Raw genomic sequence first — 55,512 nt, 5'->3', positions numbered from 1 at the left:
TTCGAGGAGCTGGCAGGGCTGCTCGACGAGTACCTGCAGGCGGCGCAGGCGCGCCGCACCCTGGGCAAGCTGTTCCCGGAGGTTCAGCGCTTCTCGGCAGTGCGCCACAGCACCGGCCAGTAGGCCGAATCCAGGCCGATACAGGTGCCCAGCATGCTGGCGTGGATCGGCGCGAAGCCCTTGCCGTCGTAACGCCAGCGCTGGGTGAAGCCGCAGCCACCCATGCCCATGGCCAATGTGAAACTGCTCAGGTCACCACTGGCCGGGTCGAACCCGACGCTGCCATTGGGTGGCAGATCCTCGAAGACGGGTATTTCGGCGATGCTCGCCTTGCGCGCCTGCTGCGGATGGTCGAGCGGCGCCTGGTACAGACTGTAGTTGCAGTTGTAGGCGCCGCAGCCGGTCTTGAGGATGACCAGTGCCTCGCGGTCACTGAGGGCGAAGGCCTGGCCCTCTGGGAGCCCGTCCTCATACATCTCGGGCTGCCAGTCGCTGCGCATCGCCTCGCGCACCGCGGCCAGCACGCGCTTGCTGTCGGCATCGCTCAGCGGCTTGGGCGCCTGCCAGGTTGGTGCAGGAGGCGCGGCCGGGGCAGTTGGTACGCTGCTCGCCGGGTTGCTGCCCTTGCGCAGCAGCGCCGTGGTGGTGCCCAGGCGGCCCTGTACCGAATCCATCAGCAGCAGCGCCGCGCTCATGCCGTTGAGCGAGGTCACGGCGTTGCCATGGGCGGTGGGCAGCAGCAGCCTCTGGCCATTTCGCAGCTCGGCGATCAGCGCTTCGGCGGCGGCTCCCTGGGCGTTGTACACCTCGGGCACCGCGCCCTCGGTCAACTGGCCTGGCTGCAGCTTCACCTGCAGCGGCTTGCCATCGAGCAGCGGCTGGCCGCTGGCTTCGTTGTAGCTGAATAACCCGACGCGCACCGCGCCCTCGGGGCCAGCCTCGCGGGAAACGCTCAGGCTCCACGTCGGTGTGGCGTCGGCTTGGTTCTCGGCCGCGTTGGATATCGCCGTGCACTGGCGGGTGTTGTCGCACGCCACCAGCCAGTCCTTGAGGTTGCTGTACAGCGGCACCTGTTCGGCGGCGCTGGCGCTGCTCGCGGCCAGGGCAACGAGCAGGGCAAGGGTGCTACGGGTCATGGCTGATCCTGGGCGATGAAAACCGCCATTAGGGCAGGTTTTCCCACCGCTGCCTATCGGCTGGCCGCTGCGCACAACAGACTGGGCGTGGCGCACATCTGCGGCTCAGAACGAGGCGATGATCCGTCCCAGGGTTGCCATGGCCTGTTCGCTCCCGGCGTTCCACGGGTGGCCGTGGTTGAGCCGCGCGCAATGGCCGAAGCCGCGAGTGGCCGAGAAGATCGGCCCCGGCGCCAGGCTGATGCCCTGGGCCAGCGCCAGGCGGAACAGCTGCAGGGCGTCGACGCGCTCGGAAAACTCGAACCACAGAAAGTAGCCCCCACTGGGCCGCGTCACCCGGGTGTCCGCCGGGAAGTGCCGCGCGGCCGAGGCGAGCATCGAGCCCTGCTGGCTTTCCAGCTGGTGGCGCAGCTTGCGCAAGTGGCGGTCGTAACCGCCATGCAGCAGGTAGTCGGCCAGTGCCGCCTGGGCGGGTACCGAAGGCGAGATGGTGGTCATCAGCTTGAGCCGCGCGATGCGCTGGGCGTAGCGCCCGCCGGCCACCCAGCCGACCCGGTAACCGGGCGCCAGGCATTTGGAAAACGAGCCGCAGTGCATCACCAGCCCTTCGCGGTCGAAGCTCTTTACCGGCTTTGGCGGCTGGGCGCCGTAATGCAGTTCGGCGTACACGTCGTCTTCGATCAGCGGCACCTGATGGCGCTGCAGCAGTTCATAGAGCCCTGCCTTCTTGGCGTCGCTCATGCTCGCGCCGAGCGGGTTCTGCAGACTGCTCATGAACCAGCAGGCCTTGATCGGCAGGCGCTGCAGGCTGTCGGCCAGGCTGTCCAGGTCGATGCCTTCGCGCGGGTGCACGGGGATTTCCACGGCCTTGAGCTTGAGCCGCTCCAGCACCTGCAACGTGGCGTAGAACGCCGGGCTCTCGATGGCCACCAGGTCGCCGGGCTCGGTCACCGACTGCAGGCACAGGTTGAGCGCTTCCATGGCGCCGGTGGTGATCACCAGTTCTTCCAGCGGCAGGCGCACGCCGCTGAGCATGTAGCGCAGGGCGATCTGCCGGCGCAGATCAGGGTTGCCCTCGGTCATGTCGGCGATCACCGCGTGGCTGGGCATGTCGCGCACGCTCTGCGCCATGGAGCGGGCCAGGCGTGGCAGCGGGAACAGCTCCGGGCTGGGGAACGCCGAGCCGAACGGCACGGTGTGCGGATCCTTCAGCGAACCGAGCACCGAGAACACCAGTTCGCTGACGTCCACGTCGGTCGCCTGCGCGGCGCCGGTGCGCTGCTGCGGTTCGTGCAGCGGGCGCTTGGCGTGCTCGCACACGAAATAGCCGGAGCGCGCACGCGCCTGGATCAGACCGCGATCCTCGAGCAGGTAATAAGCCTGGAATACGGTGGAAGCGCTGACGCCGTAGGTGCGGCTGGCGTGGCGCACCGAGGGTACTTTCTCGCCGGGCGCCAACAGGCCCGAGCGGATCAGGGCGGCGATCTCGTCGGCGAGTTTTTCGTAGCGTTTCATGGCGTACCCGATGCGCAATGAGTGGGTGGTGCAGCGACAGTGCGCTGGGCGAGAGATGTTACAGAAGATATCAGATATAGGGATCGATGATTTTTGCATATCAGACAGAGGCGCCTGTCAACTGGTGCTTTCCCGCCAATAAATCCAAGTAGATAGCGCTGGATACGATCTGCAGAAATCCATCTGATATGGTTTTTTGCGAATTATCTGAGGCTGTTTTGATTTGGCCCGCTTGCCCATAGTGGCGGCCCTGTCTGCCGCGTTCCACGGCGCAAGGGGCCTCTCATGTATCACTACGACGAATACGACCATGCGCTGGTGCGCGAACGGGTCGCGCAGTTTCGCGACCAGGTGCAACGGCGCCTCAGCGGCGAGCTGAGCGAGGAGGAATTCCTGCCGCTGCGCCTGCACAACGGCCTGTACCTGCAGAAGCACGCCTACATGCTGCGCGTGGCGATTCCCTACGGCACCCTGTCGGCACGCCAGTTGCGCACCCTGGCCAGCATCGCGCGGGACTACGACCGCGACTACGGCCACTTCACCACGCGGCAGAACATCCAGTTCAACTGGATCGAACTGGAGCAGGTGCCGGACATTCTCGAGCGCCTGGCCGAGGTCGAGATGCACGCTATCCAGACCTCCGGCAACTGTGTACGCAACATCACCACCGAAGCCTTCGCCGGGGTGGCGGCCGACGAGTTGCTCGACCCGCGGCCGCTGGCCGAGATCCTCCGGCAGTGGTCGACGGTCAACCCGGAATTCCTGTTCCTGCCGCGCAAATTCAAGATCGCCCTGTGCGCCGCCGAGCAGGATCGCGCCGCGGTGCCGATGCACGATGTCGGCCTGTACCTATACCGCGATGCGGCCGGTGAGCTGCTGGCGCGGGTGATGGTCGGCGGCGGGCTGGGGCGCACACCGATCCTCAGCCAGGTGATTCGCGACGGCCTGCCGTGGCAGCACCTGTTGTCCTACGTCGAGGCGATCCTGCGGGTGTACAACCGCCACGGCCGGCGCGACAACAAGTACAAGGCGCGCATCAAGATTCTGGTCAAGGCGCTCGGTATCGAGGCCTTCGCCGCTGAAGTCGAAGCCGAGTGGCAGCACATCAAGGATGGCCCTGCCGAGCTGACCGACGCCGAGTACCGGCGCGTCGCGGCAGCCTTCGCGCCGCCGCCTTATGCGGCGCTTGCGGATACCGATCTGGATTTCGGCACTGCCCTGGCCGGCGATGCCGCCTTTGCCCGCTGGGTGTCGCGCAACGTGCAGCCGCACAAGGTGCCGGGCTACGCCAGCGTGGTGCTGTCGACCAAACCTGGCGCCAGCCTGCCGCCAGGCGACGTGACTTCGGCGCAGATGGACGCCGTGGCCGGGCTGGCGGAGCGCTATGGTTTCGGCGAAATCCGCGTGGCCCACGAGCAGAACCTGGTGCTGCCCGATGTGCGCAAGGCCGACCTGCACGCGCTCTGGCAGCAGGCCGTCAGCGTCGGCCTGGGCAGCGCCAACATCGGCCTGCTCACCGACGTGATCGCCTGCCCCGGTGGCGATTACTGCGCCCTGGCCAACGCCAAGTCGATCCCCATCGCCCAGGCCATCCAGCAGCGTTTCGAGGATGCCGAAGCGCTGCACGCCCTGGGCGATATCAGCCTGAACATCTCCGGCTGCATGAATGCCTGCGGCCATCACCACATCGGCAATATCGGCATCCTCGGCGTCGATAAGAACGGCAGCGAGTGGTACCAGGTGACCATCGGCGGCGCCCAGGGCAAGGCCAGTGCGCTGGGCAAGGTGATCGGCCCGTCGTTCAGCGCCGCCGAGGTGCCGGAGGTGATCGAGCGGCTGGTCGAGACCTTCGGCGAGCAGCGTCAGGGCGACGAACGCTTCATCGACACCGTGCAGCGCGTGGGCATCGAGCCCTTCAAGGCGCGGGTGTACCGCAAGGCGGAGGCGCCGGCATGAACAACCTGATCAGCCTGCGCGATGGTGCGGCACAGGTCGTCACCGATGATCCCTGGATTGTTCTGCGCGAAGACCATGCGCCCGCAGACAGCCCGCTGATTCTGCCCCTTGCGCGCTGGCGCGAACGCCAGGCCCCGGCGGTGCTGCAGGGCGCGGCAGTCAGCCGCGACGGCCTGCTGCTGGGCGCCGATGACGACCCCATGGAACTGCAGCCCTGGCTTGGCGTGCTGCCGCTGATCGCCATCGACTTCCCGAGTTTTCGCGATGGCCGCGGCTACAGCCAGGCCTACCTGCTGCGCACCCGCCTGGGCTGGCGCGGTGAGCTGCGTGCGGTCGGCGATGTACTGCGTGACCAACTCAGCCACATGCGCCAGTGCGGCTTCGACAGCTTCGCGGTGCGCGAGGACAAGCCCGTGCACGACGCCCTCAAGGGCCTCGCCGGCATGAGCGTGCAGTACGGCCGCTCGGTCATCGAGCCGCGCCCGCTGTTTCGCCGCCGCAGCCAATCCTGATTCCCACTGACCCAAGGAGCCCGCGCGCCGCCAGCCGGCGCCGTATCGACAGATGCTCGGAAAACTGACTCTCGACGCCATACCCCTGCACGAGCCCATCCTCGTCGTCACCATGATCATAGTGGCGCTCGGCGGCCTGGGCCTGTTCGCTGCGCTGACCTACTTCAGGAAGTGGGGCTGGCTGTGGCACGAATGGCTGACCTCGGTCGACCACAAGAAGATCGGCGTGATGTACGTGATCGTTGCCCTGATCATGCTGCTGCGCGGCTTCGCCGACGCCATCATGATGCGCACCCAGCTGGCCGTGGCCACCGGCGGTGCCGAGGGCTACCTGCCGCCCCATCACTACGACCAGATCTTCACCGCCCACGGCGTGATCATGATCTTCTTCGTCGCCACGCCCCTGGTGGTCGGCCTGATGAATATCGTCACGCCGCTGCAGATCGGCGCCCGCGACGTGGCCTTCCCGCTGCTCAACTCGCTGAGCTTCTGGCTGTTCGTCGGTGGCGTGCTGCTGACCAACATCTCGCTGTTCGTCGGCGAGTTCGCCATGACCGGCTGGGTGGCCTATCCACCGCTGTCGGGCATCGAGTACAGCCCGGGTGTCGGCGTCGACTACTTCATCTGGAGCCTGCAGCTTTCCGGCCTCGGCACGCTGCTCACCGGGGTCAACTTCCTGGTCACCATCCTCAAGATGCGCGCACCGGGCATGGGCCTGTTCCAGATGCCGATCTTCACCTGGACCATCCTCTGCACCAGCGTGATCATCTGCGCGGCGTTCCCGATCCTCACCGTGGCCCTGGCGATGCTGACCCTGGACCGCTACCTGGATTTCCACCTGTTCACCAACACCGCCGGCGGCAGCCCGATGATGTACGTGAACCTGGTGTGGGCCTGGGGCCACCCCGAGGTGTACCTGCTGATATTGCCGGCTTTCGGGGTGTTTTCCGAGGTGACCGCGACCTTCGCCCGCAAGCGCCTGTTCGGCTACCACTCGATGGTCTGGGCGACCGTGGCCATCACCCTGCTGTCGTTCGTGGTGTGGCTGCACCACTTCTTCACCATGGGCTCGGGGGCGAGCGTCAACGCCTTCTTCGGCATCATGACCATGGTCATCGCGGTACCCACCGGGGTGAAGATCTTCACCTGGCTGTTCACCATGTACCGCGGCCGGCTGGAGTTCACCACGCCGGTGCTGTGGACCCTGGGCTTCATCATCACCTTTTCCATCGGCGGCATGACCGGCGTGCTGCTGGCCGTGCCAGGCGCGGATTTCCTGCTGCACAACAGCCTGTTCCTGGTTGCCCACTTCCATAACGTGATCATCGGCGGCGCGGTGTTCGGCTACATGGCGGGCATCGCCTACTGGTTCCCGAAGGTGTTCGGCTTCCGGCTGCACGAGGGCTGGGGCAAGGCCTCGTTCTGGTGCTGGATCGTCGGTTTCTACCTGGCCTTCATGCCACTTTATATCTTGGGCTTTATGGGCATGACCCGGCGCCTGAACAGCAGCACCAATCCCGAGTGGGAACCCTACCTGTACGTGGCCGTGGTCGGCGCCGTGCTGATCGGCCTGGGCATTCTCTGCACGCTGATCCAGTTCGCGGTATCGATCATCAAGCGCCAGGAACTCGCCGACCACACCGGCGACCCGTGGAATGCCCGCACCCTGGAGTGGTCGACTTCGTCGCCTCCGCCGTTCTACAACTTCGCCGTCACCCCGCGCGGCGACCGCATCGACGAGTTCCACGAGCAGAAGCGCGACGGCCTCAAGCCTGCGGCAACGAAGTTCCGCCCCATCCATATGCCGCGCAACACCGGCATCGGCCTGATCGCCTCGGCATTCATGACCCTGATGTGCTTCGCGCTGATCTGGCATATCTGGTGGCTGGTGGGCGTGACCTTGGTGGCCAGCATCGCCTGCTTCATCGTGCGCAGCTATGACGAGGACACCGACTACTACGTGCAGCCGGAGGAGATTGCACGGATCGAGGCAGCGCGCAGCGCCTGACCCTATCGCTGATCACGGACACCCCTTGCCCGATGGGCACGGGGTGTTTTCGTTTATGGACCGGCAACGCCTTGAATAGGAATGTAAACGCATTGCAAATGTCATGAAATGCTATTTACAGTTGATACTCACTCGCATAGTCTCACGCGGATTTTGCCGATGTCATCCCGATATCGGTTCATTGCCAGCGTGAGTCCAGATCGTTCCGGCATGGAATTGCCGGGTGTGGAGTGCCCAGGGGAGCTTGTGCGGGGCACTCGCAGGTGTTCAGGGAATAGAGCGGTGACGTACGGCACGCTGTTGTCGGAGCCTTCATGTCCCATAACAAAACCACTCTGCAGCCCGATGCCGGTGTAGCGGCGCCGCGTCTGAATGTCTGTTCACTGGCCGTTGCCGTGCGCCTGGTGGCCGCCGGCGCGCTGTTCGCCGTACCGACCGCCCATGCCCAGCAAGCGGCCCAGGGCGGCGCGCTGGAGCTCGACGCCACGGCGATCACCGAAACCGTCACGCCTGCTGACGATGCCGTCACCGAAGGCACCCAGTCCTACACCAGCCGCTCGGCACGCACCGCCACGCCGCTGAACATGTCGCTGCGTGAAACCCCGCAGTCGGTGAGTGTGGTGACGCGCCAGCGTATCGAAGACCAGAACCTGCAGACCCTCACTGACCTGGTCAACAACGCGGTTGGCGTATCGATGAACCGTTATGAGACCGATCGTGGGCAGATCAATGCACGCGGCTTCGAACTCAACTCGCTGATGATTGATGGCGTGCCGACCATCTGGGAGCAGCCGTGGAGCTCGGGTGAGATCTTCAATAGCCTGGCCGCGTATGACCGCGTTGAAGTGGTACGCGGTGCCAATGGTCTGATGACCGGCGTTGGTGACCCCTCTGCTTCGCTGAACATGGTGCGCAAACGCGCCAGCAGCCGGGAACTCACTGGTTCCGTAGAAGCCAGTGCTGGTTCATGGGACACCTATGGCACAAAAGGTGATCTTTCCATGCCGTTGAACGAGAGCGGTACCGTGCGTGCTCGCCTGGTAGGCGAGTTGAACGATGGTGACAGCTGGATCGATATGAAATCGACCCGGCGTGAAACGCTCTACGGCACCATGGATATCGACCTCACGCCCGACACCACGCTGTGGTTCGGTTTGAGCCACCAGACAACCGATACCAAGTCCCCCATGTGGGGCGGTCTGCCGGTCTGGTATGCGGACGGCACGCGTACCGACTGGAGCCGCTCCAAGACCTCATCTGCGGGCTGGAGCCGCTGGGAAACCACCTACGATACGTACTTCATCAATCTCGACCATACCTTCGCCAACGATTGGCAGGTCAATCTCAGCTATAGCCGAGGCGAGAAGAAGTCCGAGTCGAAGCTGCTCTATGTGTCCGGTAACCCTGTCAGGGGCGGCGGTACACCCGCTCTCTCGACATTCCCGGGTTGGTACGAGCCCGAAACGGTGCAGGACGACTACAGTATTCGCTTCAACGGCCCTGTCTCCTTGTTGGGGCGCGAACATGAAGTAGCTGTTGGTTATGTGAACAGCCAGCAGGACTTCGATGTTGATTACCACGCGCCAATAACCGGATTCGAAGGCATTGCCGACTTCGATAATTACAACGGCGCCTTTGCCGAGCCTTCCTGGTCTCCGCGGGCAAGCTACGGATACAGCGATGTTGAGCAAAAATCGTTTTTTGCGGCAACCCGTCTGAACCTGACCGACGACCTCAAGCTGATCCTCGGCGCTCGTGACACCAGTTATAAGAAGACCGCGGATGATATTTTCTCGGAAGTAAACAAGATCGACGCCAGCCATGAGCTGACCCCCTATGCCGGCGCGGTCTACGACCTGACCGAAAATGTCTCGGCTTACGTCAGCTATACCGAGATATTCCTGCCGCAGTCGGTGCGCGGTACTGATTTGAAAGCCCTGGATCCGATCGTTGGCGAGAGCTACGAGACCGGTTTGAAAACAGAGTTTCTCGATGGCCGACTGAACGCTTCTGCTGCCGTGTTCCAGATCAAGCAGAACAATCTTGGACAGAGCGTTGGGCCTCTCGCTGGAGGCCTGCCTGGCGAGCTCGGCTATGAGGGTACTGACGTAACCAGCAAAGGCTTCGAGTTGGAAGTGTCTGGCGAGCTTGCGGAAGGTTGGAATGCGACTGTCGGCTATACCCAGTTCAAAGTCCGGGACGCTGAAGGCGATGCAGCCAATACCCTCTACCCAACCAAGTTACTGCGCACGTTCACCACTTACCGGCTGCCAGGCGTGTTCAACAAACTGACCATAGGCGGCGGGGTCAACTGGCAGAATGACGTCTACACGGACGCTCGGAATCCGCAGAACGTCAACGAGCGGATCACCATCGATTCCTATGCGCTGGTCAATCTGATGGCGCGTTACGACATCACCGACAACCTGTCGGCGCAGTTGAATGCCGACAACGTGACCGACGAAAAATACTTCGATGTGTTCGATGCATTCGGCTCGATGACCTACGGCGCCCCTCGCAGCCTGACCGCCTCGGCGAAATACCGCTTCTGACCTGCCACGGCTGCGCGACCTGATGGTCGCGCAGCTCGCTTCACATCGATAACGCCTTTCAGCCCAGAACGCCGGGCAATGGCTCGGCCAAGGCAGGCGGCCGCCTCTTCGGGATCGAGTGCTGGTACCGGGCAAGCAGCCCCGGCATGCCATTCTTGGCTCGCCCCGTCGGTTATCCGACTCGCCAGCCAGCGCGCAAGCGGTCACTGCGGCTATGCTTGTAGCACCATCATCTGCCGCTCCGGCACCGCCACGAGTCCAGGCCCCTTGTGAAGCCCTTTCGACTGCCCCTTGCGCTGTTCTGCCTGCTAATCGGTGCCTTTGCCCGGGCCGAGCCCTATCAGATCCTCACCGAGGAGTGGGCGCCCTACAACTACCAGCAGGGCGACCAGCTGACCGGCATGGCCACCGAAGTCGTGCGCGCCATCATGACGTTGACCGGCGACGGTTTCGAGATCGTGGTGGTGCCGAGCATGCGTGCCACCCATGGGCTGATGAACCGCCCCAGAACCATCATGTATTCGCTGTTCCGCACGCCGGAGCGCGAGCCGCTGTTCAAATGGGTGGGGCCCATCGCCGAGGAGTCGATCTATCCCTACCAGTTGGCCGGGACGCCGCCTGTGGATTCCCTCGAGCAGCTGCGACAGGCGTCGAAACTCACCACCCGGCACGCCGGGCTCATCCCGCAGGTGCTCGAGTCCCGGGGCTTCGACAACCTGGAGAAGAGTGCCACCAGCAGTCAGCAGCTCTATCGCATGCTGCTGGCCGGGCGCACCGACATCATCGTCGGCGATACCGATGCCGGGGTGGCTTACTACAGTGCCCAGTTGGGCATCGCCCCCGGTACCCTGCGCCGGGTGCCGGTGGCGCTCTATCATTCTTCGCTGTATATCGCCTTCAGCAAGGACAGCGACGACAAGCGTGTTGCCGCCTGGGCCGATGCGCTCGAACAGCTGCGCCTCAGTGGCGAGCTGGCGCGTATTCAGCAGCGGTACCGGCGGCCGATGACCTATGGCCCTGCACCTTGAAGCTGGCCCTGCCTGGCGAGGCGTATCGATATAGTCGGAACTGCGCGCCGCCTGGCGCACTCTGTATCCGGCATCACCTGCCTGTTGGCCAAGGCCGCAGCTGTCTTCATCCCTGAGCGTCGTCGTTCAACTGCACTGGATATGAATGCGGGTCCCATGGAACAACGAGCGTTTCTGATCGGCGGCGGCGAGACCGGTGCGCTGATCCGTGATCACGACTGGTCGACATCCCCGCTGGGCGCCCCCACGGCATGGCCGCGTTCGCTGTGCAGCGCGCTGGAGCTGATGCTCGGCTCCCCGGAAAGCATGTACCTGGTCTGGGGGCCGGAGCTGACCTTCTTCTACAACGATGCTTATCGGCCGATGCTCGGGCCGCGGTTACCCAATGCCCTCGGGCAGCCGCTGCCCGTGCTGTGGGCCGATGCCTGGGAGGCCGTGCGCGTGCCCCTCGAGCAGGCCCTGCAGGGCCAGGCCGCACGCTTCATCGATGTGCCCATCGAGATGGCGCGGCGTGGCGAACCTGAGCAGACCTGGTGGAGCTACTCGTTTTCGCCGTTGCGTGACGATGCCGGGGAGATCGCCGGCGCACTGTGCTTTACCCGGGAAACCACCGAGCATGTCAACGCTGCGCAGGCACTGCGTGACAGCGAGCAACGCCTGGATGCGTTGATCCGCTCATCCTCCGAGGTGCGCTTTCACATCAGCGCCGACTGGAGTCAGTTGCACGAGCTCAATGGCGGCAACTTCATCCCCGACACGCAAAGCACCAACAGCAATTGGCTGGACGAGTACATTCCGGCGCACGCCCGGGACATGGTGCGCGCGGAAATCGCCCGGGCCCTCGAAACGGGCAGCTACCACATCGAACATCCGGTCAACCGTGTCGACGGCACCATCGGCTGGGCTCACGTGCGCGCCGTGCCGTTGTTCGCTGCCGATGGCACCGTTACCAGCTGGCTGGGCGCGGCCTCCGACATCAGTTCGCGCAAGGAGGCCGAAGCAGCGCTCAAGGCGCGGGAGGCGCAACTGCGCGAACTCAACGCCACCCTGGAGCAGCAGGTGGCGGAACGCACCACCAAGCTGCGGTTGTTCCGCGACGTGATCGAGGCCAACGCGGTGCCCATCTGCATCTTCGATACCGAGTGCCGGCAGATCGCCTTCAACCAGGCCCACGCCCGCGCCATGCGGGAGCTCTACGGCGTGGTGGTTCAGGGCGGCGAAGTGCTGCCCGAACTGGTCACCGCCGAGCAGGGCCAGGGCCTGCGCGGCTGCATGCAGCGCGCCTTGCGCGGCGAAACCTTCCGCGTGGCGGCCGAATATGGTCAGCCCAGCGGCGAGCGGCGCAGCTACGAACTTGCCTACACGCCGCTGCACGATGCCGACGGGCAGGTCATCGGGGCCTTCTACTTCGCCCACGACATCACCGAGCAGATCCGCTCGCAGCTGGAACTGGAACGTACCCAGTCGGCCCTGCGCCAGGCGCAGAAGCTCGAGGCGGTCGGCCAGCTCACCGGTGGCGTGGCCCACGACTTCAACAACCTGCTCACGGTCATCAGGTCGTCCAGCGACCTGCTCAAGCGCCCCGGGCTGCCGGACGAGAAGCGGCTGCGCTACATCGAGGCGATTTCCGATACGGTCGACCGTGCTTCGCGGCTGACCGGGCAGCTGTTGTCCTTCGCCAGGCGCCAGACCCTGCGGCCGGAAGTGTTCGCGGTGGGCGAAAGCCTGCGCGCGTTGACCGACATGCTGGAAACCCTCAACGGCACGCGCATCGAGCTTGCCCTGCAGATGCCCAGCCAGCCGTGCCACGTCTATGCCGATGCCAACCAGTTCGACACGGCCATCGTCAACCTGGCGCTCAACGCCCGCGACTCGCTCAACGGCGTGGGGCGCATCCAGATTCGGGTCAAGCCCTGCACGCAGATTCCGGCAGGCCGTATGGGGGTGGCGGTCAACGGTGATTTCGTTGCCGTGTCCATTACCGACACCGGTACGGGCATCGAGCCGGAGCACCTGGAAGCGATCTTCGAGCCGTTCTTCACCACCAAGGAGCTGGGCAAGGGCACCGGTCTGGGCCTGTCCCAGGTATTCGGTTTCGCCAAGCAGTCTGGCGGCGAGATCATGGTCGACAGTGTGGTAGGCGAGGGCACCACCTTCACGCTGTATCTGCCACGGGTCGCGGCACGTCCCTCGCCTCGCGCCAGGGTGGATGACCCGCAACCGCTGGCCGGCGCCCATGGAACCCGGGTGCTGGTCGTCGAGGACAATCCCGACGTTGGCAGCTTCTGCGTCAGCGCGCTGCTCGAGCTTGGTTACCAACCCACGCTGGCCACTAACGCCGAGCAGGCGCTGACCTGCCTGAGCGATGCGGCGCACGGCTTCGACGTGGTGTTTTCCGACGTGGTGATGCCGGGCATGAACGGCATCGACCTGGCCAAGGCGATCCACCGCAGCCACCCCTTGCTGCCGGTGATTCTCACCTCCGGCTACAGCGAGGTGCTGGCGCAGCAAGGCAGCCATGGCTTCGAGCTGCTGCACAAGCCGTATTCGGTGGACCAGCTGTCACGCATCCTGGCCGGGACGATTCAGCGCGCCGTGGCCCGCGACTGAGAGCCTGTTCACGGTCTTTCGGCTCGACTTCAGCGCGTTGACTGCAAAGTGGCGGGAGCGGCCATTTGCAGCGGTGGGCTAAAGCCCACCCTACAGATCGTGCCAGCCTCGTAGGGTGGGCTTCAGTCGTAGGGTGGACGACGCCTCATCCGTCCACCGCTCTGCGATCGCAATGGTGGATGAAAAGAGCGTCATCCACCCTACGCCTGCTTCTGCCTTGTAGCCTCGTAGGGTGGGCTTTAGCCCACCAATATGAGCAGGTTTGAAATCGCAGCACGAACGGCCGCTTTTGCCTTGTAGCAGCCTCTTTAATGTCGACTAAAAAGATCGTGAACAGGTTCTGAGCGAATGCAGCAGGTCTGGTCAGGCCTAGCGCCCTCGCCCCTCAGGTAAGCGACGTATGCCTTTGGCGAGTACGCTCTGGCAGGGCAAGCTGGCCAAAGGGTGGGCAAAGCGAATCAAGCGACCCGGCGGCCAGGCGCAAAACCCCATCGTGCCAGGCGCAGGGTCAATGGTGAGTGCCAAATCACCGACGGCGAACCCTTATTTGCCCGTTCGATGCCAACCTCACACGCTGCGAGCAATCCAAAATTTACCCAGCACTTCACCAGATGCCGGTTGGTCATAGCTGCAAGGTTACCAATCAGGAGTACGCCACGATGGCCGTGAGATTGAAGAAACTGCAGGGCAGCGACATACCCGAAGAGCACAGGCACCTGGGCGATGAGGAAATCTTCCAGGTGGTCAGTGCCGATGATCAGCAGCACTTCTTCGCCAGCGAGGCGGAGGCGGCGGCCAAGGTGGCGCAGCTTATCGAGAGCGAGCGCGACCGCGATTCGTAACTGCCGAGGCCGTTACTGGCGGGTCAGCACCAGCGGCTTTTCGGGCCCGGGGATGTGCACCTCGGTGTCGCTGATCACCTCCAGCGGTTCGCCCGCCTGGGGGAACAGCACGGCATCGCCCTTGATATCGCTGAAGATCATCACCGCGCCGTCGAAGGTATAACGGGCGGAGCCGGTGAATTGGTAGGTCTTGATATGCGCCGTCTTGGTGAGCACCTGGTCGTCGCCGAACGCGAAGCTGATGGTCATCGGGTAGCCGTCCTGCTCGACCTTGCCGGTATATAGCCCCTGGGGCAGCCCGGTCGGTGTCGGCCTGGCCTTGTAGGTATCGATCACCGCCATTTTCGCTGGGCTCACTGCCGGTGGGCTGCTGCGAAAGGCGTCCATCGATTTGCGGTGCTCGTAGGGCACGTACAGGGTGACGTAAGCGCCCCAGACGATAAGGCCGAGCACCATCAGGCTGAACAGGTGGCCGGAGCCACGCTGCGAGTTCTTCATCGGGTCATTCCTGCATTGCGGCAACTGGAGGCGGGCCAAGGCCCTTGGCAGGTCGCGATTATCTCACTAGTTGCCCGTGCCTGCAGAGTGGATGGCCCGCTGTGTTTGAGGCAGCGGGCCATCCTGGGCTCATTCGCCCCGCAGGGCCTCACGCTGTTTGCCCACCTGCTCGGCGCTGATCGGCGCCGCGGCGTTGCCCCAGCTGTTGCGGATGTAGGTCAGCACATCGGCGACGTTCTCATCCGACAGGTTCCAGGCAAAAGCGGGCATTGCCGGGCCGGTGGGGGCGGCGTCGGTGCTGCCGGCGCGGTTGCCGGCCAGCACCACGCGGATCAGCGAAGCAGCATCCCGCGCATTGACCAGCGGCGCGTTGGCCAGTTTCGGGAACAGCGTGGCGATGCCTTCGCCGTTTGGCGTGTGGCAACCGGAACAGCGGTCGGCGTAGATCGCGCCGCCGGCCTTCATCACCGCGTCAGTGGCGGCCAGCGGCGCGGGCTTGTCGTGCTCGTGGTCGAGGTCCTTGAGGTACACGGCCACCGCCATCAGGTCGTCGTCACGCCAGTGCTGGGTGGAGTTTTCCACTGCCTCGGCCATGGGGCCGGAGGCGATGTCGTAACGGTTGGCGCCGGTCTTCAGGTACTGGACGATGTCCGCCTCACTCCAGTCAGCCAGGCCGACGTGGGCTGCACCGGTGATGTTGGGCGCCATCCAGCCCTGCAACTCGCCGCCTTTGAGAAACTCGGCATCCTTGTCGCCGCCGATCAGGTTCTTCGGCGTGTGGCAGCTGCCGCAGTGGCCCAGGCCCTGCACCAGGTAGGCGCCGCGGTTCCACTGCGCGCTCTTGTCCGCCTCGGGCTTGAATTCGCCCTCGGCGAAGTTCATCCAGTTCCACACCTTCATGTTCAGGCGCAGGCTGAAGGGGAAGGGCAGCTGGTTGGTCTGCACCTCGTTGTGCACCGGCTCGATGGTGCGCAGGTAGGCCCACAGCGCCTGGTTGTCGGCGCGGGTGACCTTGGTGTACGCGGCGTAGGGCATCGCCGGGTAGAGTTGCTTGCCGTCGCGGCGGTGACCGCGGGCCATGCTGGCCTCGAATTCCTCGAAGCTCCAGCGGCCGATACCGGTTTGCTGATCGGGGGTGATGTTGGCGCCCAGCAGTTTGCCGAACGGCGTGTCGATGGTCACGCCGCCGGAGAACAGCGGCTTGCCGGGCACCGTGTGGCAGGCGGTGCAGTCGCCGAGGGTGGCGATGTATTTGCCTTTTTGCACCAGCTCGTAGGCGTCCTGGCCGGCGACGGCATGGGCGCCGGCGCTGGCGGTGGTCAGCAGGGCGAAGCTGATGGCGAGGAGAGTCTTCATACGCTGATCATCTCCCCGGGGCGCTTGAGGTACTGGGTGCGGATCGCATGGGCGGCCTTGAAGGCCAGGGCGCCGACAGTGCCGGTGGGGTTGTAGCCGGGGTTCTGCGGGAATGCCGAGGCGCCGACCACGAACAGGTTGGGCACGCCCCATACCTGCAGGTGCTTGTTCACCGAACTGGTCGCCGGGTCGGCGCCCATCACGAAACCGCCGACCACGTGGGACGACTGGTAGGAGGTGTTCGACCAGGGCCCCTTGCGCGGGCTGGCGAACAGCATCTTGGGGTTCAGCGCCTTGGCGATCTCGGCGGTCTTGTCGGTCACGTACTGGGCCATGCGCAGGTCGTTCTCGGTGAAGTCGAAGGTGATGCGCAGCAGCGGCCGGCCGTGAGGGTCCTTGTAGGTCGGGTCGAGGGACAGGTAATTGCTGCGCGCGCTGTAGTTGCTCGCTTCGCAGCCGATCGACATGCTCGCGGCGTAGTACTGCGCCGTGGTCTTCTTCCATTCCTTGCCCCACTTGGGCGTGCCGGGCGGCACTGGTCGCGCGTTGATCGGCGCGGCGCCGATGGGCGTTACCCGGGTGCTGCCGCCGCCAACGAAACCCAGGCCGGAATGGTCGAAGTTGTCGTTGTTGAACTCGTCGATGCCCATGCCGATGGCGCCGCCACCGATGAAGGGATTGAAGTTCTTGTCGTCGAAGAACAGCTGCACGTTGTTGGCCGTCTGGTAGGCGTAGTTGCGGCCGGTGGTGCCGGTGTTGCTGATCGGGTTGTAGGGCTCGCCGATGCCGGAGAGCAGCATCAGGCGCACGTTCTCGAATGTGAAGGCAGCGACCACCACGATGTCCGCCGGCTGTTCCCACTTATCACCGTTGGCGTCCACATAGACGATGCCAGTGGCGCGCTTGCCGGTGCTGTCCTTGGTCACCTCCAGCACTTCGCAGTGGGTGTTGGCGGTGAAATTGGGCATGCGCACCAGCGCCGGCAGCACGTTGACGATGGCGCTGGCCTTGGAATAGTTGGCGCAGCCGTAGTTGGTGCAGAAGCCGCAGAAGGTGCATGGGCCCATGGTCACACCGTACTGGTTGGTGTAGCCCTGGGAGGCCAGTGCGGAGGGCACCGGGAACGGTTTGTAGCCCATGTTGCGCGCCGCTTCGGCGAACAGCGTTGGCGCGTAGGTCTGCTTGGTCGGCGGGTTGGGGTATTCCCGCGAGCGCGCCCCTTCGAACGGGTTGCCGCCCTCGATGATCTTGCCGCCGATATTGCCGGCCTTGCCGGAGACGCCGCGACGCGATCGAAGGCGTCGTAGTGCGGCTCCATCTCTTCCCAGGTGGTGCCCCAGTCCTGCAGGGTCAGCCCTTCGATGGCCTGGCTGCCGTAGCGCTCGGTCAGGTGGCTCTTGAGGCGGAACTCCTCGGGCTGGAAGCGAAAGGTGATACCGGCCCAGTGGTTGCCGGCGCCGCCGGTGCCGTTGCCGGGGTGAAAGGAGCCCCAGGTGCGCATCGGCAATGCGGTTTCGCTGGGCTTGTTGCGCAGCGTGCAGGTGTTCTGGCGGGTGCGCAGCATCAGCTCCTGGCGCTGCACGTAGCGCAGTTCGTCGGTCACCGAGGCGATGTTGAAATCGCTCGCCGTGTCGCGCCAGGCGCCACGCTCGAAGCCCATCACACGCAGGCCTTCGTCGGCCAGTTCCTTGGCGATGATCGAGCCGGCCCAGCCGAGCCCTACCACCACCACGTCGGTTGCTGGGAGTTTCTTGGCCATGCCGCTCATCCTTTGCGATTCCACGCGGAGCTGCCGATGATCGACAGCGGTATCAGGTCCAGCTTCTCGTTGTGCCGGTCGATGTAGGGGCGGTAGTCGTAACGCGCGCCGGGGAAACCGAGCATCTTCCAGCTCACCATGTCGCGGTTGCCACCGTAGATGGGGTCGGCGAAGAAGCCTTCCATGGTGTTCTGCAGCACCTGGGTGAAGAACACCTTGGCCTCGATGCCCTCGAAGGCGATCTTGCCGGCCTCCAGGCCCTTGAGCACGGCGTCGCGTTGCTCGCCGTGCAACTCGCTGAAGCGTTTGCCAAAGGCCTGCTGGCAGTGCTTGCCCAATTGCTCGAGGCCCAGGCGATAGCGCTCGCGGGGCAGTTGCGCCGAGCCGGGCTCGATGTCGGGCACGAACGGGCCCTGCTGGTAGAGGCGCTCGTAGGTGCCGTAGTGGCCGGCCAGCTGGCGGTCGATGAACACCGCACAACCGGCCTCCTTGCCGCTGGGGGACAGCTCGTCCGCCGGGATCAGCTGCTCGACGATGGCCTCGACTTCACGGGCTTCATCGGCGGTCAGGAACTGCCAACCCTTGGCGTCGTAATGCAGCGGGCCGTTGTGATCGAACGGCAGCCACTGCGGCACGCCGCTGATGGTGGCAGCCTGGGCGCTGGCGGCAACGCCGGCTGCCACGGTGGTGGCCGAGGCCTTGAGCAGCGAGCGGCGGCTCAAGCCCCGCGGGGCTTCTTTGGACATGTGAACTCCTCGAACGCCGGGTAATCCGCTGCCCGGCTCAGGCTGTCTGGTACGCAACCGCCAAGGGGCGGCATGCGGATGCACGGGCATCCACGACGGGCGTCGAGTGTTCTGGGGCCGCTTGTGAATAATGGTTTTTCGGCCCAACGACGCGGCATCGGAAACAGTGCCAGAGGCCTCGAAAAGTTTCCTGCAATGCATTGCAACAAACTATTGGACGCCACCATGGAACTTCTTCAAAAAGTCCGACAGCGAGGCGGTGAAAGGCGTTCAGGCTTTTTTGGCCCCATGGTCAGCTAATGCCGGAAGCCGGCTTGCGACCTCGCGCAAGGCAGTGTGTTTGGGAATGTGTCAGGCCCCATCCTGAAGCGGCTGGGGCGCCTTCAAGCGCGCTGTCAGCAAGGGCAGCCTGGCTTTCAAGTTTCCTCCACACGAGCCGATGCAGCATCACCCACCCCGGAGTTCTTGACGTGTTCAACGCTCACCTCAAACAGATCAACAAGCAGCTGGAAGCGCGCTTGGCCATGCAGGAGGAGGTAAGGGAGAACCTCGACAAGGAAATGATCATCATCCAGCTCGGCGCCGATGGCCGCATCGAGCGGGCCAACGAGCTTTTTCGCAGCGAACTCGGCTATCGCCCGGGCGATGTCGAGGGGCAGTACCTGACCCAGCTCTCGCCGCCGGAGCTGGCCCGTGACCCGCACCAGGCGCGGGCGCTTGCCGCGATCAAGGAGCGTCGCCATTTCAGTGGCGCGCTGCGTCTGCTCGGCAAGGATGGCCGCCATGTGTGGCTGCGTTCGGTGGCGGTGCCGATGAGCGATTTGCAAACCGGCAAGCAACAACTGGTGATCCACTCCAGCAACCTGACGCGCACCATCGAGGCCTCGCTGGAAAACGACGGCCTGGTCAAGGCGCTGCTGCGTTCGACGGCGGTGATCGAGTTCAACCTCGACGGTACGGTGATCACCGCCAACGATCTGTTCCTGCGCGGCATGGGCTACAACCAGGCGCAGGTGGCCGGCAAGCACCACCGGATGTTCTGCACCAGTGAGGAAAGTGCCTCCGAGGGTTACCGCCAGTTCTGGGAGCGCCTGCGCCGGGGCGAATTCGTGGTCGACCGCTTCCGGCGCATCGACAGCCGCGGTCGTGACGTCTGGCTGGAGGCGTCCTACAACCCGATCACCGATATTCACGGCAAGCTCTACAAGGTGGTCAAGTTCGCCACCGTCATCACCGCTCAGGTGAACCTGGAGCAGGCCGTGGCCAGTGCCGCCAACCTGGCCTACAGCACCTCATTGCAAACCGATACCAGCGCCAGCAAGGGCCGCGAGGTGATTCGCGACACCGTGGCGGTGCTGCATCGCCTGGCCCGGGCGATGGAAAGCGCCACCCAGAGCATCCAGGCGCTGGATGAGCAGGGCAAGGCGGTCGAGACCATCGTCGCGGCGATCAGCGGCATCGCCGACCAGACCAACCTGCTAGCGCTCAATGCCGCCATCGAAGCCGCCCGCGCGGGTGAGCAGGGGCGCGGCTTCGCGGTGGTGGCCGATGAAGTTCGCCAGCTCGCCTCGCGCACCTCCAAGGCCACCCAGGAAATCGTCGCCGTGGTGCAGCAGAACCAGGCATTGGCCTCCGGCGCCGTCGAGGTGATCACCCAGAGCCGTGAACTGGCCGGGCAGGCACTGGCGCTGGCCAATGAGTCCGATGCGGTCATCCACAACATCCAGAACGATGCCGAGTGCGTGGTCGCGGCGGTGAGCCGGTTCTCCAGCCAGGTGTCTGCCTGATCAACTGCCCGGGGAGCCACCATGGCGGCTCCCCGGGCAACGCTCAATCCTCTACCGGCACCGTCCAGAACAGCTGCACGCCGTCGTCGCGCCAGGCGATGGTGACGTTGTCGTTTTCGGCAATCTCATCGAGGATGCGCGCCCAGTCTTCGGGGCTGTCGCCTTCGGCGCGCAGCAGCACCGCCGAGCGCGAGCGCTGCGCGGCAGGGGCGTTGATGGCGCGGGAAACCCGCGCGCCGAGCTGTTCATAGGAGGTGGCAGAGGCGGCTTGCTGAGTCATGGGTGGATTCTCGGTTTTCTGTATATGCATACAGTAATTCGAGAGCTGGCCCGCTGTCACTCTCCAGTCGAGGCGCCTTCGCCACCGGTTATGGCCAGGGAGTGCTCCGTGCCATGGCAGGGAAAATACAGGCTCACGCTGGTGCCTTCGCCCAGCCGGCTGGTGACCGTCAGTTGGCCATTCATGTCGGTGACGAAGCTCCTGACCATGGTCAGCCCGAGGCCCGTGCTCTTGCCGAGCGCCCGGGTGGTATAGAAGGGCGCGAAGATGTGCTCGAGTGCCTCCGGCGCGATACCGGTGCCCGTATCCTCGATGCGGATCGCCACGTAACGCCCGGGTTTGAAGTTGGCGTTGTGCTGCGGGAAGTTGCTGCGGTCGAGCTGGCTATTGAAGGTGCTCAGGGTCAGCTGGCCACCCGCCGGCATGGCGTCCCGGGCATTGGTCACCAGGTTGATGATGGCGCTCTCGAGGTGCTGCCTGTTGGCCCGGAGAAAGCTGCTGTCGGTGGCCAGGTTGAGCTGGCAGTGGATCTTCTGGCCAGCCTCGTTGCCGACCAGCGTACTCATGCCCAGCAGCAACTGGTTGGGGTCGATGCGCTCCAGCGTCCTGGGCCGCGTACGGGCGAACAGCAGCAACCCTTCAGCCAGCTGGGTGACCTTGTCGGTCGCTTCCCGGCACAGGGCGTAGCGAGCCTGCAGCTGCTCGGAGCCGGCATCACGGATTTCCTTCTCCATCAGCGCCAGGCTCATCGACAGGCTGGTCAGCTGATTGGTGAATTCATGCACGACACCACCGCCAACCTTGCCGATTTGCTCCATCTTCTGCGCCTGCACCAGGGCATTTTGCAGGTTGTTCTGCGCCTGCTCCTGGGCCGCATGCTGGCGCAGATCCTGGATGCTGTTCATAAAGCCGATCATGTTGCCGTCCTTGCCAAGCAAGGGAACAATATTGGCGAGAATCGGCACCTGACTGCCGTCACGCCGCTCGACGATCATGCGCAGGTTGGTGATCGGCTTCTTGCTGAGCAGCACCGCCGCCAGCGGCGACTGCTCCAGCGGCATATGCGCGCCGTCCTCGCTACGCAGGCGGTAGGCACCCGTGTACTTGATCGGCTGCTTGCCGAGATCCGGCGCCTCACCCCAGATTTCCGCCGCCTTGGGGTTGTAGGTGGTCAGGTGGCCCGCGGCATTACACAGGTAAACCCCCACCGGCAGAAACTCGATGAGCTCGTGCCCGAGCTTGCGGACAAGCGGCACATCGTCTGGCAGCCGCAGACCGGCGCCGAGCGGGTTGTCTGCCATGGGGGCTCCGTTTGGTGGTAAGCCTAGGGTAGCCGCTTCGCCCAATGGGCGCGACAGGTGTGCTGGTCAGGGAGGAATATCGGCAATGCAGCCGCCGGAAACGACGGTGGCGGCGAATGCGGAATTCGCTCGGTGCCAGACTTCATTGTGGCGCGCGACATGTGCTGGCAGCAGGCGGCGAGGAGGGCTTGCACCTCGGTTTCGCAGGTAGCGCCGTCGTTAAGGGATTTGGCGATCAGCTAGGGAGCAGATGAATTCGGCGGTTGGTGTGATGGCAGGACGGCATACGCTGCTTTTTTGTACAGTTCATTGCACGGGGCATATGGTGGTCAAGTATGTAAGGCGCGCGGTTGGTGGTTATAGTGTTGACAGCTCTGGGTGAGTGGTTACTATAACCACCAATGCAGTGGGTCTCGGGAGGGAGGGAGGGAGTGAATAGCCGGCAGCTGATAGCAATGATCGAGGCTGACGGTTGGTATCTGGTCAGGGTCAAAGGCAGTCATCACCACTTCAAACACCCAACGAAGAAAGGGCTGGTGACGATTCCGCACCCAAAGAAGGATCTACTGACCAAGACAGCGAACAGCATATTGAGCCAAGCCCAGATCAACTGACCTGGGTCGCTCGGAGCCTCAAGGCTCCCTACACCCGACTACCGAACTACCGACATCTGTACAACCGAGACGACCGAGGCTAAAACCATGCTTTACCCCATCGCAATCCATCCTGGCGACGAGCAGCACGCTTGGGGGGTTGAGGTTCCCGACATTCCGGGCTGCTTCTCCGCGGGTGATGACTTGGACGACGCGCTGGCAATGGCGCGTGAAGCGATCGAAGGGCACCTGGAGATCTTGGCCGAAGACGGCGAGCAGATCCCGAAAGCGAACTCTCTAACCCATCATGCCCGTAATCCAGCCTTCGCTGGCTGTACCTGGGCTGTCGTCGATATCGACGTGACCAAATATATGGGCAAGGCCGAGAAGCTGAACATTACCCTCCCTGGCCACCTGATCAACCGGATTGACGAGTACGTCAAAAGCCATCCCGAACAGAAAAGCCGATCAGGCTTTCTCGCTAAGGCAGCACTTCGCGTGCTTGAGCATGCATAAGCATGTCGTGAAGCAAAAAAACCGCCGGAAGGCGGTTTTTTTTATTCAAATGACATGACTAAGCAACGAGAGGAAACGTTAGAGCTGGCCAAAAAAACGGGGACCGAAGCCCCCGTTAATACAGAGGCCCCCGGCAGAGGCGAGACTAGACAGGGAGGTTTTAACGAAAGGGGGCGAACGACACAGAGAAAATGTAACCCCAGGGTAGAAAAGAAAAAAGGCCCACATCGCTGTGGGCCTCTCTTTGTATGGTGCCGGCACCAGGAGTCGAACCCGGGACCTACTGATTACAAGTCAGTTGCTCTACCAGCTGAGCTATACCGGCTTTTGAGGGGCGCCATTATATCGATTCGTTTGCATGAGTAAAGCGGCGCAAGGCAGCTTTTTGCTGCTCTTTTCCGGCGCTCTGGGCGGGCTTATGCACAAAGGCGGGGCAGCTGGAGGGTTTTTAGAAAATTTCTACCCAGCCCTTCACGATTTTGGCAAGCGACTGTTTTATATAGGATTTACGGCTGGTTAAAAAATGATCAGGTTTTCCGGCGCGTTATAGGCAGTGGGCTGGCGTGGTTTGATCAGCTTCTGTGAACAGAGTTATCCACAGATAGTGTGTGCAACTCAGCTGCGCTCGGCGAGCAGCAGCAGGTTGCGCGGCGTCAGCTGCGGCGCGCAGAACAGGCCGAGGCGTACCCCATAGCCCTGTTCCTGCAGGTACAGGGCGCGGTCGAGTACCAGCCAGAGTTCCAGTGGGCGGCGGAACAGGCCGCGCAGCAATTCCAGGTTGCGTACCTCGGCCAGGCGTTGCCAGCCGGTTGCTTCCAGGCGCTGCCAGTCGCGCTCGCCAACAGCGGGCAGTTGCTTGAGTGCGGCAAGGTCACGGCAGTAGTCGGCGAAGGGTTTCTTCAGCCAGGCGGGCGGCAGCGAAGGCGTGGGCAGGTAGGCGTCCACGCCGCGTAGTTCGCGCTGCAGCAGGTCGAAGGCCAGGCGCCAGGCCATGGACTGGTCGCGCTGCTGGCGCACGCGGTTGCCGGCGGTCACCGTTTCGCTCATGGGCAGGGCCAGATCGTCGAGCGAGAGGCGCAGCGGCGAGCCATATGCGGCTGTGGATAACGGCTGGTAGTCGGCAGCTGCTACGCGGTTGTAGCAGCAGGGCGCAATGGCCAGCTGGCGACAGCCTGCGGCGCTGGCCAGTTGCATCAGGCGTACGTGCAGGTCGCCGCAGGCATGCAGGGCGACGGGGCTGTGCTCGGCATGCAGCTGAGCGGCCGCGCCCTCGGCGAGCACGTCCTGCTCGATATGTTGAGCCTTTATCCCCAGGCGCTGGCTCAGGGCCGCGCCGCTGGCTACCAGGGCCGGGTCGTATTCCAGGCAGGTCAGTTGTTGGCCGCCATGAGCGAGCACGCGGCCGAGGTGGCCCTTGCCGGCGCACCAGTCCAGCCAGTGCTGCGCGGGTTGGGCGAAGCTGAGGCTGTCGCCGAACGCACGTATCTGCTGCCATTTGCGCCCGGGTACGTCCACCGAGAAACGCGGCGGCAGATCGGCTGAAGGCTTGTGGGGCAGATCGCCGACCTGGCTCAGGTGCTCGGCCTGCAAGGCCAGTTCGGGGAAAGGGGCTGGCGCCTCATGCAGCGCTGTCGGCTGGTTGTGGCTGGCTTCGGCCTGCTCCAGGGTGCGGCTGCGCAGCCAGGCAGCCAGTTCGGGGTGCTGGCTTTCCCAGGGCAGTATCCGGTGGGTGAAGGGCCGCGGTTTCCACAGCGCCTGGTTGGCGACGAGAAAAGCGTCCAACGCCTGGAAGCGCTGGAGCAGGGCGTCGCCACTGAGCGGCAGGAGATACTTGGCTGAGGTCATGAGAAACAGCGACGGGGATTGCGCCCCGTCCTCATCCTAGCGGCCCTGGCAGGCGTCGACGCGCAGCCAGCGTTCCAGGAGTTTGAAGGCGTTGATCAGCACGAAGGTGATCAGCAGGTAGAACACCCCGGCGGCAAAGAAGCCCTCGACCGGCAGGTAGGTGCGCGCGTTCATGGTGCGCGCCATGCCGGTCAGCTCCAGCAGGGTCACGGTGCTGGCCAGGGCGCTGGCCTTGAGCATCAGGATCACTTCGTTGCTGTAGGCCGGCAGGCCGATGCGCGCCGCCCGTGGCAGCACGATATGCAGCATGGCCTGGGCGCGCGACATGCCCAGTGCCCGCGCCGCCTCGATTTCGCCCGGCGGGACCGCCTGGATGGCGCCACGCAGAATCTCGGCGATGTAGGCAGTGGTGTGCAGGGTCATGGTGATCACCGCGCACCAGTACGGGTCACGCAGGTACGGCCACAGCGGGCCCTGGCGCACGGCGTCGAACTGCGCCAGGCCGTAGTAGACCAGGAACAGCTGCACCAGCAGCGGCGTGCCGCGGAAGAAGAAGATGTAGCCGTAGGGCACGGCGCGCACGTACCAGTGCCGCGAGGCGCGGGCGATGCCGGTGGGGATGGCCAGGATCAGGCCGGTGACGACTGCCACGGCGACCAGCTCGATGGTCAGCAGGGCGCCCTGTGCCAGGCGTGGCAGCCAGGTGATGATGACGTCCCAGTTCATGCCGCACTCCGCTTGAAGCCGCGGCTGGCGCGCTTCTCGAGGAAGTGCAGGCCAATCATGGCAATGACGGTCAGGCCCAGGTAGATGAACGCGGCGACCATATAGAAGGTGAAGGGCTCCTTGCTGGCGGTCACGGCGATCTGCGAGCGGCGCATCAGCTCGTTGAGGCCGATGACCGATACCAGGGCGGTGTCCTTCATCAGGATCATGAACAGGTTGCCGAGGCCGGGCAGGGCGATGCGCCACATCTGCGGCATCACCAGGCGCCACAGGATGCGCCCCTTGGACAGGCCCAGGGCCTGGCCCGCTTCGCGGTGGCCCTTGGGGATGGCCAGGATGGCGCCGCGAAACACTTCGGTGGCGTAAGCGCCAAAGCACAGGCCCAGGGCGATGACGCCGGCGGCGAACGGGGAGAGCTCGAGGCTCTCGACGCCGAGCAGCTCGGCCAGGCTGCGCATGATGCCCACGGTGCCGAAATAGATCAGCAGTACCCAGAGCAGTTCGGGCACACCGCGAACCAGGGTCGAATAGGTGCCGCCAAGCCATTGCAGCGGCTTGTACGGAGAGGTCTTGGCGAAGGCGCCGAGCAGGCCAAGCACCAGGCCGACGCACAGCGCGCTGAGCGCCAGCTGCACGGTCATCAGGGTGCCGGCGGCCAGGGCCGGGCCGAATCCGGAAAGATCGAAATTCATGGAAACTCAAGCGCCCGCGCCGCCAGGGGCGACGCGGGCAGGCTGCTTAGTAGATGCTGAAGGGGAAGTACTTGTCGTTGATCTTCTTGTAGGTGCCGTCGGCAACGATTTCGGCCAGGGCCTTGTTCAGGCGCTCGCGCAGGGCATCACCCTTGCGCACGGCGATGCCGATCTTGTCGTTGTCGAATACCGGGTCGCCCTTGAATTCGAAGTCCTTGCCGGCGTCGCTCTTGAGCCATTCCCAGTTCACGAAGGTATCGGCCAGCACGCCGTCGACGCGGCCGGAGGCCAGATCGAGGTAGGCGTTTTCCTGGGTGTCGTAGAGCTTCACGTCCACCACGCCGTCCATGTTGTCTTCCAGCCAGGTACCGGCGATGGTCGCGCGCTGGGCACCGATCACCTTGCCCTTGAGGCTGTCCTTGTCAGTCTTGAAGTCAGCGCTTTTCGGCGCGATGAACTGCAGCTTGTTGGTGTAGTACGGGTTGGTGAAGTCCACCGCCTGCTGGCGCTCTTCGGTGATCGACATGGAGGCGATCAGAAAGTCGAACTTCTTGGCGTTCAGGGCCGGGATGATGCCGTCCCAGTCGGAGGTGACCACTTCGCACTCGGCTTTCATCTTGGCGCACAGGGCCTGGCCGATTTCCACGTCGAAGCCGCCGACCTGGCCGCTGGCGTCGATGAGGTTGAAGGGTGGGTAGGCGCCTTCGGTGCCGATCTTCAGTTTGTCAGCAGCGACGGCACTGGTGCCGAAAGCCAGGGTGGCGGCAGCTGCCAGCAGAATCTTCTTATAGCTATGCATGCGTGATTGCTCCGTGTTTAACGATTGCTGGACATGAATTGTTTGCAGCGCGCCGACGTCGGGTTGTCGAACACCTGGTCGGGCGTCCCCTGTTCCTCCACCACACCCTGGTGCAGGAACACCACCTGGCTGGAGACCTGACGAGCGAAGCTCATTTCGTGGGTCACCAGCAGCATGGTGCGGCCTTCCTCGGCGAGCGCGCGGATCACAGTAAGCACTTCTTGTACCATTTCCGGGTCGAGGGCCGAAGTCGGCTCGTCGAACAGGATCACCTTCGGTTGCATGGCCAGGGTGCGGGCAATCGCCGCACGCTGTTGCTGGCCGCCGGAGAGCTGGTTGGGGTAGGCGTGGCGCTTGTCGGCGATACCGACCTTGGCGAGCAGCGCTTCGGCGATCTCGCGGGCTTCGGCCTTGCTCTTGCCAAGCACCCGGCGCGGCGCCTCGGTGATGTTGTCCAGCACGGTCATGTGCGGCCAGAGGTTGAAGTTCTGGAACACGAAACCGATTTCGCTGCGCAGGCGGTTGATCTGGCGGTTGTCGGCAGCCGTCAGTTCACCGTTCTTCTGCGCCTTGAGCTTGAGTTCCTCGCCGGCCACGATGATCTGGCCCTGATGGGGGTTCTCCAGCAGGTTGACGCAGCGCAGAAAGGTCGACTTGCCCGAGCCGGACGAGCCGAGAATGGAGATCACGTCACCGTCGCGTGCCGTGAGGGAAATGCCCTTGAGCACTTCGAGGTCGCCATAGCGTTTGTGCAGATTGCGGATTTCCAGCGCGGGCGCGGCCTCAGCCATCGAGCAGTCCTCTTGATTCTTATGCGGATCGGATCCGTGTTCGGCAGGGCTGTGGGCAGCAAACCTAGCATAGGCACCAGGGGGCGCCAAGGTCGTTGCTGGCTCACTGCCGCCACGGTCGCAGGGGTGTCGCATCATCGCAGCCTCTTGTCGCCACGCCGCAAAACGCGGGGCAAGCAGGCTGCAGGGTGAAAAAGACGCGCACCCTACTCATATCCGCTTCGCAATTCCAGTGCCAGTCGGCCTTTTGGCCGATCCGGGGCCTTGCGTGTCAGTTGCCGAGCATGCCCTGTACCTTGTCGCGCAGGGCATCGAGGGAAAACGGCTTGCCGATGATCGCGGTGCGGCTGGCCGGCTCGCTCTTGTCGATCTCGATGCTTTCGGCGTAACCGCTGGCGTACAGCACCTTGAGGTCAGGGCGCAGTTGGCGCGCGGCGGCGGCCAGTTCCTGGCCGCTCATGCCTGGCAGGCCGATATCGGTCATCAGCAGGTCGATGGGCTCGTCGCTACGCAGGATCTGCAGCGCCTGCTGCGCTTCGCCCGCTTCGATCACGCGGTAATCGAGCTCTTCGAGCACTTCCACGGTAAGCATGCGCACCACGTCGGAGTCTTCCACGAGAAGGATGCGCTGGCCGGCGGTTGATGCGCCTGGAGCTAGGTCTGACAACGGCGTTACCTCGATAAGGGGTGATGAAGCGACAGAACGTCTCGGTGGGCGGTTGGCCTGCCGGCGGGGAGCGCTTCAGGGCCGTGTTAACGGCAGGTCGGCTAGCATGGCATGAATCTGCGGCATGGGCTGCACCGAGAGCGTGCCACCCGGCTGAAAATGCCCCGTGCAATGATTACCGCGAGTGACCGGCAGCCTGCTGGCAATGGTGATGAAAAATAACTCGAACCCTGGGCGACCTGCCGTGATCCAAGCGCGCGGACGACTGAGTGCTGATCGTTGGATTAACGCCAGGCGGCGCATTACTATCCGCCGTTCGCCAACATGACCATACCTATAATCTGCCGCCACACAGCCAGGGATCTGCGATGACCAACAGTTCTATCGACGAGAACAGCTTCAAGCGCATTCTGCGGCGCAACGTCGCCTTGCCGCTTGGCGTGGGGGTGATCAGCGCGATCTTCTTCGTGACCCTGATCGGCTACCTGCTCAATGTGCTGGGCTGGGTGCAGCACACCGACCGGGTGCTCAACAACGCCAGCGAAGGGTTGAAGCTGTCGATCGATCAGGAAACCGGCTTTCGCGGCTACTTGCTGTCCGGCGACGTGCGCTTCCTGCAGCCGTATGAAGTCGCCAAGCCGCGCATACGCGCCGAGATGGAAACGCTCAACGAATTGGTGGCCGACAACCCGACGCAGGTCGATCGCCTGCGCAGCATCGCGGCGCTGCAGGATGAGTGGACGGCCTTCGCACAGGCCGCCATCGCCGCCAAGCGCGATGGCGGCAACTATATCGACCCGGTGCGTGACGGCCGCGGCAAGCAGCTGACCGATGCCATCCGCGCCGAGTACGCCGACTTCATCGCCCAGGAGCAGCGCCTGCGCAAGGAGCGCAACGACACGGCCAGCAACACCGCGACCATCACCATCGGCCTGTTCCTGCTGTTCACCCTGCTGTTCAGCGGTGCCCTGGCGATTTTCGGGCGCCGTGAACTGATGCGCCTGACGGACACCTATGGCGCCATTCTCAAGAAGCAGGACGAGCACAACGAGCGCCTGCAGGCCCAGGCCTGGCTGCGTAACGGCCAGACCCAGATGGCCGAGCGGCTGATCGGCCAGCAGGCGCTGCCGGTGCTGGGCCGCAACATGCTGGAGTTCCTGGCCAGCCATCTGGGTACGGTGGTGGGCGCCCTGTACGTGCGCGAGGAACATGGCAATCTGCGCCGCGTGGCGACCTATGGGTTCAGCCGCGAACAGGAGAATACCGAGCAGTCGTTCTACCGCGCCGAAGGCCTGGTCGGCCAGGTGGCCCATGATCGCCGCCTGCTGATCCTCGACCAGCTGCCGGCCGACTACCTGAAGGTCAGCTCCGGCCTGGGCGATGGCGCGCCCCTGGTGGTGGCCCTGCTGCCGATCAGCAACGATGGCGACGTCAATGGCGTGATCGAACTGGGCTTCCTGCGCCCGCTGGGCGAGCGCGATGGCGAGTTTCTCGAGCAGGTCGCGCCGAACATCGGCGCCTCGGTCGAGGCCGCCCGCTACCGTCATCGCCTGCAGGAAATCCTCGCCGAGACCCAACAGCTCAACGAAGAACTGCAGGTTCAGCAGGAAGAGCTGAAGACCGCCAACGAGGAGCTCGAGGAGCAGTCGCGGGCGCTCAAGGAGTCCCAGGCACACCTGGAAACCCAGCAGGCGGAGCTGGAGCAGAGCAACGAGCAGTTGTCGATGCAGCGCGATGCCCTGGATGATCGCAACATCGCCCTGCGCGAGGCCCAGCAGCAACTCGAGGAGCGCGCCGAGGAGCTGCAGCGCGCCAGCCGCTACAAGTCCGAATTCCTCGCCAACATGTCCCACGAGCTGCGCACGCCGCTCAACAGCTCGCTGATTCTCGCCAAGCTGCTGGCCGACAACGCCAAGGGCAACCTGGATGCCGAGCAGGTGAAGTTCGCCGATTCGATCTATTCGGCCGGCAACGACCTGCTCAACCTGATCAACGACATCCTCGACATTTCCAAGGTCGAGGCCGGCAAGCTCGACCTGCGCCCGGAGAACACCAACGTGGTGCGCCTGGCGCAGAGCCTGGACACCACCTTCCAGCCGGTGGCCGGTGAAAAGCAGCTGGGCTTCAGCGTCGAGGTCGCCGACGACGTGCCGCGCGCGCTGTATACCGACCGCCTGCGTGTCGAGCAGATCCTCAAGAACCTGCTGTCCAATGCCATCAAGTTCACCGAGCAGGGACAGGTCAGCCTCAGCGTCAGCCGGGTCGACGGCGGTGTGGCGTTCGCCGTGCGCGACAGCGGCATCGGCATCGCCAAGGAGCAGCAGGAATACATCTTCGAAGCGTTCCGCCAGGCCGATGGCACCACCAACCGGCGCTTCGGCGGCACCGGCCTGGGCCTGTCGATTTCCCGCGACCTGGCCGCGTTGCTGGGCGGCTCGATCAGCGTTTCCAGCACCCCGGGCGAGGGCAGCGTATTCACCCTGGTGCTGCCGCTGACCTACTCACCGGGCGAGGAAGACGGCGCGCTGCCGGCTGCCGAGCCGCTGCCGGCAGTGGTGCGCAGCGCAGCACCTGCCGTGGCGCAGCCAGCGCCGAGTGACGTGGCGCGCAACGTGCCGACCTTTGCCGACGACCGCGGCATGTCGGTATTGGGCGGGCGCTGCGTGCTGGTGATCGAGGACGAGCCGCAGTTCGCCCATATCCTCTATGACCTGGCCCACGAGCTGGATTACCGCTGCCTGGTCGGCCACAGTGCCGAAGACGGCCTGGAACTGGCCAGCTCGCACCACCCCGATGCCATTCTGCTGGACATGCGCCTGCCGGACGGCTCCGGTCTGTCGGTGCTGCAGCGTCTCAAGGAAAACCCCGCCACCCGGCACATCCCGGTGCACGTGATTTCCGTCGAGGACATGGCCGAGGCCGCCCTGCACATGGGCGCCGTTGGCTATGCACTGAAGCCGGCCACCCGCGACCAGCTCAAGGGTGTGTTCCGCAAGCTCGAAGAGCGCCTGACCCAGAAGATGCGCCGCGTGCTGGTGGTCGAGGACGACAAGCTGCAGCGCGACAGCATCGCCCGGCTGATCGGCGACGACGACATCGAGATCGTTGCCGTCGAGTTCGGCGAACAGGCGCTCGAGCAACTGCGTCACCACATCTTCGACTGCATGATCATCGACCTGAAGCTGCCGGACATGCAGGGCGACGAGTTGCTGGCGCGCATGGGCAGCGAGGAGATTCGCTGCTTCCCGCCGGTGATCGTCTATACCGGCCGCAACCTGACCCGCGCCGAGGAAGCCGAGCTGCTCAAGTACTCGCGCTCGATCATCATCAAGGGCGCGCGCTCGCCCGAGCGCCTGCTCGACGAAGTGACGCTGTTCCTGCACATGGTCGAGTCGGAGCTGTCCACCGAGCGGCAGAGCATGCTCAAGACCGCGCGCAGCCGCGATCGGGTGTTCGAGGGGCGTCGCCTGCTGCTGGTCGATGACGACGTGCGCAATATCTTCGCCCTCACCAGCGCCCTGGAGCACAAGGGCGCCCAGGTCGAGATCGCGCGCAACGGCCGCGAAGCCATCGACAAGCTCGAGGCGGTGGCCGATATCGACCTGGTGCTGATGGACGTGATGATGCCGGAGATGGACGGCTACGAAGCGACCCGGCGCATCCGCGAGAACCCGCGCTGGCGCAAGCTGCCGATCATCGCGGTAACCGCCAAGGCCATGAAGGACGATCAGGACCTGTGCATGAAGGCCGGTGCCAACGACTACCTGGCCAAGCCCATCGACCTGGACCGGCTGTTCTCGCTGATCCGCGTGTGGCTGCCGAAGCTGGAGCGCATCTGACATGTCCGACCGTACGCAGGATATCGAGCTGCGGCTGCTGATCGAGGCGATCTACCTGCAGTACAGCTACGATTTCCGCGACTACTCCGGCTCTTCACTGAAGCGGCGGATCGTGCACGCCATGCGCCAGTTCGACTGCGCGAGCATCTCCGAGCTGCAGGCGCGGATCATCCATGAGCCGGCGGCGTTCATGCAGTTGCTGCAGTTCCTGACCATTCCGGTCAGCGAGATGTTCCGCGACCCGAGCTACTTCCTGGCGCTGCGCCAGGAGGTGGTGCCGTTCCTGCGTACCTACCCGTCGCTCAAGTTGTGGGTGGCTGGCTGCAGCACCGGTGAAGAGGTGTATTCGCTGGCTATCCTGCTGCACGAGGAGGGCTTGCTGGAACGCTCGATCATCTATGCCACCGACATCAACCCGCACTCGCTGGAAAAGGCCAAGCGCGGCATTTTCCCGATCGACAACATGCGCCTGTACAGCGAGAACTATCAGCGCGCCGGCGGCAAGGGCTCGCTGGCCGACTACTACACGGCGGCCTACGACGGCGCGCTGTTCGAGCGCTTTCTGTGCGCCAACGTGACCTTCGCCGACCACAGCCTGGCTACCGACAGCGTGTTCTCGGAAACCCAGTTCATCTCCTGTCGCAATGTGTTGATCTACTTCAACAAGACCCTGCAGGATCGCGCCTTCGGGCTGTTCCACGAGTCCCTCGGGCACCGCGCCTTCCTGGGCCTGGGCAGCAAGGAAAGCCTGGATTTCTCGGCCTATGCCGGGCGTTTCGAGGCGGTGAATCGGCAGGAACGAGTGTTTCGCAAGTTATGAGCAGGCCCGCCCACAAACCCGAGGTCGTCGTGGTCGGCGCCTCGGCAGGTGGCGTGGAAGCGCTGCTCGGCCTGTTCGAAGGGCTGCCGACAGGCTACGGTTTACCGCTGGTGGTGGTGCTGCACCTGCCTGATGGCCGGCCAAGCCTGTTGCCGGATCTGTTCGCCCGCCGCCTGGCGCTGCGGGTCAAGGAGGCGCAGGACAAGGAAGCGCTGCAGCCGGGCACGCTGTACTTCGCGGCGCCGGGCTACCACCTGTGCATCGAGGCCGATCACAGCTTTTCCTACAGCCGCGAGGAACCGGTGCATTTTTCCCGGCCCTCGATCGACTATCTGTTCGAGTCGGCGGCCGATGCCTATGGTGCAGCGGTCATGGGCATATTGCTGACCGGCGCCAACCAGGATGGCGCAGCCGGGCTGTACACAATAAAACAGCGGGGCGGAGTGACCGTGGTACAGGATCCGCAGGAGGCACAGGTTGCGACCATGCCCGAAGCGGCCCTGGCACTGCACCAACCCGATTACATTCTTACTGTGCGGGGCATCCTCGCATTGCTCGCCGAACTGGACTCACGCCCATGTTGAGTAGCACCGGATGCAAACTGTTGATCGTCGATGACCTGCCGGAGAACCTGCTGGCGCTGGAGGCATTGATCCGCTGTGACGGTCGCGAAGTGTTCAAGGCGCAGTGCGCCGATGACGCCTTGGTGCTGCTGCTCGAGCACGAGTTCGCCCTGGCCATTCTCGACGTGCAGATGCCCGGCATGAACGGCTTCGAGCTGGCCGAGCTGATGCGCGGCACCGAGAAGACCAAGCACATCCCGATCGTGTTCGTCAGTGCTGCCGGGCGCGAGATGAACTACGCCTTCAAGGGCTACGAGAGCGGCGCCGTGGACTTTCTCTACAAGCCGCTGGATATCCAGGCGGTGCAGAGCAAGGTGGCGGTGTTCGTCGACCTCTATCGGCAGCGCAAGGTCATGGCCCAGCAGCTCGAAGCGCTCGAGCGCGCGCGCCAGGAGCAGGACGCCTTGCTGGCCGAACTGCGCTCGACCCAGGGCGAACTGCAGCACGCGGTACGCATGCGCGACGACTTCATGTCCATCGTCTCCCACGAGCTGCGCACGCCGCTCAACGGGCTGATCCTCGACACCCAGCTGCGCAAGATGCACCTGGCCAAGGGCAACCTCACCGCCTTCAGCGAGGACAAGCTCGGCGCCATGTTCGACCGCGACGAGCGGCAGATCCACAGCCTGATCCGGTTGATCGAGGACATGCTCGACGTGTCACGCATCCGCACCGGCAAACTGTCGATCCGCCCGGTGGAGTTCGACCTGGCGCAGACCGTGCGCAACGTCGCCGAGAACTTCGCCCAGCAGATGACCGTGGCCGGCTGCGATCTGCAGCTCGACAGCGATGAAGGGCTGCGCGGCAGCTGGGATCAATTCCGCATCGAGCAGGTGATCAGCAACCTGCTCAGCAACGCCCTGCGCTACGGCGCCGGGCGACCCATCGAAGTGCGCGCGCGGGCGGTGGAGGACGGGGTGCGCATCGACGTGCGCGACCACGGTATCGGTATCTCCCTGGAAAACCAGCACCGCATCTTCCAGCAGTTCGAGCGTGCGGTGGGCAGCGAGTCGGTGGCCGGCCTGGGTCTTGGGTTGTTCATCTCCGACCAGATCGTCAAGGCCCATGGCGGCCATATAGAGGTGCAGAGCAGCCTGGGCCAGGGCTCGCTGTTCAGCGTCTGGCTGCCGCGCGGCAAGCGCGTAGAGATAGGTTGAACTCAGCGCACCGCAGGGGTCGAAGCGAAGGCGCGGAAATAGGCAGGAGCAGGGCAAATGAACGATGTGACACGAACCGTACTGATCGTCGAGGACGATCCACTGCTGCTCATGCTGCTGGCCGAATACCTGCAGGGCGAGGGCTATCAGGTGCTGCAGGCCGACTGCGCCACCGATGCCTTCGCCATCCTCGCCACCAAGCCGCACCTGGACCTGCTGATCACCGACTTCCGCCTGCCCGACGGCGTCTCCGGCGTGCGCATCGCCGAACCGGCGCTGCTGCTGCGCCCGGATCTCAAGGTGATCTTCATCAGCGGCCACCCCGCCGAAGTGCGTGAGACCGGCAGCGCCCTGCTCGACTCCGCGCCGCTGCTGAGCAAGCCCTTCACCCTGGAAACCCTGAGCACGCAGATCGCCCATCTGCTCGATTGAGGCGCAGGCGGCCACGTTCGTCTGCCCAATGTGGGAATGGGCGGGGACGTTTCGCGGGCATGGCCCGCTCCCACAGAGTCCTTAGCGCCCGTAGGATGGGTGAAGGCGCTACCCGATCCGATGTCCTGTGCGCATCTTCACGCGCCGTAACCCATCAAGCGCCCCGGCAGACACCTGCACAAAATGCAGACCCCGGGTATCGCTTCGCTCAACCCGAGCTATGGGGCATTCAGCGCTTTTCCGGGCGAGGCTTGCCCGGTTCTTCTATGGGCCGCTGCGGGCTGAACGGGCTATCCGGGTCGTCGACGATGGAACCTGGATCCTCGTTGCCCGGATCGTTGATCGGCGTCTCGTGGGGCTCGGCCGGCGGCTGCTTCGGATCGTTGGCGGCATTCAAGGCAATATTGAGGTGCATGGCTGGCTCCGATTGCGTTCAGGCTCGGCCGTCAGGCGCGAGGTCTGTGCATATGGAGGCGGCAATCGGTAGGCATGTTCAGGCTGTCGGCCGGACGGTACTTTTTCGCAGGCAATAAAAAACCGGCTCAAGGCCGGTTGTTTATTTTCTCATGTGATGCTGGCACCACCTGAGAAGAAAGGTGGTGCCCAGGGACGGAATCGAACCGCCGACACGGGGATTTTCAATCCCCTGCTCTACCGACTGAGCTACCTGGGCAACGGCGCGTATTAAACGGTTTTAGCCTTGGGGTGTCAAACCTTTTTTTGGAAAATATTTAAATATTCCGGGCGCTTACGTCTCAGGCCGCTTATTCGCTGGGCGGCACGTAGCCTTCGGCCTGGGCGTAGTCTTCGCCGGACAGGAACTTGTCCATCTCGGCCTGCAGGAACTTGCGGTCTTCGGCGTTCATCATGTTCAGGCGACGCTCGTTGATCAGCAGGGTCTGGTGCTTCTGCCATTCATTCCAGGCCTGCTTGGAGACGTTCTGGAAGATGTCTTCGCCCTTGGCGCCAGGGTAGGGCGCGCGGTCGAGGCCGGGGAGTTGCTGTTTGTGCTTGCGGCACATCACGGTGCGGGTCATGCCATTTCTCCTGTATTCAATGCGTCGGCCGCGCGTTTAAGCAATTTCTTGACCGGGGCGGCGAGGCCCAGGCGCGGTGGGGTGGCGAGGTTATACCAGAGCCAGTCGGCCTCGGCCACGTAGCCGGACACGCCCTCGACCTCGATCAGCCAGGGATCGATGGCCAACTGGAAGTGGCTGAAGGTATGGGTGATTGCATCGAGTTGGCGACGCTCGCCCAGGTGCAGCTGGTGCTGCTCGGCCAGCAGGTTCAGCGCGTCCAGGTCGTCGAGCTCCGGCAGGCTCCAGAGGCCGCCCCAGAGGCCGCTGGAAGGGCGGCGATAGAGCAGGATGGCGCCTTCGCGGCTGGCCAGTATCGGCATCAGGGTGCGTTTCTGTGGCAGCTCCTTGCGCGGTTTGGCCACCGGATAACGAATCTCCAGGCCCAGCAGGTGCGCCTCGCAGCCGCTCTGCACCGGGCAGAGCAGGCAGGTCGGCTTGCTGCGCGTACACAGCGTGGCGCCAAGGTCCATCATCGCCTGGGTGTAATGGTTGACGCGCTCTTGCGGCAGAAAGCGCTCGGCCACGGCCCACAGCTGCTTGGCCACCTTGGGCTCGCCCGGATAGCCTTCCTGGGCGACGAAGCGGGCCAGCACGCGCTTGACGTTGCCGTCGAGAATCGGTGCGCGCAGGCCCATGCTCAGGCTGGCGATGGCGCCGGCGGTGGAGCGGCCAATGCCGGGCAGTTCGGTGAGCGCTTCGACGCTGCGCGGGAATTCGCCGCCATGTTCACGCATGACGATCCGTGCGGTCTTCTGCAGGTTGCGGGCGCGGGTGTAGTAACCCAGCCCCGTCCACAGGTGCAGCACTTCGTCTTCCGGCGCCTCGGCCAGGTCGCGCACGGTGGGCAGTGCGCTCATGAAACGGTCGAAGTAGCCGAGCACGGTGCTGACCTGGGTCTGCTGCAGCATGATTTCCGACACCCATACGCGGTAGGGCGTGATGTTCTGCTGCCAGGGCAGGTCCTTGCGCCCATGGGTGTCGTACCAGCGCAGCACGGCGCTGGAGAATTGCTCGGGGGTCATCGCTTGAACAGGCCCTTGAGCGCGTCCTTGAGTTCCGGGCTGACCTTGTCGCCAAGCTTCTCTTCGAGCTTCTCGTTGATACGGTCACCGGCCAGTTTGGCGGCGACCTTGCCCATGCCTTCCTGATCCAGGCGGCAGGCCTTGGCGCCCAGCTCCAGCGGGCCGCGGCAATGCAGCGGCCAGGCGATGCCGGCGTAGCGCTGGTTGACCTCGCAGGCCGGGTCCGGCATTTCCCGCTGGTCGCCTTCGATGGTGATGCCGACGCGGTAGTCCAGGCCCAGCACGCGCAGGTCGACGTCACCATTACCGGCCACGCTCAGGCCGGGAATGCGGGCCTGCAAATCGGGGTTGTTGGCCACGCCGTTGCGGATGCTCAGGCTGCCCTGCAGGCGTTCGAACGGTGTGTCCTTGCTGCGGGGCTCGCTGCTCAACTGCTTGCGGTTGAGGGTGGAAATGCCGCGGCACAGCTGCTGCTCCAGGTTGGCGTCGACCAGCACACCATCCTTGAGCATGAAGCTGGCGGTGCCGTTGAGGGCATCGACCCAGGCCTTCTGGCTGTTGCCGCTGGTGGTCAGGTCGCTGTTCAGGTCGAGCAGGCCCTTGAGTGGCGAGGGCCGCTGTTGGTCCTTGAGGAAGGGCTCGACCGGCATGCCGCTCAATTGGGTGTGCAGGCTGAGTACCGGCACGGCAGGGCGCACATCGGCATCGGCCTTGATGGCGAAGCTGCCGTTGCCGAGGTTGCCGCGCAACTCTTCGAGGTTCAGCGCGCCGCCCTGGCTGCGGGCCTTGAGGCTGACGTTGCTGAGCGCCTGCTTCTGCAGGGTCAGTTGCTCGAGGGTCAGGTTGGCCTGCAAATCGAGCTTGCGCAGGGTCGGGATCGGCAGCACTTCGCTGGAACTCCAGGCGTGCTGGGTCGGTGCGTTGGGCACCGGTGTGGTACCGGCCTGGCCGGCATTGGCAACGGTTTCACGCACCTCGGCCTTGCGCGCCGAGTCGGCGTCCTTGTTGTCCTTGCCTGCGGGCGGCAGGTAACGGTCGAGGTCGAGCTTGTCGCCCTTGAGCTGCACGCGCAGGGCCTGCTTGGCGAAGTCGGCCACGGCGAGCTTGCCGGTAAAGGTGCTGTCGTCGAGCTTGAGGGTCAGCTCGTCCAGCGACAGGCTGTTGGCGGTGCCGCCCAGCTGGGTGACCATTTCGAATTGCGCCAGGGTTTTCTCGTCGCTCATCGGCGGCAGTTTCTGGCCAAGGCTGGCGAGGAATTCACGCAGGTTGACCGGCGCCACGGACAAGCCACCGGACAGCTTCGGCTCGCTCTGCAGGTCGCGAACCTTCAGTTCGCCCAGGGCGCGCAGCTGGTTGGCAGACAGCTTGAGGCCGTTCCATTCGGCGACCTGCGCCGCCAGGTCGACCAGCAACTGGCCCTGGGCGGCATAGGTGAGGGTTTGACCATTGAACGGCTCGCCGGACGCTTCGCCGGACAGGCGTGCATCTTCGAGCTGGTAGCGCTTGAGGACGCGGTCGAAGCGCAGCTCGCCCTGCAGTTCGGTGCGGGCGCGCATCACCGGCTGGTTGCTGCCGAAGAAGGCGCTGAGCTTGATCGGCACGCCGGCGCCTTCGCGGATCGCTCCGGTGGTCAGCTGGATGCTTTCGGCGCTGAATTGCTGGCCCTTCTGGGCGTCGCGGTAGTCGACCCGGGCGCCGTTGACGATCAGGCTGTCGATGTCCAGCTTGATCGGCTGGCCGCCGCTGTCCTGGGCCGGCTCGCTTGGCGCTTGCCCTGCGTCATTGGCGGCAGTCTGCTCGGCCGGCGTCTCGCCTGGTTTGGCGGCCGGGCGGCCGACGTCTTCCCAGTTGCCATGACCGTTCTCGTCGCGCTGCAGATCGAGGTTCAGGCCATCGACGCGGATGTCGCTCATCTGCACTTCCTTGCGCAGCAGCGGCAGCACGCGCACCGACAGGCCGAGCAGGCGCAGGTTGGCGAAGGGCTTGTCCGGCGTGCTGGCGCTGGCCAGCGTGGCGTCGGTCAGCTCCAGGCCCAGCCAGGGGAACAGGCTCCAGCCAATGTCGCCATTGAGGGTCAACTCGAGGTTGGCCTTGTCCCGCGCCAATTGGCGGATTTCATCTTTGTAATCGTTGGGATCGAAGAGGTGAGTCAGGGCAAAGCCCAACGCCACGATGATCAGCAGTAGTCCGAGGAAGAACAGACCCAGGATTTTGCCGAGCGCTTTCATGGACGAGTCCTATGCAGTGACGAGAAAGTTGAATCCGCGAGTATAACGCCCACGGCGTACCCAGGGTTAAAGGCCGTGGTAGATACCTGTGGTCGGGTTCGCAGCCAGTGGCCGGCGTGCCGAGCCGCGTTACCCGTGCTGGTAGACCATGGTTAGCCGAGATTTGCGGCATTAAATCTTGCCGATTTGCCGTTCGCGCTGCGCATGCAGTCACTCGCGACCTGGTCGGGCAATGCTGCGGGTGCGAAACCGAGGCTTGGCTATGCTGCGACACAGGGCTGATTCGCTGTACCGGCCCTGCGCAATCGAACTGTCACCCGTGCTCGGTATCGTTGCGCCGCGTCGAGGGAATACTGGGTGCTTATTTTGGCGCCAGTTTTCTACCGGTCGTCGAGAAATGCCGAAATCAATGTCTAGAAAGGTGCTGTAGACCCGCAAAATGGTGTTTGGATGTTGCAAAGCAGCCATGGCGATGTGACACAATGTCACGGGAGCTAGCGACCAGCTAGAGCGAATGGACTCTCCCGTACTTACTCGTTGTTTCGGCGACGCTTTTATCGAGGTTTCGCCAGTAATTACCTGTTTGCCAACCTAATCAGAGAAGAAAACATGACTGACGCCACCGTGCAAAACGGTGCTTCGGCGACGCCTGCATTCCTGTCCAAGGAGCGCATCATCGCTAAGCCCGGTTTCAACCGCTGGCTGGTTCCGCCAGCTGCTCTCGCCATCCACCTGTGCATCGGCATGGCCTACGGGTTCTCCGTATTCTGGCTGCCGTTGTCCAAGGCCATTGGGATCACCGCGCCAGTGGCATGTGCGGCTGACATCGGTTTCTTCGAGCAGATCTTCGCCAGCAACTGCGACTGGCAGATTTCCATGCTGGGCTGGATCTACACCCTGTTCTTCGTGTTCCTGGGTTGCGCGGCTGCTGTATGGGGCGGCTGGCTGGAGCACGCAGGTCCGCGTAAAGCGGGTCTGGTTTCGGCCGTGTGCTGGTGTGGCGGTCTGCTGATCTCCGCGCTGGGTATCTATACCCACCAGATCTGGCTGATGTGGGTCGGCTCCGGTGTGATCGGTGGTATCGGCCTGGGCCTGGGCTACATCTCCCCGGTCTCGACGCTGATCAAGTGGTTCCCGGACAAGCGCGGCATGGCCACCGGTATGGCCATCATGGGCTTCGGTGGCGGCGCGATGGTCGGTGCTCCCCTGGCGGCAGCGCTGATGGGCCACTTCGCCAATGAAAGCAGCGTCGGCGTATGGCAGAGCTTCGTGGTCATGGCGGTGATCTACTTCGTCTTCATGGTCGGCGGTGCCCTGGCTTACCGCGTTCCGCCAACCGGCTGGAAGCCTGCTGGCTGGGTCGCTCCGGCTGCCAAGGCCAACAACGCGATGATCACCAAGGGCCACGTCCACGTGAACACCGCGTGGAAAACCCCGCAATTCTGGCTGGTCTGGGCCGTACTGTGCCTGAACGTATCGGCCGGTATCGGCATCATCGGCATGGCTTCGCCCATGCTGCAGGAAGTCTTCGGTGGCAAGCTGATCGGCCTGAACGTGCCATTCAGCCAACTGGACGCTGCACAGCTGGGCCAGATCGCCGCCATCGCGGCGGGCTTCACCGGCCTGCTGAGCCTGTTCAACATCGGCGGCCGTTTCTTCTGGGCTTCGTTCTCCGACCTGATCGGTCGTAAAGCGACCTACTTCGTGTTCTTCGCGCTGGGCTTCACCCTGTACGCGCTGGTTCCGTGGACCGGTCACCTGGGCAGCATCGCGCTGTTCGTGTTCGCCTTCTGCCTGATCCTGTCGATGTACGGCGGCGGCTTCGCCACCGTTCCGGCCTACCTGGCCGACCTGTTCGGCACCCAGATGGTTGGCGCCATCCACGGCCGCCTGCTGACTGCTTGGGCCTTCGCTGGCGTGCTGGGCCCGGTACTGGTGAACTACCTGCGTGAGTATCAGCTGAGCATCGGCGTCGAACGCGCTGCCGCTTACGACATCACCCTGTACATCCTCGCCGGCCTGCTGGTGTTGGGCTTCATCTGCAACCTGCTGGTGCGCCCGGTGGATCCGAAGTACTTCATGACTGACGCAGAACTGGCCGCCGAGCGCGCCCATGGCGAGAAATCCAAGCCGTCCGCTGCCGAACTGGAGTGGGCTGCCGATCCGTCGAGCAAGCCGCTGGTGATCGCTGCCTGGCTGGCCGTTGGTCTGCCGCTGGCCTGGGGTGTTTGGATTACCCTGCAGAAGACCGTCGTACTGTTCCAGTAAGCACGATCTGCTGCGCGTCGGCCCTGCGGCGTTAAAAACAGGCTCGGAATGCTCATGTACAAAAGTACATTCCGCTTCCTCGCCTGTTTTTGCCTTGCAGGGCTCTAGCTCGCGAGATCGTGAGTCGCACTAAAATCCCGCTGACGCTTCGCGCATCAGCGGGATTTTTTATGCCTGCGATTTAGTGGTGCAGAGGCGAGCGTCTTGCCACGTTGTAGCGCGGCTTGCGCCTTTGCGGCATTTTTGCCGGACGGCTTTATGGCTTGGCCGCTTATCAGCCTATAATGTTCGCCCTTTCGCCCAACGATTTTGTGGAGCAGGTGATGGCCGAACGTACGGCATCCGTCGAGCGCAATACCCTGGAGACCCAGATCAAGGTCTCGATCAATCTGGATGGCAGCGGCAAGGCCACTTTCGATACCGGCGTGCCGTTCTTCGAGCACATGCTCGATCAGATCGCCCGTCATGGTCTGATCGACCTGGACATCTTCTGCAAGGGCGACCTGCACATCGACGATCACCACACCGTCGAAGACGTCGGCATCACCCTCGGTCAGGCGTTCGCCAAGGCGGTCGGCGACAAGAAGGGCATGACCCGTTACGGCCATTCCTACGTGCCGCTGGATGAAGCGCTGTCGCGCGTGGTCATCGACTTCTCCGGTCGCCCCGGCCTGCAGATGCACGTGCCGTTCACCCGTGCGGTGGTCGGCGGCTTCGATGTCGACCTGTTCCAGGAATTCTTCCAGGGCTTCGTCAACCACGCCCAGGTCAGCCTGCACATCGACAACCTGCGTGGGGTGAACACTCACCACCAGATCGAGACCGTGTTCAAGGCCTTCGGCCGCGCGCTGCGCATGGCCGTCGAACTCGACCCGCGCATGGCCGGGCAGATGCCCTCGACCAAGGGCGTGCTCTGATGCAGACGGTAGCCGTCATCGATTACGGCATGGGCAACCTGCACTCGGTGGCCAAGGCCCTCGAGCACGTGGGCGCCGGTCGTGTGCTGGTGACCAGCGATGCCCAGGTGATCCGTGAAGCCGACCGCGTGGTGTTTCCCGGTGTCGGCGCGATCCGCGACTGCATGGCCGAGATCTGCCGCCTGGGTTTCGACGACCTGGTGCGTGAAGTCAGTCAGGACCGCCCGTTCCTGGGGATCTGCGTGGGCATGCAGGCACTGCTCGAGCGCAGTGAAGAGAACGACGGCGTCGACTGCATCGGCCTGTTCCCCGGCCAGGTGCGCTTCTTCGGCAAGGACATGGTCGAAGACGGCGAGCCGCTGAAAGTCCCCCATATGGGCTGGAACGAGGTGAGCCAGGCGGTCAAGCACCCGCTGTGGCACAACATCCCCGAGCAGGCGCGTTTCTACTTCGTGCACAGCTACTACATCGAGGCGGCCAAGGCGCAGCAGGTGGTCGGCCGTGGCCATTACGGCAAGGACTTCGCCGCCGCCCTGGCCGACGGTTCGCGCTTCGCCGTACAGTTCCACCCCGAGAAGAGCCACACCCACGGCCTGCAGTTGCTGCAGAACTTTGCCGCCTGGGATGGCCGCTGGTAAATGGCCAGGCTCAAGGCGCCGATCCTCACGCTCACACCCGAGCAGGAAAGCGCTGCGGTGCACAAACTGCAGCGCTTTCTGAGCGAGCGCTTCGAGCTGGAGCTGGGCTCCTTCGAGGTGCTGGAGCTGCTCGAGCTGTTTGGCCGCGATATCGCCCCGCATTACTACAACCGAGCGGTCACCGATGCGCACAGTTTGCTGCGCGAGCGCTTCGAAAGCCTCGAAGTCGACCTGTGGGCGCTCGAGAAAGATTGATTCCAGCTACGGCTGACTGAACGAGACAAGGTGTGCAGATGCTGATTATCCCCGCTATCGACCTCAAGGACGGCGCCTGCGTGCGTCTGCGCCAGGGCCGCATGGAAGACTCCACGGTATTCTCCGATGACCCGGTGAGCATGGCCGCCAAGTGGGTCGAGGGCGGCTGCCGTCGTCTGCACCTGGTCGACCTCAATGGCGCCTTCGAGGGCCAGCCGGTGAATGGCGAGGTGGTCACCGCCATCGCCAAGCGCTACCCGAACCTGCCGATCCAGATCGGCGGCGGCATTCGCTCGCTGGAAACCATCGAGCATTACGTCAAGGCCGGCGTCAGCTACGTGATCATCGGCACCAAGGCGGTGAAGGATCCGCAGTTCGTCACCGACGCCTGCAAGGCCTTCCCCGGCAAGGTCATCGTCGGCCTGGACGCCAAGGACGGTTTCGTCGCCACCGATGGCTGGGCTGAAGTCAGCAGCGTGCAGGCCACCGACCTGGCCAGGCGGTTCGAGGCCGATGGCGTCTCGGCGATCGTCTACACCGATATCGCCAAGGACGGCATGATGCAGGGCTGCAACGTCGAAGCCACTGCGGCGCTGGCCGCTGCCAGCCGCATTCCGGTGATCGCGTCGGGCGGTATCCACAACCTGGGCGATATCGAGAAGCTGCTGCTGGCCCGCGCGCCGGGCATCGTCGGTGCCATCACCGGCCGGGCGATCTACGAAGGCACCCTGGACGTGGCCGAAGCGCAGGCGTTCTGCGACAACTTCCGCGGCTGAAGTAGGGTGGGTGGCAACCCACCGCAGTTGACGCAATCTTTATCGGTGGGTTGCACCCACCCTACGGGAGCTCCGTATGGCACTGGCTAAGCGCATCATCCCCTGTCTCGACGTCGACAACGGCCGTGTGGTCAAGGGCGTCAAGTTCGAGAACATCCGCGACGCCGGTGATCCGGTGGAGATCGCCCGTCGCTATGACGAGCAGGGCGCCGACGAGATTACCTTTCTCGACATCACCGCCAGCGTCGATGGCCGTGACACCACGCTGCACACCGTCGAGCGCATGGCCAGCCAGGTGTTCATCCCGCTGACCGTGGGCGGCGGTGTGCGCAGCGTGGCGGACATCCGCAACCTGCTCAACGCCGGTGCCGACAAGGTGTCGATCAACACCGCCGCGGTGTTCACCCCCGAGTTCGTCGGCGAGGCGGCCTCGCGCTTCGGCTCGCAGTGCATCGTGGTGGCCATCGATGCCAAGAAGGTCTCTGCCCCCGGCGAGGCGCCGCGTTGGGAGATCTTCACCCACGGTGGCCGCAAGCCGACCGGCCTGGACGCCGTGCAGTGGGCGATGAAGATGGAAGGCCTGGGCGCCGGCGAGATCCTGCTCACCAGCATGGACCAGGACGGCGTGAAGAGCGGCTATGACCTGGGCGTGACCCGCGCCATCAGCGAGGCGGTCGGTATTCCGGTGATCGCTTCCGGCGGCGTCGGCAACCTGCAGCACCTGGCCGATGGCATTCTCGAAGGCAAGGCTGCTGCGGTGCTGGCGGCGAGCATCTTCCACTTTGGCGAGTACACCGTTCCCGAGGCCAAGGCCTACATGGCCAGCCGCGGCATCGTGATGCGCTAGGGCCGTCGACAGGTCCGCACGACCGCGCAGGAGCAGGCGCTGCGCCCAACTTGGTGCGATTGCCCTTTTGGATGCTCGCTAATGGCGCTAAGCTAGCATCCGTGTGACAAGGATCGGGTCAAGCCAGGGCGTCTAGCTCGCCACTTCTGCCCAGACGCCCGGTCACGCCGGGCGCTCCCTTTCCGGCCGCCCGTCAACGCTTCGAATGACAGGTAGTCCAGTACATGTGCAAACGTCTGTGGTTGGCAGCGGCAAGTGCCCTGCTTTTGATGGCATCGGCAGCACGCGCCGAAATCGACCCGAACTACAACGTGGTGTTGCTGACGGAAAACTTCCCGCCGTACAACATGGCGATCAACGGCAAGAACTTCGCCCAGGAAGACAACGTTGATGGCATCGCCGTCGACGTGGTGCGTGAAATGTTCAAGCGCGCCGGCATCAAGTACAGCCTGACCCTGCGCTTTCCCTGGGATCGCATCTACAAACTCGCGCTGGAAAAGCCCGGCTATGGCGTGTTCGTGACCGCGCGGCTGCCCGAGCGTGAGGGGCTGTTCAAATGGGTCGGCCCCATCGGCCCGGACGACTGGGTGCTGCTGGCCCGCGGTGACAGCAAGCTGGTGGTGAACAACCTGCAGCAGGCCAAGCAGTACCGCATTGGCGCCTACAAGGGCGATGCGATTGCCGAGCACCTGGAAAAGCAGGGCCTGCAGCCGGTGACCTCGTTGCGCGACCAGGAGAATGCCAAGAAGCTGATGGCCGGGCAGATCGACCTGTGGGCCACCGGTGATCCAGCAGGGCGCTATCTGGCTCGCCAGGAGGGCGTCAGCGGCCTGAAGACCCTGCTGCGTTTCAACAGCGCGCAGCTGTATCTGGCACTCAACAAGGAGGTGCCGGACGAGGTGGTACAGAAGCTGCAATCAGAACTGGACAAGATGCGCGCTGAGGGGATCGTCGACAGCATCCTCAACAGTTATCTATAGGCACGCCAAAGCGCTGAGGGGCGCTGGCGTGGCGATGATTCGGCGTTCATGGTGCCGTGCACCCAGGTGCGCGGCCACCCTCGCCAGGAAGGCGGTGGTGCGCAGTTCGGCAGGAGGCCGCCAACCATAATCATAACCACGTGGCGGGGACGACAGATGTTGAACACATTGAAGACCATTGCACTACTCGGGCTTACCTTGATCGCTTGCACGGCCAGGGCCGAGCTGCCAGCCGACTACAAGGTGGTACTGCTGACCGAGAACTTTCCGCCCTTCAACATGGCGGTGGACGACAAGAACTTCGCCCGTGACGACGGCATCGATGGCATCAACGCCGAGATCGTCCGCGAGATGTTCAAGCGTGCCGACATCAAGTACAGCCTGACCCTGCGCTTCCCCTGGGATCGCCTCTACAAGCTGACCCTCGACAAGCCCAACTACGGGCTGTTCTCCACCACCTTCACCGCCGAGCGCCAGCCGCTGTTCAAGTGGGTCGGGCCGCTGGCCAAGACCGGCTGGGTGCTGCTCTCTGCGCCGGGTAATAACCTGACCGTGAAGAGCCTCAAGGACGCCGGCCAGTACACCATCGGCGCCTACAAGAACGACGCGGTCAGCCAGCACCTGGAAAGCCAGGGCCTGACGCCGGTCAACGCCCTGCGTGACCAGGAGAACGTCAAGAAGCTCACCAGCGGCAAGATCGACCTGTGGGCCACCACCGACCCGGTCGGCCGTTACCTGGCCAAGCAGGAGGGCGTGAGTGGCCTCAATACCGTACTGCGTTTCAACGAGGCCGAGCTGTACCTGGCGCTCAACAAGGACACCCCGGATGAAGTGGTGCAGCGCCTGCAGAAGGCCCTCGACGAAATGCGCAGCGAAGGCTTTATCGACGAGATGACCAACAACTACCTGTAGCTGCGCCAGGCAAAGCCCGCCACGGCCGATCGCTGTGGCGGGCTTTGTTTTGGTTCTTCCGGGAATCTCGGGAGAGTCAGTCTTGATACCGGACTGGCAAGTTTGTGTGCGTATCACTTAGCACCATCCTTTACCGCGTCTGCTGAACCTTTGTGTTGCGCCCCTTACGGGCGCCACACCTTGATTCGCTTCGCTCACCCTTCGGGCCAGCCTGCGGCTGTTACTGCGCTTCGCTACGTTTCCTTGCTTGCCCAAGAAAGGTGTGCCAAAGAAGGGCACCCCGGCATCCGGGTTTCGCTGCGCGAAACTTGATTCGCGTTGCTCACCCTACGGGCCAGCCTTTCGGCTGTTACTCCGCTTCGCTGCGTTTCCTCGCTCCGGCGCCGCTCCGGGGGCCGGCTTACATGGGCCATCCCTGGCCCATTAAGCCTCTCGCCGCATCCATGCGGCTCGTCCCCCTACGCAACACCTCCACTCGGCCTCCTGACGGGACCGGAGCGCGAACTTGCGAGATTTCCACGGGCTCAAGCTCGGCGGCGTCTGTTTTTGCTTTTGCTCTTGAGCTGCGATCGTACAGGCGACGCCCAATTCCCCTTCAGGAGGCCGAGTGGAATCACCACGTAAGGGGTTGAGCGACATGGATGTCGCGAGAGCTGCGATGGGCCAGGGATGGCCCTTCGCAGCGTGCCCCTGGAGTGGGGATGGAATGAGGGAACCCCGGCGCAGCCGGGGCCGGATGGTGGGGTGCCCTTCTCTTTGGTTACTTTCTCTTGGGCAAGCAAGAGAAAGTGACTCGCCCGTAAGGGGCGAAACCCACACGGCCAGGCGGCGTGCTAATGGAGAGTGCCAAGTCATCGGCAGCTAACACTTATTGCCAGTCCGGTCTCAACCAAGCATTCCCCAAAAATGCGAAGAACCTTCCTTTTGCCCAGCGCAAGGCCTGCCGCGAGGGGGCGTTACTCCCGCGGCCAACAAAAAGCCCCGCTGCAGTCGCCTGCAGCGGGGCTTCTCATTACGGCTGACGCTTAGTCGGCGCGGGTGACGTTCAGGCCCTTGAGCAGGTTTAGCGCTTGGCTCAGCTGGTAGTCGTCGTCCTGCGGGCGGGCCGCCTTGCCGGGCGCGCCCTGGCTTGGCCGGTCGGCGCCGCCGTTGCCATTGCCGAGGTGGCCCTGCAGATCGGCTTCCTTGAGCGTCGGGTCGTCGCTCTCGCGGGTCAGCTTGGCGCGCGCCACTTCCACGTCCGGGACGATGCCCTGGGCCTGGATGGAGCGGCCATTGGGGGTGAAGTACAGCGCGGTGGTGATCTTCAGGGCGCGGTCGTTGTTCAGCGGCAGCACGGTCTGTACCGAGCCCTTGCCGAAGCTGTCGGTGCCCATCAGGATGCCACGCTTGTGATCCTGCAGGGCGCCGGCGACGATCTCCGAGGCCGAGGCGCTGCCGCCGTTGATCAGCACCACCAGCGGCACGCCTTCGCTGGCATCCAGCGGGTCGGCCGAGAAGCGCAGCTCGGAGTTGGGGATACGCCCCTTGGTGTAGACGATCAGGCCCTTCTTGAGGAAGTGGTCGGCCACTTCCACGGCCGACTGCAGCACGCCACCCGGGTTGTTGCGCAGGTCGAGTACCAGGCCGCTGAGTTTCTTGCCGTTTTCCTTGCGCAGCTTGTTCAGGGCCTTGCCGACTTCCTCGCCGGTGTTGACCTGGAACTGGGTGACGCGGATGTAGCCGTAACCCGGGTCGATCATCTGGCTGCGTACGCTGGTGACCTTGATCACCGCGCGGGTCAGCTCGACGTCGAACGGCTTGCCGCCTTCGCGCACCAGGGTCAGGACGATCTTGCTGCCGGCCTTGCCGCGCATTTGCTCCACGGCTTCCATCATCGACTGGCCCTTGGTCGGCTTGCCGTCGATCTTGACGATCAGGTCGCCGGGGTGGATGCCGGCCTTGGAGGCCGGGGTGTCATCGATGGGCGAGACCACCTTGATGAAACCATCTTCGGTGCCGACCTCGATACCCAAGCCGCCGAATTCGCCACTGGTGCTCTCCTGCAGTTCGGCGAAGGCTTTCGGGTCGAGGTAGGCCGAGTGCGGGTCGAGGTTGCTGAGCATGCCCTTGATGGCGTTCTCCAGCAGTTCCTTGTCGGTGACCGGCTCGACGTAGGCAGCCTTGATGCGATCCATCACCTCGGCGAAGGTGCGCAGCTCGTCCAGTGGCAGCGGTGCTGCATTCTGGTCGGCGGCCGGCGGCGGAGCGATTGGAGCCTGGTCGGCATGCAGCACAGGTGCGCCACCGAGCAGGGCAATCGCCAGGGCCAGGGAGGTGAGGCGGGACAGATGCGGCATTGGAACTAACTCCTACGACAATGAGATGGCGCTTATCCTTGCGCCCGACACCATTGGGCCGGATCGCTGGCGCGGCCCTGCTGGCGAATCGCGAAATACAGTGCTGGGGTGTCCTGGCCGCCGCTGGTACCGACGGTGGCGATGGGATCCCCGGCCTTGACGATGTCTCCGGCGTCCTTGAGCAGGCTCTGGTTGTGCCCGTACAGGGTCAGGTAACCGTTGCCATGGTCGAGAATGACCAGAAGCCCGGAACCGCGCAACCAGTCTGCGAACACCACTCGACCACCATGCACGGCGCGTACCTGGCTGCCAGCGGCGGCACCGATCAGCACGCCATCCCACTTAGTCCGAGCATCTTCGCCCCGTGGGGTTCCATATCTTGCAACAAGTCGGCCATTGACTGGCCACGGCAGCTTGCCTTTGGCGCTGGCGAACGGGCCGCCATAGGTGGCGCCGGAGCTGACCAGTGGGCCGCTCTCGGCACGCTTGCCGGTGGCCGCCGGGGTGCTGGGCTTGTCGCGCGCCGCGGCGAGCTCACGCTGGCGCTGCGCCTCGGCTTCGCGAGCCTGGCGGGCGAGGGTTTGCTCGATGGTCTTGAGCACCCTTGCGAGTTCGGCCTGCTCCTGCTCGCGCGCCTTGAGGCGCTGATCACGGGCGGCGTAATCCTTGTTCAGCTTGGCCAGGGCCTGCTGACGTTCCTTGCGCACTTCGGCCAGCTGGGCGCTGCGGCTGTCCAGCTCGCCTTTCTGCGCCTGCAGCTGTGCCTGGTGATGGCTGATGTCCTTCTCGACGTTGGCCAACTGGCGCAGCGTCTCGTTGAAGGCCGTCAGCTGGGCCAGGCGCGCTTCGGCGAGGTAATCGTAGTAGGTGAGGGTGCGGGAGAATTTTTCCGGGTTCTGCTGGTTGAGCAACAGCTTGATGTACTCCTGACGCCCGCCCTGGTAGGCCGCGCGGGCCTGGATGCCGATCAGTCGTTGCTGTTCAAGGCGCGCGCCCTGGAGTTTTTTTTTCTCCTGATCGAGGCGCTTGAGCTCTTCTTCGCTGTCCTGCAGTTCCTCGCGCAGGCCCTTGACCTGGTTCTCCAGCTCACCCATTTCGGTTTCGGTGGTCTTGAGCTGCTTCTGTACGCCGGATTTTTCCTGCTGCAGTTGCTCCAGCAGTTTCTTCAATTCGGCGACGTCGGCGCGCGCCGCTTCCAGCTGCTTCTGGGTATCGGCTTTCTGATCGGCGAACGCCGGTGCCAGCAGGCTGGTCATGAGGATGAAAGTGAGGACACGGAGCATGGTGCAGGCGATACCTGGCGGGGAACGCGCCTAGTATGCCTTTGGCGCGGGTTAAAAAGAACGCCCCGGATCGCGGATTGCGACCCAAGGCGTGCCACTGTCGACCGGTGGCCGATATCGTTCAGTCGAAGGTGACGATGCTGGTGCCGGTCATTTCCTTGGGAATCGGCAGGCCCATCAGGGTCAGCAGGGTGGGCGCCACATCGGCCAGCACGCCGCCTTCGCGGATGCTCACCTGGCGCTTGCCGACATAGATGAACGGTACTGGCTCGCAAGTGTGCGCGGTGTGCGCCTGGCCGGTGCACTCGTCCTGCATCTGCTCGACGTTGCCGTGGTCGGCGGTGATCAGCGCTTCGCCGCCGACCTTGTCCAGCGCCGCGACGATGCGCCCGACGCAGGTGTCCAGGCATTCGACCGCCGCAACTGCCGCCTCGAACACGCCGGTGTGGCCGACCATGTCGCCGTTGGCGTAGTTGACCACGATCACATCAAAGCGCTGGTTCTCGATGGCGTCGACGATCTTGTCGGTCACTTCGGGCGCATTCATCTGCGGCTGCAGGTCGTAGGTGGCGACGTTCGGCGAGGGGATCAGGATGCGCTCTTCGCCCGGGAAGGGTTCTTCACGGCCGCCGGAGAAGAAGAAGGTCACGTGGGCGTATTTCTCGGTCTCGGCGATGCGCAGTTGGGTCTTGCCGTTGTTGGCCAGGTATTCGCCAAGCACGTTGACCAGCGGCTCGGGCTTGTAGGCGCTGGGCGTGTCGATGCTGGCCGCGTACTGGGTGAGCATGATGAAACCGGCGGTCTGCGGCACGCGGGCGCGCTCGAAGGCATCGAAGCCCGGCTCGACGAAGGCGCGGGTCAGCTCGCGGGCGCGGTCGGCGCGGAAGTTCATGAACACCACGGCGTCGCCATCCTCGACACGCACCGGCTCGCCGATGCTGGTGGCCTTGACGAACTCGTCGCTCTCGTCGCGGGCATAGGCGGCTTGCAGGCCGGCCACGGCGGTGTCCGCCTGGTATTGGCTGTGGCCATCGGCGATCAGGCTGTAGGCCTGGGCCACGCGGTCCCAGCGGTTGTCGCGGTCCATGGCGAAGTAGCGGCCGATCAGCGAGGCGATGCGGCCCTTGCCGAGCCTGGCGAAGGTGGCCTCGAGCAGTTCGATGGAGCCCAGGGCGCTTTTCGGTGCGGTGTCGCGGCCGTCGAGAAAGGCGTGCAGGTAGATCTTCTCGGCGCCGCGGCGCGCGGCCAGTTCGGCCATGGCGACCAGGTGATCCTGGTGGCTGTGCACGCCGCCATCGGACAGCAGGCCGAGGATGTGCACCGCCTTGCCGGCGCCGACTGCCTTGTCTACGGCGCCGGTGATCGCCGGGTTCTCGAAGAACTCGCCGTCGCGGATCGCCTTGGTCACCCGGGTGAAGTCCTGATACACCACGCGGCCCGCGCCCAGGTTCATGTGGCCGACCTCGGAGTTGCCCATCTGCCCGTCCGGCAGGCCGACGTCCATGCCGCTGCCGGAAATCAGCCCATGGGGCTGGGTGGCACGCAGGCGGTCATAGACCGGCGTCTTGGCGGCGAAAATGGCGTTGTGCTCGGGCGTGTCGCTGTGGCCGAAGCCGTCGAGAATGACCAGAACCAGGGGTTTGGGCGCTGCGCTCATACGGGGCTCGCTCTGCTTGGGGTACGCAATGAAGGCCGGGAGCGAGTGCATGTTCGCCCGCGGCGATCCGGAGGCGGCCGCCCGGGGAGGCGACCTACTGAAAACGGTCAGACATTCTACGGCGCCGGAAAGATCCCGTCACCGCCGTGCGGCCTTTGGTGGACTCACCGGGCTGTGTATACTGGCCGGCATTTTACCGCCCCGGAACCGCGTGATGCTTGCCAACCTGATTGAATTCGCTACCAACCACTTCATCCTAGCCGGTCTGTTCGTCATCATTCTCGCGCTGCTGATCTTCACCGAACTGAGCAAGGGCGGCAAAAGCCTGAGCAGCCGTGAAGTGACGGCGCTGATCAACCGCGATGAAGGCGTAGTGGTCGACATTCGCAGCAAGAAGGATTTCGACACCGGCCATATCGTCGGTGCCCTGAACATCCCCTACGACAAGCTGGCCTCGCGCCTTGCCGAGCTCGAGAAACACAAGGCCAAGACCATCATCGTCGTCGACGCCCTGGGCCAGCAGGCCGGCACCGCCGCCCGTGAACTGCAGAAGGCCGGTTTCACCGCTGCGCGTCTGGGGGGCGGCATCGCCACCTGGCGTGGCGACAACCTGCCCGTGGTGAAGTGACATGGCACAGGTCGTCATCTACTCCAGCGACTGGTGCCCCTACTGCATCCGCGCCAAGCAGCTGTTGACCAGCAAAAGCGTGTCGTTCGACGAGATCCGTGTCGACGGCAAACCCGACGTGCGCGCCGAGATGACGCGCAAGGCCGGCCGCACCTCGGTGCCGCAGATATGGATCGGTGATACCCATGTGGGTGGCTGCGACGATCTGTTTGCCCTGGAGCGGGCCGGCAAGCTCGACGCGCTGCTCAACGCCTGATTTTCCTTTAAGTCCTATAGCAGAAGGCTTTGCCCCATGACCGAACAAGCTAACGGCGCCGCCCAAGGCGAACAGACTCCTCAGTTTTCCCTGCAGCGCATCTACGTGCGTGACCTGTCCTTCGAAGCGCCGAAGAGCCCCGAGATCTTCCGCCAGGAGTGGACGCCGAGCGTCTCGATGGATCTCAACACCCGCCAGAAAGGCCTGGAAGGCGACTTCCACGAAGTGGTGCTGACCCTCTCGGTGACCGTCAAGAACGGTGAAGAAACCGCCTTCATCGCCGAAGTGCAGCAGGCTGGTATCTTCCTGATCAAGGGCCTGGATGCCGAGTCCATGAGCCACACCCTCGGTGCGTTCTGCCCGAACATCCTGTTCCCCTATGCCCGTGAAACCCTGGACAGCCTGGTGGTACGCGGCTCGTTCCCGGCGCTGATGCTGGCTCCGGTGAACTTCGACGCCCTGTACGCCCAGGAGCTGCAGCGCCAACAGGCCAACTGAGTTATCGGTTGCCGCACACAAAACGCCCTTCGGGGCGTTTTTTATTGGCTGGGGTTCGTAGCCTGCGCTCAACGTAGGGCTACAGACGTTGCCCTCAGTCCATGGCGAAGCCGTGCTGGCGCCAGGCCTCGTACACGGCCACTGCCACGCTGTTGGACAGGTTCAGGCTGCGACAGCCTTCACGCATCGGCAGGCGCACGCGTTGCGCCTCCGGCAAGGCGTCGCGGATCTCCTGGGGCAGGCCACGGCTTTCCGGGCCGAACAGAAAGGCATCGCCCGGCTGGTAGGCCACTTCATGGAAGGGTTGCGAGCCCTTGGTGGTAAAGGCGAAGACCCGCGGCTGGCCGAGGCTTTCCAGGCACGCTTCCAGGCTGGCGTGGCGCTTGAGTGGCGCGTATTCGTGATAGTCCAGCCCGGCGCGGCGCAGGCGCTTGTCGTCCAGCTCGAAGCCCAGTGGCTCGATCAGGTGCAGGTGGCAGCCGCTGTTGGCGCAGAGCCTGATAATGTTGCCGGTGTTGGGCGGAATTTCCGGTTGAAAAAGGATTACATGAAACATGCACGGCTCCAGGCCAGAAGACGGGCGCCATTCTACGCCGGATAAGCCGCCAAGGCCCCGCCCCTGGGTGCGGGTGATCGGCTCGTTGGCGATCCTCGGCTTTCTGGTCGGGCTGATGATTGGCCGGCTGTTTCATCCGGACGCCATGCACCTCAAGGCGGTCGAGGCCCAGGATGATCGCCTGCTGCTGTGGTTCAACGTCGAGCCGCAGGTGCAGGTCAGCGATGCCCATGGCACCTTTGCGCTGCGCTTCGAAGGGCTGGGCCGTGAGCGCCAGGGCCAGCTACAGATTGCCGGGCGTGCCGCCAACTGGCGCGTGGTGCGTGAAGGTCGCGAGCTGGAAGTGCGCGTGGTGGCGGCTCGCCCGCTGCGCGCTGCAATGGATGCCGAGAAGGTGGAAGGCCGCTGGCGCCTGACGGTTCGTCTGGCGCCGCAGTAGCGAAGAAAAGAGGGAGGTCCCGGCCTGCCTGTACCAGGGCTCCCGAAGAAAAGGGGGATTATCTGATCTGCCTGTATCAGAGTCCCCGAAGAAAGAAGGGAGGTCCCGGCCTGCCTGTACCGAGGCTCCCAAAGAAAGAGGGGAATCCCCGGCCTGCCTGTACCAAGGTCCCCGAAACTGGGTTATCAGTACCATTGCAGGTGGCGTGCCAAGTTTTATGAATTCGTTGCAGGGCCCATGAATGCTGGCTTTTAGCGGTTTATCGGCGCTTTTGGCGTGGATGGCGCAAGGCGGCGAATGTTCCGCTCGGGTGCATGGAGGCACCTGTCGTGCGCTGATGGCGTGCATTTGTACTCGCCCTGGGGCTGATGACGTGCTGTAGCCCGGGTCGAGCGCAGCGACACCCGGGGCTTCCTGGGTTTCGCGTTGCTCAACCGCAGGTTACGGGCTGATGGCATGAGTTCTTCGGGTGGCAGAGTTGCCTGCGGGACGAATGTGGGAGCGGGCCATGCCCGCGAACGGCGATGGAACGTGCGGCGCAGGTCTTG

50 protein-coding genes, 2 tRNA genes and 2 pseudogenes (1 of these 54 only partly in view) are annotated in these 55,512 nt (G+C 64.0%); 30 read left to right on the top strand and 24 right to left on the bottom strand.

From position 1 onward, the window contains the following. Window positions 1-123, top strand: the final stretch of a protein-coding gene (locus QYS36_RS03380; protein ID WP_308838158.1) for a hypothetical protein. It extends 546 nt beyond the left edge of the window; the window shows 123 of its 669 coding nt (coding positions 547-669); its start codon lies off the left edge, out of view; the stop codon is at window positions 121-123. Here QYS36_RS03380 and QYS36_RS03375 read toward each other — a convergent pair. Next, complete coding sequence (locus QYS36_RS03375) at window positions 84-1,136, bottom strand: DUF1176 domain-containing protein (protein WP_308838157.1); 1,053 nt, start codon at window positions 1,134-1,136, stop codon at window positions 84-86. The two genes, QYS36_RS03380 and QYS36_RS03375, sit on opposite strands and share 40 nt — an antisense overlap. Before the next feature lie 105 nt (window positions 1,137-1,241). Further along, window positions 1,242-2,651, bottom strand: a complete 1,410-nt coding sequence (gene mapR, locus QYS36_RS03370) for a GntR family transcriptional regulator MpaR (protein WP_308838156.1) — start codon at window positions 2,649-2,651, stop codon at window positions 1,242-1,244. 285 nt (window positions 2,652-2,936) lie between these two features. Here mapR and QYS36_RS03365 point away from each other — a divergent pair, with 285 nt between their 5' ends. From QYS36_RS03365 to QYS36_RS03335, 7 genes are all read left to right on the top strand, one after another. Beyond that, complete coding sequence (locus QYS36_RS03365; RefSeq protein WP_308838155.1) at window positions 2,937-4,607, top strand: nitrite/sulfite reductase; 1,671 nt, start codon at window positions 2,937-2,939, stop codon at window positions 4,605-4,607. Continuing rightward, on the top strand, window positions 4,604-5,119 hold the full coding sequence (locus tag QYS36_RS03360) for a DUF934 domain-containing protein (protein ID WP_308838154.1): 516 nt from the start codon (window positions 4,604-4,606) through the stop codon (window positions 5,117-5,119). Before QYS36_RS03365 ends, QYS36_RS03360 begins: the two co-directional genes overlap by 4 nt. A 52-nt stretch (window positions 5,120-5,171) precedes the next feature. Further along, window positions 5,172-7,127, top strand: a complete 1,956-nt coding sequence (cyoB, locus tag QYS36_RS03355) for a cytochrome o ubiquinol oxidase subunit I (protein ID WP_308838153.1) — start codon at window positions 5,172-5,174, stop codon at window positions 7,125-7,127. Between the two features lie 314 nt (window positions 7,128-7,441). Beyond that, complete coding sequence (locus tag QYS36_RS03350; protein ID WP_308838152.1) at window positions 7,442-9,679, top strand: TonB-dependent siderophore receptor; 2,238 nt, start codon at window positions 7,442-7,444, stop codon at window positions 9,677-9,679. A 269-nt stretch (window positions 9,680-9,948) separates the two neighbouring features. Further along, complete coding sequence (locus tag QYS36_RS03345) at window positions 9,949-10,707, top strand: transporter substrate-binding domain-containing protein (RefSeq protein WP_308838151.1); 759 nt, start codon at window positions 9,949-9,951, stop codon at window positions 10,705-10,707. 156 nt (window positions 10,708-10,863) lie between these two features. Next, window positions 10,864-13,317 carry a PAS domain-containing protein gene (locus tag QYS36_RS03340; protein ID WP_308838150.1) on the top strand — a complete coding sequence of 818 codons (2,454 nt, stop codon included), beginning with the start codon at window positions 10,864-10,866 and terminating at the stop codon, window positions 13,315-13,317. A gap of 659 nt (window positions 13,318-13,976) precedes the next feature. Next, window positions 13,977-14,159 (top strand): hypothetical protein, encoded by a 183-nt coding sequence (locus QYS36_RS03335; protein ID WP_308838149.1) that lies wholly within the window; start codon window positions 13,977-13,979, stop codon window positions 14,157-14,159. Window positions 14,160-14,171: 12 nt separating this feature from the next. Here the strand turns inward: QYS36_RS03335 and QYS36_RS03330 are convergent, their stop codons facing one another. From QYS36_RS03330 to QYS36_RS03315, 4 genes and pseudogenes are all read right to left on the bottom strand, one after another. Continuing rightward, window positions 14,172-14,657 (bottom strand): hypothetical protein, encoded by a 486-nt coding sequence (locus QYS36_RS03330; RefSeq protein ID WP_308838148.1) that lies wholly within the window; start codon window positions 14,655-14,657, stop codon window positions 14,172-14,174. A 129-nt stretch (window positions 14,658-14,786) separates the two neighbouring features. Beyond that, a complete protein-coding gene (locus QYS36_RS03325) occupies window positions 14,787-16,013 on the bottom strand; it encodes a cytochrome c (protein WP_308838147.1) in 1,227 nt (408 codons plus the stop codon). Further along, a pseudogene (locus QYS36_RS03320) lies at window positions 16,010-17,772 on the bottom strand (GMC family oxidoreductase). The gene QYS36_RS03325 and the pseudogene QYS36_RS03320 overlap by 4 nt, the downstream one beginning before the upstream one ends. A 5-nt stretch (window positions 17,773-17,777) precedes the next feature. After that, complete coding sequence (locus tag QYS36_RS03315) at window positions 17,778-18,518, bottom strand: gluconate 2-dehydrogenase subunit 3 family protein (RefSeq protein ID WP_308838146.1); 741 nt, start codon at window positions 18,516-18,518, stop codon at window positions 17,778-17,780. 299 nt (window positions 18,519-18,817) lie between these two features. Here QYS36_RS03315 and QYS36_RS23865 point away from each other — a divergent pair. Both QYS36_RS23865 and QYS36_RS23860 read left to right on the top strand, forming a co-directional pair. Beyond that, a pseudogene (locus QYS36_RS23865) lies at window positions 18,818-19,765 on the top strand (PAS domain-containing protein); the annotation flags it as partial. Continuing rightward, window positions 19,760-20,305 (top strand): methyl-accepting chemotaxis protein, encoded by a 546-nt coding sequence (locus QYS36_RS23860; RefSeq protein WP_374990415.1) that lies wholly within the window; start codon window positions 19,760-19,762, stop codon window positions 20,303-20,305. The pseudogene QYS36_RS23865 and the gene QYS36_RS23860, both read left to right, overlap by 6 nt. Window positions 20,306-20,348: 43 nt before the next feature. Here the strand turns inward: QYS36_RS23860 and QYS36_RS03305 are convergent, their stop codons facing one another. Then, a complete protein-coding gene (locus QYS36_RS03305; protein WP_308838144.1) occupies window positions 20,349-20,585 on the bottom strand; it encodes a DUF1654 domain-containing protein in 237 nt (78 codons plus the stop codon). Window positions 20,586-20,641: 56 nt separating this feature from the next. Continuing rightward, on the bottom strand, window positions 20,642-21,886 hold the full coding sequence (locus QYS36_RS03300) for an ATP-binding protein (protein ID WP_308838143.1): 1,245 nt from the start codon (window positions 21,884-21,886) through the stop codon (window positions 20,642-20,644). Between the two features lie 431 nt (window positions 21,887-22,317). Between QYS36_RS03300 and QYS36_RS03295 the strand changes: the two genes are divergently transcribed. Together QYS36_RS03295 and QYS36_RS03290 are read left to right on the top strand one after the other, a co-directional pair. Next, a complete protein-coding gene (locus tag QYS36_RS03295) occupies window positions 22,318-22,500 on the top strand; it encodes a type II toxin-antitoxin system HicA family toxin (protein WP_308838142.1) in 183 nt (60 codons plus the stop codon). 87 nt (window positions 22,501-22,587) lie between these two features. Next, window positions 22,588-22,995 (top strand): type II toxin-antitoxin system HicB family antitoxin, encoded by a 408-nt coding sequence (locus QYS36_RS03290; RefSeq protein WP_308838141.1) that lies wholly within the window; start codon window positions 22,588-22,590, stop codon window positions 22,993-22,995. 249 nt (window positions 22,996-23,244) lie between these two features. On the opposite strand, the gene QYS36_RS03285 is transcribed toward QYS36_RS03290, so the two are convergent. After that, window positions 23,245-23,320, bottom strand: a tRNA-Thr gene (locus tag QYS36_RS03285). 33 nt (window positions 23,321-23,353) lie between these two features. Here QYS36_RS03285 and QYS36_RS03280 point away from each other — a divergent pair. Continuing rightward, a complete protein-coding gene (locus tag QYS36_RS03280; protein ID WP_308838140.1) occupies window positions 23,354-23,515 on the top strand; it encodes a hypothetical protein in 162 nt (53 codons plus the stop codon). Between the two features lie 95 nt (window positions 23,516-23,610). On the opposite strand, the gene QYS36_RS03275 is transcribed toward QYS36_RS03280, so the two are convergent. The 6 genes from QYS36_RS03275 to QYS36_RS03250 all read right to left on the bottom strand — a co-directional run bounded on the left by QYS36_RS03275 (window position 23,611) and on the right by QYS36_RS03250 (window position 28,515). Then, window positions 23,611-24,840: a methyltransferase gene (locus QYS36_RS03275; RefSeq protein WP_308838139.1), complete on the bottom strand. Its 1,230-nt coding sequence runs from the start codon at window positions 24,838-24,840 to the stop codon at window positions 23,611-23,613. Window positions 24,841-24,876: 36 nt separating this feature from the next. Next, the gene (locus tag QYS36_RS03270) at window positions 24,877-25,566 is read right to left on the bottom strand and encodes an ABC transporter permease (RefSeq protein WP_074881625.1); all 690 of its coding nucleotides are present in this window, start codon (window positions 25,564-25,566) and stop codon (window positions 24,877-24,879) included. Further along, the gene (locus QYS36_RS03265; protein ID WP_308838138.1) at window positions 25,563-26,258 is read right to left on the bottom strand and encodes an ABC transporter permease; all 696 of its coding nucleotides are present in this window, start codon (window positions 26,256-26,258) and stop codon (window positions 25,563-25,565) included. The genes QYS36_RS03270 and QYS36_RS03265 overlap by 4 nt, the downstream gene beginning before the upstream one ends. A 46-nt stretch (window positions 26,259-26,304) precedes the next feature. Continuing rightward, entirely contained in the window at window positions 26,305-27,057 is a 753-nt protein-coding gene (locus QYS36_RS03260) for an ABC transporter substrate-binding protein (protein ID WP_308838137.1), read from the bottom strand. Window positions 27,058-27,074: 17 nt separating this feature from the next. Next, window positions 27,075-27,848: an ABC transporter ATP-binding protein gene (locus QYS36_RS03255; protein WP_308838136.1), complete on the bottom strand. Its 774-nt coding sequence runs from the start codon at window positions 27,846-27,848 to the stop codon at window positions 27,075-27,077. Between the two features lie 271 nt (window positions 27,849-28,119). Then, window positions 28,120-28,515 (bottom strand): response regulator, encoded by a 396-nt coding sequence (locus tag QYS36_RS03250; protein ID WP_374990412.1) that lies wholly within the window; start codon window positions 28,513-28,515, stop codon window positions 28,120-28,122. A 368-nt stretch (window positions 28,516-28,883) separates the two neighbouring features. Here QYS36_RS03250 and QYS36_RS03245 point away from each other — a divergent pair, with 368 nt between their 5' ends. From QYS36_RS03245 to QYS36_RS03225, 5 genes are read left to right on the top strand one after another with little or no spacing between them, the layout of a single operon-like run. Beyond that, window positions 28,884-32,354: a response regulator gene (locus tag QYS36_RS03245; protein WP_308838135.1), complete on the top strand. Its 3,471-nt coding sequence runs from the start codon at window positions 28,884-28,886 to the stop codon at window positions 32,352-32,354. Window position 32,355: 1 nt separating this feature from the next. Continuing rightward, window positions 32,356-33,174: a CheR family methyltransferase gene (locus QYS36_RS03240; RefSeq protein WP_308838134.1), complete on the top strand. Its 819-nt coding sequence runs from the start codon at window positions 32,356-32,358 to the stop codon at window positions 33,172-33,174. Further along, entirely contained in the window at window positions 33,171-33,758 is a 588-nt protein-coding gene (locus QYS36_RS03235) for a chemotaxis protein CheB (RefSeq protein WP_308838133.1), read from the top strand. Before QYS36_RS03240 ends, QYS36_RS03235 begins: the two co-directional genes overlap by 4 nt. Then, complete coding sequence (locus tag QYS36_RS03230; protein WP_308838132.1) at window positions 33,752-34,954, top strand: hybrid sensor histidine kinase/response regulator; 1,203 nt, start codon at window positions 33,752-33,754, stop codon at window positions 34,952-34,954. The genes QYS36_RS03235 and QYS36_RS03230 overlap by 7 nt, the downstream gene beginning before the upstream one ends. A gap of 57 nt (window positions 34,955-35,011) precedes the next feature. Beyond that, window positions 35,012-35,386 (top strand): response regulator, encoded by a 375-nt coding sequence (locus tag QYS36_RS03225; RefSeq protein WP_308838131.1) that lies wholly within the window; start codon window positions 35,012-35,014, stop codon window positions 35,384-35,386. Window positions 35,387-35,615: 229 nt separating this feature from the next. Here QYS36_RS03225 and QYS36_RS03220 read toward each other — a convergent pair whose 3' ends face one another. From QYS36_RS03220 to QYS36_RS03200, 5 genes are all read right to left on the bottom strand, one after another. Then, entirely contained in the window at window positions 35,616-35,801 is a 186-nt protein-coding gene (locus QYS36_RS03220) for a hypothetical protein (RefSeq protein ID WP_146259825.1), read from the bottom strand. A 182-nt stretch (window positions 35,802-35,983) separates the two neighbouring features. After that, a tRNA-Phe gene (locus tag QYS36_RS03215) sits at window positions 35,984-36,059 on the bottom strand. Between the two features lie 91 nt (window positions 36,060-36,150). Further along, window positions 36,151-36,423: an oxidative damage protection protein gene (locus QYS36_RS03210; protein ID WP_308838130.1), complete on the bottom strand. Its 273-nt coding sequence runs from the start codon at window positions 36,421-36,423 to the stop codon at window positions 36,151-36,153. Then, on the bottom strand, window positions 36,420-37,487 hold the full coding sequence (gene mutY / locus QYS36_RS03205; RefSeq protein WP_308838129.1) for an A/G-specific adenine glycosylase: 1,068 nt from the start codon (window positions 37,485-37,487) through the stop codon (window positions 36,420-36,422). Before mutY ends, QYS36_RS03210 begins: the two co-directional genes overlap by 4 nt. Next, entirely contained in the window at window positions 37,484-39,715 is a 2,232-nt protein-coding gene (locus tag QYS36_RS03200) for an AsmA family protein (RefSeq protein WP_308838128.1), read from the bottom strand. The genes mutY and QYS36_RS03200 overlap by 4 nt, the downstream gene beginning before the upstream one ends. Window positions 39,716-40,324: 609 nt before the next feature. Here QYS36_RS03200 and QYS36_RS03195 point away from each other — a divergent pair. The 8 genes from QYS36_RS03195 to QYS36_RS03160 all read left to right on the top strand — a co-directional run bounded on the left by QYS36_RS03195 (window position 40,325) and on the right by QYS36_RS03160 (window position 47,308). Next, a complete protein-coding gene (locus QYS36_RS03195) occupies window positions 40,325-41,983 on the top strand; it encodes an OFA family MFS transporter (protein ID WP_308838127.1) in 1,659 nt (552 codons plus the stop codon). Window positions 41,984-42,306: 323 nt separating this feature from the next. Then, window positions 42,307-42,900: an imidazoleglycerol-phosphate dehydratase HisB gene (gene hisB / locus QYS36_RS03190; protein ID WP_308838126.1), complete on the top strand. Its 594-nt coding sequence runs from the start codon at window positions 42,307-42,309 to the stop codon at window positions 42,898-42,900. Next, window positions 42,900-43,538: an imidazole glycerol phosphate synthase subunit HisH gene (hisH, locus tag QYS36_RS03185; RefSeq protein WP_308838125.1), complete on the top strand. Its 639-nt coding sequence runs from the start codon at window positions 42,900-42,902 to the stop codon at window positions 43,536-43,538. The genes hisB and hisH overlap by 1 nt, the downstream gene beginning before the upstream one ends. Continuing rightward, on the top strand, window positions 43,539-43,793 hold the full coding sequence (locus tag QYS36_RS03180; RefSeq protein ID WP_308838124.1) for a DUF2164 domain-containing protein: 255 nt from the start codon (window positions 43,539-43,541) through the stop codon (window positions 43,791-43,793). Window positions 43,794-43,831: 38 nt separating this feature from the next. Continuing rightward, window positions 43,832-44,569 carry a 1-(5-phosphoribosyl)-5-[(5-phosphoribosylamino)methylideneamino]imidazole-4-carboxamide isomerase gene (gene hisA, locus QYS36_RS03175; protein WP_308838123.1) on the top strand — a complete coding sequence of 246 codons (738 nt, stop codon included), beginning with the start codon at window positions 43,832-43,834 and terminating at the stop codon, window positions 44,567-44,569. Between the two features lie 76 nt (window positions 44,570-44,645). Next, a complete protein-coding gene (hisF, locus tag QYS36_RS03170) occupies window positions 44,646-45,416 on the top strand; it encodes an imidazole glycerol phosphate synthase subunit HisF (RefSeq protein WP_308838122.1) in 771 nt (256 codons plus the stop codon). 224 nt (window positions 45,417-45,640) lie between these two features. Then, window positions 45,641-46,396 (top strand): substrate-binding periplasmic protein, encoded by a 756-nt coding sequence (locus QYS36_RS03165; RefSeq protein WP_374990411.1) that lies wholly within the window; start codon window positions 45,641-45,643, stop codon window positions 46,394-46,396. Window positions 46,397-46,552: 156 nt separating this feature from the next. Next, window positions 46,553-47,308, top strand: a complete 756-nt coding sequence (locus tag QYS36_RS03160; protein WP_308838120.1) for an ABC transporter substrate-binding protein — start codon at window positions 46,553-46,555, stop codon at window positions 47,306-47,308. A 1,025-nt stretch (window positions 47,309-48,333) separates the two neighbouring features. Here the strand turns inward: QYS36_RS03160 and QYS36_RS03155 are convergent. The 3 genes from QYS36_RS03155 to gpmI form a co-directional block, all read right to left on the bottom strand. Continuing rightward, window positions 48,334-49,647, bottom strand: coding sequence for a S41 family peptidase (locus QYS36_RS03155; RefSeq protein ID WP_308838119.1), 1,314 nt, complete (start codon window positions 49,645-49,647; stop codon window positions 48,334-48,336). A 32-nt stretch (window positions 49,648-49,679) separates the two neighbouring features. After that, window positions 49,680-50,930 carry a murein hydrolase activator EnvC gene (locus tag QYS36_RS03150; RefSeq protein WP_308838118.1) on the bottom strand — a complete coding sequence of 417 codons (1,251 nt, stop codon included), beginning with the start codon at window positions 50,928-50,930 and terminating at the stop codon, window positions 49,680-49,682. 121 nt (window positions 50,931-51,051) lie between these two features. After that, window positions 51,052-52,587, bottom strand: a complete 1,536-nt coding sequence (gene gpmI / locus QYS36_RS03145) for a 2,3-bisphosphoglycerate-independent phosphoglycerate mutase (protein WP_308838117.1) — start codon at window positions 52,585-52,587, stop codon at window positions 51,052-51,054. Between the two features lie 214 nt (window positions 52,588-52,801). Here gpmI and QYS36_RS03140 point away from each other — a divergent pair, with 214 nt between their 5' ends. From QYS36_RS03140 to secB, 3 genes are read left to right on the top strand one after another with little or no spacing between them, the layout of a single operon-like run. Next, the gene (locus tag QYS36_RS03140) at window positions 52,802-53,215 is read left to right on the top strand and encodes a rhodanese-like domain-containing protein (RefSeq protein ID WP_111461111.1); all 414 of its coding nucleotides are present in this window, start codon (window positions 52,802-52,804) and stop codon (window positions 53,213-53,215) included. Between the two features lies 1 nt (window position 53,216). After that, window positions 53,217-53,471, top strand: a complete 255-nt coding sequence (gene grxC, locus QYS36_RS03135; protein WP_111461110.1) for a glutaredoxin 3 — start codon at window positions 53,217-53,219, stop codon at window positions 53,469-53,471. A 36-nt stretch (window positions 53,472-53,507) separates the two neighbouring features. Continuing rightward, window positions 53,508-53,969, top strand: a complete 462-nt coding sequence (secB, locus tag QYS36_RS03130; RefSeq protein ID WP_111461109.1) for a protein-export chaperone SecB — start codon at window positions 53,508-53,510, stop codon at window positions 53,967-53,969. Window positions 53,970-54,063: 94 nt separating this feature from the next. Here secB and trmL read toward each other — a convergent pair whose 3' ends face one another. Further along, window positions 54,064-54,525: a tRNA (uridine(34)/cytosine(34)/5-carboxymethylaminomethyluridine(34)-2'-O)-methyltransferase TrmL gene (gene trmL / locus QYS36_RS03125; RefSeq protein ID WP_308838116.1), complete on the bottom strand. Its 462-nt coding sequence runs from the start codon at window positions 54,523-54,525 to the stop codon at window positions 54,064-54,066. Here trmL and QYS36_RS03120 point away from each other — a divergent pair. After that, window positions 54,524-54,964 carry a hypothetical protein gene (locus QYS36_RS03120; protein WP_308838115.1) on the top strand — a complete coding sequence of 147 codons (441 nt, stop codon included), beginning with the start codon at window positions 54,524-54,526 and terminating at the stop codon, window positions 54,962-54,964. The two genes, trmL and QYS36_RS03120, sit on opposite strands and share 2 nt — an antisense overlap. The last annotated feature ends 548 nt before the right edge of the window (window positions 54,965-55,512 follow it).

The organism is Pseudomonas sp. G34, from assembly GCF_031119625.1.
GTDB lineage: Bacteria > Pseudomonadota > Gammaproteobacteria > Pseudomonadales > Pseudomonadaceae > Aquipseudomonas.
This window is presented reverse-complemented; position numbering and strand designations above follow the sequence as displayed.

Excerpts from the sequence above, each read along its gene's own strand:
- QYS36_RS03375 (WP_308838157.1), bottom strand. The coding sequence starts at position 1,136 with ATGACCCGTAGCACCCTTGCCCTGCTCGTTGCCCTGGCCGCGAGCAGC.
- mapR (WP_308838156.1), bottom strand. The coding sequence starts at position 2,651 with ATGAAACGCTACGAAAAACTCGCCGACGAGATCGCCGCCCTGATCCGC.
- QYS36_RS03365 (WP_308838155.1), top strand. The coding sequence starts at position 2,937 with ATGTATCACTACGACGAATACGACCATGCGCTGGTGCGCGAACGGGTC.
- QYS36_RS03360 (WP_308838154.1), top strand. The coding sequence starts at position 4,604 with ATGAACAACCTGATCAGCCTGCGCGATGGTGCGGCACAGGTCGTCACC.
- cyoB (WP_308838153.1), top strand. The coding sequence starts at position 5,172 with ATGCTCGGAAAACTGACTCTCGACGCCATACCCCTGCACGAGCCCATC.
- QYS36_RS03350 (WP_308838152.1), top strand. The coding sequence starts at position 7,442 with ATGTCCCATAACAAAACCACTCTGCAGCCCGATGCCGGTGTAGCGGCG.
- QYS36_RS03340 (WP_308838150.1), top strand. The coding sequence starts at position 10,864 with ATGGAACAACGAGCGTTTCTGATCGGCGGCGGCGAGACCGGTGCGCTG.
- QYS36_RS03335 (WP_308838149.1), top strand. The coding sequence starts at position 13,977 with ATGGCCGTGAGATTGAAGAAACTGCAGGGCAGCGACATACCCGAAGAG.
- QYS36_RS03330 (WP_308838148.1), bottom strand. The coding sequence starts at position 14,657 with ATGAAGAACTCGCAGCGTGGCTCCGGCCACCTGTTCAGCCTGATGGTG.
- QYS36_RS03325 (WP_308838147.1), bottom strand. The coding sequence starts at position 16,013 with ATGAAGACTCTCCTCGCCATCAGCTTCGCCCTGCTGACCACCGCCAGC.
- QYS36_RS03315 (WP_308838146.1), bottom strand. The coding sequence starts at position 18,518 with ATGTCCAAAGAAGCCCCGCGGGGCTTGAGCCGCCGCTCGCTGCTCAAG.
- QYS36_RS03305 (WP_308838144.1), bottom strand. The coding sequence starts at position 20,585 with ATGACTCAGCAAGCCGCCTCTGCCACCTCCTATGAACAGCTCGGCGCG.
- QYS36_RS03300 (WP_308838143.1), bottom strand. The coding sequence starts at position 21,886 with ATGGCAGACAACCCGCTCGGCGCCGGTCTGCGGCTGCCAGACGATGTG.
- QYS36_RS03290 (WP_308838141.1), top strand. The coding sequence starts at position 22,588 with ATGCTTTACCCCATCGCAATCCATCCTGGCGACGAGCAGCACGCTTGG.
- QYS36_RS03280 (WP_308838140.1), top strand. The coding sequence starts at position 23,354 with ATGAGTAAAGCGGCGCAAGGCAGCTTTTTGCTGCTCTTTTCCGGCGCT.
- QYS36_RS03275 (WP_308838139.1), bottom strand. The coding sequence starts at position 24,840 with ATGACCTCAGCCAAGTATCTCCTGCCGCTCAGTGGCGACGCCCTGCTC.
- QYS36_RS03270 (WP_074881625.1), bottom strand. The coding sequence starts at position 25,566 with ATGAACTGGGACGTCATCATCACCTGGCTGCCACGCCTGGCACAGGGC.
- QYS36_RS03265 (WP_308838138.1), bottom strand. The coding sequence starts at position 26,258 with ATGAATTTCGATCTTTCCGGATTCGGCCCGGCCCTGGCCGCCGGCACC.
- QYS36_RS03260 (WP_308838137.1), bottom strand. The coding sequence starts at position 27,057 with ATGCATAGCTATAAGAAGATTCTGCTGGCAGCTGCCGCCACCCTGGCT.
- QYS36_RS03255 (WP_308838136.1), bottom strand. The coding sequence starts at position 27,848 with ATGGCTGAGGCCGCGCCCGCGCTGGAAATCCGCAATCTGCACAAACGC.
- QYS36_RS03245 (WP_308838135.1), top strand. The coding sequence starts at position 28,884 with ATGACCAACAGTTCTATCGACGAGAACAGCTTCAAGCGCATTCTGCGG.
- QYS36_RS03240 (WP_308838134.1), top strand. The coding sequence starts at position 32,356 with ATGTCCGACCGTACGCAGGATATCGAGCTGCGGCTGCTGATCGAGGCG.
- QYS36_RS03235 (WP_308838133.1), top strand. The coding sequence starts at position 33,171 with ATGAGCAGGCCCGCCCACAAACCCGAGGTCGTCGTGGTCGGCGCCTCG.
- QYS36_RS03230 (WP_308838132.1), top strand. The coding sequence starts at position 33,752 with ATGTTGAGTAGCACCGGATGCAAACTGTTGATCGTCGATGACCTGCCG.
- QYS36_RS03225 (WP_308838131.1), top strand. The coding sequence starts at position 35,012 with ATGAACGATGTGACACGAACCGTACTGATCGTCGAGGACGATCCACTG.
- QYS36_RS03220 (WP_146259825.1), bottom strand. The coding sequence starts at position 35,801 with ATGCACCTCAATATTGCCTTGAATGCCGCCAACGATCCGAAGCAGCCG.
- QYS36_RS03210 (WP_308838130.1), bottom strand. The coding sequence starts at position 36,423 with ATGACCCGCACCGTGATGTGCCGCAAGCACAAACAGCAACTCCCCGGC.
- mutY (WP_308838129.1), bottom strand. The coding sequence starts at position 37,487 with ATGACCCCCGAGCAATTCTCCAGCGCCGTGCTGCGCTGGTACGACACC.
- QYS36_RS03200 (WP_308838128.1), bottom strand. The coding sequence starts at position 39,715 with ATGAAAGCGCTCGGCAAAATCCTGGGTCTGTTCTTCCTCGGACTACTG.
- QYS36_RS03195 (WP_308838127.1), top strand. The coding sequence starts at position 40,325 with ATGACTGACGCCACCGTGCAAAACGGTGCTTCGGCGACGCCTGCATTC.
- hisB (WP_308838126.1), top strand. The coding sequence starts at position 42,307 with ATGGCCGAACGTACGGCATCCGTCGAGCGCAATACCCTGGAGACCCAG.
- hisH (WP_308838125.1), top strand. The coding sequence starts at position 42,900 with ATGCAGACGGTAGCCGTCATCGATTACGGCATGGGCAACCTGCACTCG.
- QYS36_RS03180 (WP_308838124.1), top strand. The coding sequence starts at position 43,539 with ATGGCCAGGCTCAAGGCGCCGATCCTCACGCTCACACCCGAGCAGGAA.
- hisA (WP_308838123.1), top strand. The coding sequence starts at position 43,832 with ATGCTGATTATCCCCGCTATCGACCTCAAGGACGGCGCCTGCGTGCGT.
- hisF (WP_308838122.1), top strand. The coding sequence starts at position 44,646 with ATGGCACTGGCTAAGCGCATCATCCCCTGTCTCGACGTCGACAACGGC.
- QYS36_RS03165 (WP_374990411.1), top strand. The coding sequence starts at position 45,641 with ATGTGCAAACGTCTGTGGTTGGCAGCGGCAAGTGCCCTGCTTTTGATG.
- QYS36_RS03160 (WP_308838120.1), top strand. The coding sequence starts at position 46,553 with ATGTTGAACACATTGAAGACCATTGCACTACTCGGGCTTACCTTGATC.
- QYS36_RS03155 (WP_308838119.1), bottom strand. The coding sequence starts at position 49,647 with ATGCCGCATCTGTCCCGCCTCACCTCCCTGGCCCTGGCGATTGCCCTG.
- QYS36_RS03150 (WP_308838118.1), bottom strand. The coding sequence starts at position 50,930 with ATGCTCCGTGTCCTCACTTTCATCCTCATGACCAGCCTGCTGGCACCG.
- gpmI (WP_308838117.1), bottom strand. The coding sequence starts at position 52,587 with ATGAGCGCAGCGCCCAAACCCCTGGTTCTGGTCATTCTCGACGGCTTC.
- QYS36_RS03140 (WP_111461111.1), top strand. The coding sequence starts at position 52,802 with ATGCTTGCCAACCTGATTGAATTCGCTACCAACCACTTCATCCTAGCC.
- grxC (WP_111461110.1), top strand. The coding sequence starts at position 53,217 with ATGGCACAGGTCGTCATCTACTCCAGCGACTGGTGCCCCTACTGCATC.
- secB (WP_111461109.1), top strand. The coding sequence starts at position 53,508 with ATGACCGAACAAGCTAACGGCGCCGCCCAAGGCGAACAGACTCCTCAG.
- QYS36_RS03120 (WP_308838115.1), top strand. The coding sequence starts at position 54,524 with ATGCACGGCTCCAGGCCAGAAGACGGGCGCCATTCTACGCCGGATAAG.
- trmL (WP_308838116.1), bottom strand. The coding sequence starts at position 54,525 with ATGTTTCATGTAATCCTTTTTCAACCGGAAATTCCGCCCAACACCGGC.